At 59.6% G+C, this 55,616-nt stretch carries 54 protein-coding genes (2 of these 54 running past the window's edge); 28 read left to right on the top strand and 26 right to left on the bottom strand.

The window, feature by feature from the left end:
* The 7 genes from AC0QKW_RS21830 to mgtE form a co-directional block, all read right to left on the bottom strand.
* Nucleotides 1-605, bottom strand: the 5' portion of a protein-coding gene (locus AC0QKW_RS21830) for a methylthioribulose 1-phosphate dehydratase (RefSeq protein ID WP_473153211.1). 25 nt of this gene lie to the left of the window's left edge; only the first 605 of its 630 coding nucleotides appear in the window; the start codon lies at nt 603-605; its stop codon lies beyond the left edge, outside the window.
* A 100-nt stretch (nt 606-705) separates the two neighbouring features.
* On the bottom strand, nt 706-1,596 hold the full coding sequence (locus AC0QKW_RS21835) for an alpha/beta fold hydrolase (RefSeq protein WP_473153212.1): 891 nt from the start codon (nt 1,594-1,596) through the stop codon (nt 706-708).
* A gap of 223 nt (nt 1,597-1,819) precedes the next feature.
* Entirely contained in the window at nt 1,820-2,392 is a 573-nt protein-coding gene (locus tag AC0QKW_RS21840) for a hypothetical protein (RefSeq protein WP_473153213.1), read from the bottom strand.
* Between the two features lie 138 nt (nt 2,393-2,530).
* A complete protein-coding gene (ftsY, locus tag AC0QKW_RS21845) occupies nt 2,531-4,222 on the bottom strand; it encodes a signal recognition particle-docking protein FtsY (RefSeq protein WP_473153214.1) in 1,692 nt (563 codons plus the stop codon).
* Nucleotides 4,223-4,358: 136 nt separating this feature from the next.
* Nucleotides 4,359-5,036: a transcription antitermination factor NusB gene (gene nusB, locus AC0QKW_RS21850; protein WP_473153215.1), complete on the bottom strand. Its 678-nt coding sequence runs from the start codon at nt 5,034-5,036 to the stop codon at nt 4,359-4,361.
* A gap of 94 nt (nt 5,037-5,130) precedes the next feature.
* Nucleotides 5,131-5,913 carry a DUF502 domain-containing protein gene (locus AC0QKW_RS21855; protein ID WP_473153289.1) on the bottom strand — a complete coding sequence of 261 codons (783 nt, stop codon included), beginning with the start codon at nt 5,911-5,913 and terminating at the stop codon, nt 5,131-5,133.
* 380 nt (nt 5,914-6,293) lie between these two features.
* Nucleotides 6,294-7,691, bottom strand: coding sequence for a magnesium transporter (gene mgtE, locus AC0QKW_RS21860; protein ID WP_473153216.1), 1,398 nt, complete (start codon nt 7,689-7,691; stop codon nt 6,294-6,296).
* 281 nt (nt 7,692-7,972) lie between these two features.
* On the opposite strand from mgtE, the gene cobU reads away from it, so the two are divergent.
* Nucleotides 7,973-8,527: a bifunctional adenosylcobinamide kinase/adenosylcobinamide-phosphate guanylyltransferase gene (cobU, locus tag AC0QKW_RS21865; RefSeq protein WP_473153217.1), complete on the top strand. Its 555-nt coding sequence runs from the start codon at nt 7,973-7,975 to the stop codon at nt 8,525-8,527.
* A 72-nt stretch (nt 8,528-8,599) separates the two neighbouring features.
* Here cobU and AC0QKW_RS21870 read toward each other — a convergent pair whose 3' ends face one another.
* Nucleotides 8,600-10,153, bottom strand: coding sequence for a metallophosphoesterase family protein (locus tag AC0QKW_RS21870; protein ID WP_473153218.1), 1,554 nt, complete (start codon nt 10,151-10,153; stop codon nt 8,600-8,602).
* A 73-nt stretch (nt 10,154-10,226) separates the two neighbouring features.
* Here AC0QKW_RS21870 and AC0QKW_RS21875 point away from each other — a divergent pair, with 73 nt between their 5' ends.
* The 3 genes from AC0QKW_RS21875 to ctpC all read left to right on the top strand — a co-directional run bounded on the left by AC0QKW_RS21875 (nt 10,227) and on the right by ctpC (nt 13,097).
* Nucleotides 10,227-10,844: a class I SAM-dependent methyltransferase gene (locus AC0QKW_RS21875; protein ID WP_473153219.1), complete on the top strand. Its 618-nt coding sequence runs from the start codon at nt 10,227-10,229 to the stop codon at nt 10,842-10,844.
* Nucleotides 10,845-10,960: 116 nt separating this feature from the next.
* Nucleotides 10,961-11,653, top strand: a complete 693-nt coding sequence (locus tag AC0QKW_RS21880; protein WP_473153220.1) for a hypothetical protein — start codon at nt 10,961-10,963, stop codon at nt 11,651-11,653.
* Between the two features lie 145 nt (nt 11,654-11,798).
* Nucleotides 11,799-13,097, top strand: a complete 1,299-nt coding sequence (ctpC, locus tag AC0QKW_RS21885) for a carboxyl-terminal processing protease CtpC (RefSeq protein ID WP_473153221.1) — start codon at nt 11,799-11,801, stop codon at nt 13,095-13,097.
* A gap of 128 nt (nt 13,098-13,225) precedes the next feature.
* On the opposite strand, the gene AC0QKW_RS21890 is transcribed toward ctpC, so the two are convergent.
* Nucleotides 13,226-13,456, bottom strand: a complete 231-nt coding sequence (locus AC0QKW_RS21890; protein WP_473153222.1) for a lipopolysaccharide assembly protein LapA domain-containing protein — start codon at nt 13,454-13,456, stop codon at nt 13,226-13,228.
* A 108-nt stretch (nt 13,457-13,564) separates the two neighbouring features.
* Between AC0QKW_RS21890 and rplI the strand changes: the two genes are divergently transcribed.
* The gene (rplI, locus tag AC0QKW_RS21895; RefSeq protein ID WP_473153223.1) at nt 13,565-14,023 is read left to right on the top strand and encodes a 50S ribosomal protein L9; all 459 of its coding nucleotides are present in this window, start codon (nt 13,565-13,567) and stop codon (nt 14,021-14,023) included.
* Between the two features lie 146 nt (nt 14,024-14,169).
* On the opposite strand, the gene AC0QKW_RS21900 is transcribed toward rplI, so the two are convergent.
* On the bottom strand, nt 14,170-15,495 hold the full coding sequence (locus tag AC0QKW_RS21900) for a PhoH family protein (protein WP_473153224.1): 1,326 nt from the start codon (nt 15,493-15,495) through the stop codon (nt 14,170-14,172).
* Nucleotides 15,496-15,840: 345 nt separating this feature from the next.
* On the opposite strand from AC0QKW_RS21900, the gene AC0QKW_RS21905 reads away from it, so the two are divergent.
* The 4 genes from AC0QKW_RS21905 to AC0QKW_RS21920 all read left to right on the top strand — a co-directional run bounded on the left by AC0QKW_RS21905 (nt 15,841) and on the right by AC0QKW_RS21920 (nt 19,990).
* On the top strand, nt 15,841-17,655 hold the full coding sequence (locus tag AC0QKW_RS21905; protein ID WP_473153225.1) for a proline--tRNA ligase: 1,815 nt from the start codon (nt 15,841-15,843) through the stop codon (nt 17,653-17,655).
* A 21-nt stretch (nt 17,656-17,676) separates the two neighbouring features.
* Nucleotides 17,677-18,513 carry an LmeA family phospholipid-binding protein gene (locus AC0QKW_RS21910; RefSeq protein WP_473153226.1) on the top strand — a complete coding sequence of 279 codons (837 nt, stop codon included), beginning with the start codon at nt 17,677-17,679 and terminating at the stop codon, nt 18,511-18,513.
* Between the two features lie 49 nt (nt 18,514-18,562).
* Nucleotides 18,563-19,255: a GerMN domain-containing protein gene (locus AC0QKW_RS21915; protein ID WP_473153227.1), complete on the top strand. Its 693-nt coding sequence runs from the start codon at nt 18,563-18,565 to the stop codon at nt 19,253-19,255.
* Between the two features lie 102 nt (nt 19,256-19,357).
* A complete protein-coding gene (locus tag AC0QKW_RS21920; protein ID WP_473153228.1) occupies nt 19,358-19,990 on the top strand; it encodes a DUF8166 family protein in 633 nt (210 codons plus the stop codon).
* A gap of 130 nt (nt 19,991-20,120) precedes the next feature.
* Here AC0QKW_RS21920 and cobS read toward each other — a convergent pair whose 3' ends face one another.
* Nucleotides 20,121-20,915: an adenosylcobinamide-GDP ribazoletransferase gene (gene cobS / locus AC0QKW_RS21925; RefSeq protein ID WP_473153229.1), complete on the bottom strand. Its 795-nt coding sequence runs from the start codon at nt 20,913-20,915 to the stop codon at nt 20,121-20,123.
* Nucleotides 20,916-21,147: 232 nt separating this feature from the next.
* On the opposite strand from cobS, the gene AC0QKW_RS21930 reads away from it, so the two are divergent.
* From AC0QKW_RS21930 to purD, 9 genes are all read left to right on the top strand, one after another.
* Nucleotides 21,148-21,603 (top strand): hypothetical protein, encoded by a 456-nt coding sequence (locus tag AC0QKW_RS21930; protein WP_473153230.1) that lies wholly within the window; start codon nt 21,148-21,150, stop codon nt 21,601-21,603.
* Between the two features lie 334 nt (nt 21,604-21,937).
* Nucleotides 21,938-22,111: a hypothetical protein gene (locus AC0QKW_RS21935; RefSeq protein ID WP_473153231.1), complete on the top strand. Its 174-nt coding sequence runs from the start codon at nt 21,938-21,940 to the stop codon at nt 22,109-22,111.
* Between the two features lie 67 nt (nt 22,112-22,178).
* Entirely contained in the window at nt 22,179-22,496 is a 318-nt protein-coding gene (locus AC0QKW_RS21940; RefSeq protein WP_473153232.1) for a 2Fe-2S iron-sulfur cluster-binding protein, read from the top strand.
* Between the two features lie 11 nt (nt 22,497-22,507).
* Nucleotides 22,508-22,690: a hypothetical protein gene (locus AC0QKW_RS21945; protein ID WP_473153233.1), complete on the top strand. Its 183-nt coding sequence runs from the start codon at nt 22,508-22,510 to the stop codon at nt 22,688-22,690.
* Nucleotides 22,691-22,703: 13 nt separating this feature from the next.
* Entirely contained in the window at nt 22,704-23,834 is a 1,131-nt protein-coding gene (locus tag AC0QKW_RS21950) for a DUF3326 domain-containing protein (protein ID WP_473153234.1), read from the top strand.
* A 285-nt stretch (nt 23,835-24,119) separates the two neighbouring features.
* A complete protein-coding gene (locus AC0QKW_RS21955) occupies nt 24,120-24,551 on the top strand; it encodes a response regulator (protein ID WP_473153235.1) in 432 nt (143 codons plus the stop codon).
* A gap of 136 nt (nt 24,552-24,687) precedes the next feature.
* Nucleotides 24,688-25,884, top strand: a complete 1,197-nt coding sequence (locus AC0QKW_RS21960; protein WP_473153236.1) for a sensor histidine kinase — start codon at nt 24,688-24,690, stop codon at nt 25,882-25,884.
* Between the two features lie 106 nt (nt 25,885-25,990).
* Nucleotides 25,991-26,806 (top strand): Uma2 family endonuclease, encoded by an 816-nt coding sequence (locus AC0QKW_RS21965; RefSeq protein ID WP_473153237.1) that lies wholly within the window; start codon nt 25,991-25,993, stop codon nt 26,804-26,806.
* 41 nt (nt 26,807-26,847) lie between these two features.
* Nucleotides 26,848-28,152, top strand: a complete 1,305-nt coding sequence (purD, locus tag AC0QKW_RS21970; protein WP_473153238.1) for a phosphoribosylamine--glycine ligase — start codon at nt 26,848-26,850, stop codon at nt 28,150-28,152.
* A gap of 193 nt (nt 28,153-28,345) precedes the next feature.
* Here purD and AC0QKW_RS21975 read toward each other — a convergent pair whose 3' ends face one another.
* Complete coding sequence (locus tag AC0QKW_RS21975; RefSeq protein WP_473153239.1) at nt 28,346-29,452, bottom strand: AI-2E family transporter; 1,107 nt, start codon at nt 29,450-29,452, stop codon at nt 28,346-28,348.
* Nucleotides 29,453-29,583: 131 nt separating this feature from the next.
* On the opposite strand from AC0QKW_RS21975, the gene cofH reads away from it, so the two are divergent.
* Nucleotides 29,584-30,789: a 7,8-didemethyl-8-hydroxy-5-deazariboflavin synthase subunit CofH gene (gene cofH / locus AC0QKW_RS21980; RefSeq protein ID WP_473153240.1), complete on the top strand. Its 1,206-nt coding sequence runs from the start codon at nt 29,584-29,586 to the stop codon at nt 30,787-30,789.
* Here cofH and AC0QKW_RS21985 read toward each other — a convergent pair.
* The 4 genes from AC0QKW_RS21985 to efp all read right to left on the bottom strand — a co-directional run bounded on the left by AC0QKW_RS21985 (nt 30,693) and on the right by efp (nt 33,258).
* A complete protein-coding gene (locus AC0QKW_RS21985) occupies nt 30,693-31,361 on the bottom strand; it encodes a hypothetical protein (protein ID WP_473153241.1) in 669 nt (222 codons plus the stop codon). The genes cofH and AC0QKW_RS21985 overlap by 97 nt on opposite strands.
* A complete protein-coding gene (pyrF, locus tag AC0QKW_RS21990) occupies nt 31,337-32,089 on the bottom strand; it encodes an orotidine-5'-phosphate decarboxylase (RefSeq protein ID WP_473153242.1) in 753 nt (250 codons plus the stop codon). The genes AC0QKW_RS21985 and pyrF overlap by 25 nt, the downstream gene beginning before the upstream one ends.
* 20 nt (nt 32,090-32,109) lie before the next feature.
* A complete protein-coding gene (accB, locus tag AC0QKW_RS21995) occupies nt 32,110-32,607 on the bottom strand; it encodes an acetyl-CoA carboxylase biotin carboxyl carrier protein (protein WP_473153243.1) in 498 nt (165 codons plus the stop codon).
* A 93-nt stretch (nt 32,608-32,700) separates the two neighbouring features.
* Nucleotides 32,701-33,258 (bottom strand): elongation factor P, encoded by a 558-nt coding sequence (gene efp, locus AC0QKW_RS22000; RefSeq protein ID WP_473153244.1) that lies wholly within the window; start codon nt 33,256-33,258, stop codon nt 32,701-32,703.
* A gap of 177 nt (nt 33,259-33,435) precedes the next feature.
* On the opposite strand from efp, the gene AC0QKW_RS22005 reads away from it, so the two are divergent.
* The 4 genes from AC0QKW_RS22005 to AC0QKW_RS22020 all read left to right on the top strand — a co-directional run bounded on the left by AC0QKW_RS22005 (nt 33,436) and on the right by AC0QKW_RS22020 (nt 37,381).
* Complete coding sequence (locus tag AC0QKW_RS22005) at nt 33,436-33,594, top strand: hypothetical protein (RefSeq protein ID WP_473153245.1); 159 nt, start codon at nt 33,436-33,438, stop codon at nt 33,592-33,594.
* An 88-nt stretch (nt 33,595-33,682) separates the two neighbouring features.
* Nucleotides 33,683-34,816 (top strand): peptidylprolyl isomerase, encoded by a 1,134-nt coding sequence (locus AC0QKW_RS22010; protein ID WP_473153246.1) that lies wholly within the window; start codon nt 33,683-33,685, stop codon nt 34,814-34,816.
* Between the two features lie 110 nt (nt 34,817-34,926).
* Nucleotides 34,927-35,937 carry a thiamine-phosphate kinase gene (thiL, locus tag AC0QKW_RS22015; protein WP_473153247.1) on the top strand — a complete coding sequence of 337 codons (1,011 nt, stop codon included), beginning with the start codon at nt 34,927-34,929 and terminating at the stop codon, nt 35,935-35,937.
* Nucleotides 35,938-36,040: 103 nt separating this feature from the next.
* Nucleotides 36,041-37,381: a sensor histidine kinase gene (locus AC0QKW_RS22020; protein ID WP_473153248.1), complete on the top strand. Its 1,341-nt coding sequence runs from the start codon at nt 36,041-36,043 to the stop codon at nt 37,379-37,381.
* Between the two features lie 56 nt (nt 37,382-37,437).
* Here the strand turns inward: AC0QKW_RS22020 and AC0QKW_RS22025 are convergent, their stop codons facing one another.
* A complete protein-coding gene (locus tag AC0QKW_RS22025) occupies nt 37,438-38,256 on the bottom strand; it encodes a pentapeptide repeat-containing protein (RefSeq protein WP_473153249.1) in 819 nt (272 codons plus the stop codon).
* A 221-nt stretch (nt 38,257-38,477) separates the two neighbouring features.
* Between AC0QKW_RS22025 and AC0QKW_RS22030 the strand changes: the two genes are divergently transcribed.
* Together AC0QKW_RS22030 and AC0QKW_RS22035 are read left to right on the top strand one after the other, a co-directional pair.
* Entirely contained in the window at nt 38,478-40,289 is a 1,812-nt protein-coding gene (locus AC0QKW_RS22030; RefSeq protein ID WP_473153250.1) for a hypothetical protein, read from the top strand.
* Nucleotides 40,286-42,253, top strand: coding sequence for a DUF3685 domain-containing protein (locus AC0QKW_RS22035; protein WP_473153251.1), 1,968 nt, complete (start codon nt 40,286-40,288; stop codon nt 42,251-42,253). The genes AC0QKW_RS22030 and AC0QKW_RS22035 overlap by 4 nt, the downstream gene beginning before the upstream one ends.
* 12 nt (nt 42,254-42,265) lie before the next feature.
* Here the strand turns inward: AC0QKW_RS22035 and AC0QKW_RS22040 are convergent, their stop codons facing one another.
* The 6 genes from AC0QKW_RS22040 to AC0QKW_RS22065 form a co-directional block, all read right to left on the bottom strand.
* On the bottom strand, nt 42,266-42,964 hold the full coding sequence (locus AC0QKW_RS22040) for an SIMPL domain-containing protein (RefSeq protein WP_473153290.1): 699 nt from the start codon (nt 42,962-42,964) through the stop codon (nt 42,266-42,268).
* Nucleotides 42,965-43,144: 180 nt separating this feature from the next.
* Complete coding sequence (locus AC0QKW_RS22045; RefSeq protein WP_473153252.1) at nt 43,145-44,416, bottom strand: SufS family cysteine desulfurase; 1,272 nt, start codon at nt 44,414-44,416, stop codon at nt 43,145-43,147.
* A 136-nt stretch (nt 44,417-44,552) separates the two neighbouring features.
* Nucleotides 44,553-45,878: a Fe-S cluster assembly protein SufD gene (sufD, locus tag AC0QKW_RS22050; protein ID WP_473153253.1), complete on the bottom strand. Its 1,326-nt coding sequence runs from the start codon at nt 45,876-45,878 to the stop codon at nt 44,553-44,555.
* Entirely contained in the window at nt 45,878-46,666 is a 789-nt protein-coding gene (sufC, locus tag AC0QKW_RS22055) for a Fe-S cluster assembly ATPase SufC (RefSeq protein ID WP_473153254.1), read from the bottom strand. Before sufC ends, sufD begins: the two co-directional genes overlap by 1 nt.
* 163 nt (nt 46,667-46,829) lie before the next feature.
* Nucleotides 46,830-48,269, bottom strand: coding sequence for a Fe-S cluster assembly protein SufB (gene sufB / locus AC0QKW_RS22060; protein WP_473153255.1), 1,440 nt, complete (start codon nt 48,267-48,269; stop codon nt 46,830-46,832).
* 71 nt (nt 48,270-48,340) lie between these two features.
* Nucleotides 48,341-48,700, bottom strand: a complete 360-nt coding sequence (locus AC0QKW_RS22065; protein WP_473153256.1) for a ferredoxin-thioredoxin reductase catalytic domain-containing protein — start codon at nt 48,698-48,700, stop codon at nt 48,341-48,343.
* Between the two features lie 206 nt (nt 48,701-48,906).
* On the opposite strand from AC0QKW_RS22065, the gene sufR reads away from it, so the two are divergent.
* Nucleotides 48,907-49,560: an iron-sulfur cluster biosynthesis transcriptional regulator SufR gene (gene sufR, locus AC0QKW_RS22070; protein ID WP_473153257.1), complete on the top strand. Its 654-nt coding sequence runs from the start codon at nt 48,907-48,909 to the stop codon at nt 49,558-49,560.
* 37 nt (nt 49,561-49,597) lie between these two features.
* Here the strand turns inward: sufR and AC0QKW_RS22075 are convergent, their stop codons facing one another.
* Nucleotides 49,598-51,121, bottom strand: coding sequence for an N-acetylmuramoyl-L-alanine amidase (locus AC0QKW_RS22075; RefSeq protein WP_473153258.1), 1,524 nt, complete (start codon nt 51,119-51,121; stop codon nt 49,598-49,600).
* Between the two features lie 142 nt (nt 51,122-51,263).
* Between AC0QKW_RS22075 and AC0QKW_RS22080 the strand changes: the two genes are divergently transcribed.
* The gene (locus AC0QKW_RS22080) at nt 51,264-52,526 is read left to right on the top strand and encodes a DNA double-strand break repair nuclease NurA (protein ID WP_473153259.1); all 1,263 of its coding nucleotides are present in this window, start codon (nt 51,264-51,266) and stop codon (nt 52,524-52,526) included.
* A gap of 21 nt (nt 52,527-52,547) precedes the next feature.
* Nucleotides 52,548-53,933, top strand: a complete 1,386-nt coding sequence (locus AC0QKW_RS22085; protein WP_473153260.1) for a peptidoglycan-binding protein — start codon at nt 52,548-52,550, stop codon at nt 53,931-53,933.
* 233 nt (nt 53,934-54,166) lie between these two features.
* Here the strand turns inward: AC0QKW_RS22085 and AC0QKW_RS22090 are convergent, their stop codons facing one another.
* Both AC0QKW_RS22090 and AC0QKW_RS22095 read right to left on the bottom strand, forming a co-directional pair.
* A complete protein-coding gene (locus tag AC0QKW_RS22090; protein WP_473153261.1) occupies nt 54,167-55,237 on the bottom strand; it encodes a 3-deoxy-7-phosphoheptulonate synthase in 1,071 nt (356 codons plus the stop codon).
* Between the two features lie 94 nt (nt 55,238-55,331).
* Nucleotides 55,332-55,616, bottom strand: the 3' portion of a protein-coding gene (locus AC0QKW_RS22095) for a GNAT family N-acetyltransferase (RefSeq protein ID WP_473153262.1). It continues 204 nt past the right edge of the window; the window shows 285 of its 489 coding nt (coding positions 205-489); its start codon lies beyond the right edge, outside the window; the stop codon is at nt 55,332-55,334.

Below are 55,616 nucleotides of genomic sequence, written 5' to 3' on the forward strand. Positions count from 1 at the left end.
GCCTCTTGTAGGGCGCAGCTCACCAAGACTTCCAGGGCTTCAGTGGCCATGCGCGCCTGAGGAATTGTCGCTCCCCAGCTATATAGCCCGTGACCGGCAATCAGATAGCCGACTGAGACCGGCATTGATCGGAGTCGGGTCAGCACTTCGTTGCCTAGGGCCACCATATCTTGACTGTTGGCCACGATTGGGATTGCCACTTCTACATCATGGGTGGTAATGCCCGGCAATGCCTTCAGCAATTCATAGTTGGTTAACACCAGGGTGGTTTGGCCGCGCCCCAGTAGCCAGCGCGACAGGGTGACGCTGTCGATGGAGTGGGTGTGCAGCACCGCTCCCACCTCGGGGTAGGCCTGGTACAGACTGGTGTGCAGCAGGGTTTCGGCGGAAGATCGTTGACCGGGGGTAAGGGGCTGCCCATCGCCATCGACCACCATAATGTCGGCCAGGGTGAGTCGGCCTTTATCGCGCCCCGACATGGTGATTGCCACGGTGCCATCGGCTAGCCGAGCTGAGTAGTTGCCGCTGGTGGCGGGTGCCCAGCCCTGGGCTGCCAAAAACTGGCCCGCCTCTACTAGAGATTGCGCGATCGCCTGAAAATCCATGACCCAAACAGCCTTCCTGTTGGTTAAGGTTCACTACTGTATCACCAATGGCCCTGCCCCTAGGTTAAGCCAGCGTTGAACCATGGCACTTAAGCCCCGTTCAGGCTTCAGCCTCGTCTAGCCATCGCAGCACCAGCGGATTCACTAGTTCAGGAGCTTCGTCCTGGGGGCAGTGGCCCACACCGGGCAGCTCTTCCATCGCCTTAACTGCCGGATAATTCGCCAGGTTGCGACCCAGGTTGACCGGCTCCCAGGGGTCGTCTTGGCCCCAGATAATCCATACCGGGCATTGGAGGTGGGGCAGCAAGTCTTCGGGCAGCGGCCCCTGGGAGTAGCGCACAAAGGCCAAAAACACGTCGGCAGCGCCAGGGGTGAGGGCCGGGGCGAGAATCGCCTCTACTAGCTCGTCGGTAATCGCTTCAGGACGGCGGTAGGCCTGGCCTAGCAGGTTGCGAATCACCTTGCGCTGGGCAATCTGCGAGAAGAAAAACCGCCCCACTGGCGCGTAGCCCAAGACACTTTGCACGATGGGGGTGCTGAGCCGCTGGTGCCAGGGAATGTCGGCCCGGCGACGCTCGTGCAGCAGACGAATGGAGCAGTTGAGCATGACCACACCCTTGACCCAATCAGGCCCGTCTACAGCGGCCTGCATCGCCGCTATGCAGCCGATGGAGTTGGCGACGAGATAAGCGGGTTGACCAATCACCTCGCGGCAAAAGTCGAGAATTTGCTGCCCCCAGGTCTCAAAGGTGTAGGGCAAAGGCTGATTGGGGGTTGGTTTGTCAGACAGACCAAAGCCGATCAGGTCGATCGCATAGGCCTGATGCTGTTGGCCAAAGGCAGGCAGATTCTGACGCCAGTGATCGCTGGAGGCACCAAAGCCGTGGATGCAGAGCACCGGAGTGCCGGTAGTACCAAGGTGCTGATAGCGAATGGAGAACCCCTGCCATGACCAGGTTTGGGTTGTAGGGGCAGCCAGGGCGGTGGTCATAGCGAGGTCTCTAGAAATACTCAGAATTGCTTAATACTCCTTCACATTAACGAAAAGGAGCGCATTCAGCCAGGCTGAGGGTGGTCGGATTGGTCCATGGGGGGCGATCGGCAGCACCCAAGGCTGAATCGTATTTTGTCTACCCGCCGAGCTAACTAGAAATCAGCATCGTTGAATATCGCGTCTTTGAATTGGCCTACTAATTGATATTGCTGAGAGAAGCTTAACGTTTGAGAAATTGTCGGGTTGACTTTTTAAGCACTCGAAAATAGGTTCCAAATAGCGTCAGTGACAACACCAAATAAATCAGAGCATAGGTAGCGCTGAGAGAGACCAGAATCAAAACTGGTATGAACGTTGTCGTCAGAGCAAAAACCAACAGGAAGGCGGCGAAAGTAGATCTGTAGCTCTGGAGGAGTTTTGTTTCTTTGTCAAGATTGAGACCAAAAACCCCTGACCCCTCCACCACGCTCAGCTCTTTTCTGATTTCTTCTTCGTAGCTCTGGAGGTTGTCGGCAAAAAAGATAATGAACGATTGCTTGATCAGATTCCAAAATCCGATGATCGCAATGATCAACAGCAGGCTAAGAAAGCCTACAAACAATAGCCCACTGGCATCAAACTCAGGTTTTGCCAACACGATAAAATCGACGACGGGCTTCCAAAGGGCGATGGTGGCTCCAATCACTCCCATCAGCTTGAGATCTGCAAAAGCACTTTGGATGTAGTCTTCGGCCTGCTGGCTAAGCCGCACGTACTCTTTGTAGAGATAGTCCAATCGTTGTTCAGGATCCATCAGCTTGTTTAGAGCAATAGTTAGTTGACTGTATTCATATTGCCCATGAACCAGTCTCCCAATCTGGCAAACCAGAGATGAGTTGCAGACAAAGCTGCCCCCTTCTCAAGGGGTAGGGGCTAGTACACGTCGAACCGATCAACCGCTCAGCAGAGCTTCGACAAACTCATAGCTAGAGAAGGGGCGCAGATCTTCGATGCCCTCGCCCGCGCCGATAAAGCGAATCGGCAGGCCGAGTTGCTCTACCACCGCCAGAGCCACGCCACCCTTGGCCGTGCCGTCGAGTTTAGTCAGCACCACGCCGCTGAGGTTGGCAGCTTGGGCAAAGACCTCAGCCTGGCGCAGGCCATTTTGACCCAGAGTGGCGTCGAGCACCAGCAGGGCTTCGACCTGGGCGTCGGGGGCTTTTTTGTCGACGATGCGGCGAATTTTGGCCAGCTCGTCCATCAGGTTTTTTTTGTTTTGCAGGCGGCCAGCGGTATCGACGAGCAGCAGCTCGATATGGCGCGATTTGGCGGCGGCGATCGCGTCATAGACCACCGCTGCCGGGTCGGTATTTTGACCTGGGTTGGCGATCACCTCCACATTGCTGCGGGCACCCCAGGTTTTGACCTGCTCGACGGCGGCGGCGCGGAAGGTATCGGCGGCGGCGATCAGCGTGTTGTAGCCCGACTTTTTGGCGATGTGGGCCAGCTTGCCGATGGTGGTGGTCTTACCCGCGCCATTCACCCCGGTCATTAGCCAAATGCTAAAGCCGCCCTTCTCTGGGGTAAAGGTGAGATTGTGGGCGTCGCCCAGGGGGGCATCGAGCATATCGCGCAAAATGGTTTTGAGGTAGGCGATCGCCTGATCGGGGGGCAGCACTTCCTCACGCATGCGGGCTTGCAGTGCTTCAATTACCTTTTCGGTGGCGGCTACACCCACGTCGGCCTGGAGCAGCAGCGACTCAATTTCCATCACCGCGTCATCGTTGAGTGGCCCCTGGCCAACGATCGCCTTGAGCTGGTTGACCAGGCTGAGACGGGTTTTGTTTAGCCCCTGGCGCAGCTTGTTGAGCCAGGTGATCTCTTCGGCAGAGATGTCGTCGGGTCGACGGCCCTGGGCGGCCAGCACTTCCGCTGACCACAGAAAGGCCTCGTCGAGGTCAATGTCGAGTAAGAACGGTTCTGGTGGAGCGGCAACGGCGGTGAGGGGTTCTGGCTCTGGCTCCACAATGGCATTAGCTTCGAGCTGGGCCAGGCGCTGCTGGCGCTCTGCTTCGGATTGAGCCCAGAAGGGGCGGGGAGTAGCCGGTTCGGGTGTAACGGGTGCGGGTACAACGGGTTCTGGCTCGACCGGTTCGAGTTCAGCGAGTTTTGGCTCAGCCGTTTGGGGTGCGGTGTCTGAGTCTACGGTTGCTTGGGCTTCAGCTAGCTCGGCTGTATCTACGGGCTCTGCTTCGGTTTCAGCCAGCGTCACTGAATCGATAGTCGGCGCTTCGACCTCGGCCACTGAGGGTTCTGCCGGTTCAGCTACCCGTGCTTCTTCCAAACCGGTCAGAGCGTTCTCTACCGATTCGGCAATTGCTACCTCAGGACTGTCTAAGTCAGGGCTCTGTGGCTCAGGAGACTCGGGTGCAACGACAGGTTCTTCGATCGCCTCCGGTTTAGCGTCAGCCTGCTGTTTCTGAATATTTTGGTAGGCAGCCTTGGCCCACTTCAGGTAGTCCTCTGAGGAAAGCTGTGGTGTGGCCGGGGGCGTCTCGGGGGCCTTGGCCTCAGCCTTTTTAGCTTCGGCATCGGCGCTGTCAGACTTGTCGAAACTGCGCTGAAACCAGTTAAACCCAGCCATATCAAACTACCTTGCGGACATTCTTGCTGTTGTTAATAGTAAGGCTTTATCCCCGCCTGGGATGGGCAGGGGTGAGCTGGGCTAGACTCGGCAACTCACTCCTCCCTCCGGGCACCCATAGCGATTGGGCGCAGGGTCAAGCTACAGGACTGTCGATCGCGGCCTCGCTGCCCTCGGGTGATTCGCCCTCGCCCTCGCGGTTGACGACCCGGCGCAGCACGCCGTTGATAAACCGAAAGCCGTCGTCATCGCTGTAGCGTTTGGCCAGTTCTACCGCTTCGTTGATGGCCACTCGGTCGGGGGTACCCAGGTAGTTCATTTCGACTACGGCCAGGCGCAAAATATCGCGATCGATGCGAGGCAAACGCTTGAGGTTCCAGGCGACCATGGCTTCGTCGAGAATGGCATCGACCTGGGTTTGGTATTTAACGGCGTGGCTGAGCAGCTCTAGGGCAAAGGCCTCAATCTCAGACTGATTGCTGAGGCGAATAAACTCGGGTAGCTCGACGGCGTGGGCGAGACGATTGATGGCGGTCTGGGTGAGGGCGATCGCATCTTCGACCATGGCCCGGCCCTTTTCTACATCGCTGGCGCGAGTACCGCTGTCTACCAGGTGCTGGTTGCCCCGCTTGAGCTCGTCGGAAGCCGTTTCGAGGGCGTCTTTGGCCTCGGCGGTGAGCGTTTGAATGGCCGCCAACAAGAGCTTTTCAAAGTCTTGTGTTCCCAGGGATTGGGGTGCCAGTCTACCGGGCTTATCAGAAAGCTGGCTGAGGCCCAGCAGGGCCAACTCGCGGGCCATACGGCGAGCTTGCATAGTCGATATCTCCGGTCTAGGAACACTGAAAAACAGGGAATCTAGACCTCTACCAGACTAAATTCCCGAACTGGCCTTAAATTGAACTCACATTCTAGCAATCTTCGTCTACGGGCAAGACGGAAAGTTGCTGAGGATATTCGGTGATATCGTTTGAACCCTCGAGCTCGTTTTGGCCGAGGGCATCTAAGGCCATGGCGGACTGGGCGCTATCGACGGAAACCACCCGATCGGAGGGCACCGCCGAAGCCAGGTTGGGGCCAACGATGCCGCCGGAGAGCAACACCTTAAAGGCATCTTCAATGGAGATTGAGAGGTTGACGACGTCGGTCTCAGGCACGATCGCGTACCAGCCGCTGGTGGGGTTGGGAGTGGTGGGCACAAAGACGCTGAGCATTTTGGGGGTGCCCGTCGCCGTTGTCGCTGCCGTCATGGCTCCGGTGACAAAGGCGATCGCCCAAGTGCCCTTGCGCGGATACTCGACCAGCACTACTTTGCGAAAGCGCGTACTGGAATCTTGAAAAACAGTCTGCAGCAGCTGCTGTAGTGTCTTGTACACCGACCCGGCTAGGGGAATCGACTGCACGACTTTTTCGCCCACATCCAGCAGCCAGCGCCCGGCAATGTTGCGGGCCATTAGACCAATGATCAAAATAGCCAGCAGCGGCACCGATAGGCCAATCGTCAGATTGATCAGGTTGACCAGTACCGGGTTGAGTCCTTCAAAGGGAGTCAACTGCTTGGGAAACCGAGTCAGCAGCCGCACTACCCAAGCCGAAATGGTGATCGTCAGCCAGATGGTGGTGGCTAGGGGAATAATCACCAGAAGACCGGCGATCAGATCATTTTTGAGGTCTTGCTTGATCTTTTGCAGCAGAGGCAGCTTGGGATGCTCTGGGCCTGGCAGAGTTGAGGAGTTGAGGGTAGGCGAACCGTTTAAGTCCATAATCCCGAAGTATTGGCTAGGGATAGCTAGGGCAATGAGAGCAAATAGCGATCGCCGCTTCGATTTTTATTTAGTCTTATCGAGCAAGGTTTGACGGTGGAAGGCTGAGCGGTAGAAGCCAGCGTCAAACAGTGGAACGACCTAAGCAACAGGTCTGGACATTATTGTAAACATTTGTATGAGGAAGCGGTGAAAATGTACAGCTTAAAGGTGGCATGTTTGCTTTCTCCCTCCTATCCTAAGGCAAACAGGTAGCGTGGTTAACAAAACCAGACAGATAGCCCGTTGCAGCCCAAGGCCTTACGCCTTGCCTAGGTCAGTCCGAGCATGTAACGGGCCAGGCTGAGGTAGAGCAGTACCCCCAGCACATCGACAATGGTGGTAATGAAGGGGGCCGACATCAAAGCTGGGTCAAAGCCCAGTTTGTCAAACAAAATTGGCAACCCTCCTCCGGCGGTGGAGGCCAAAATTGAAATGGCCACCAGGCTGATGCCCACGGTGCCAGCCACCGCCAGATTGCCCTGGAGCAGGTAGGCCCAGACCGTGACGACAGCCCCCAGCATCAAGCCCAGCACTGTACCGGCGATCGCCTCGCGTCGAATGACTGACAGAGCCTGCTTCGAGCTGATCTCTTCGGTATTGAGGCCGCGAATCACCACCGTAGACGACTGTGCCCCCACATTGCCGCCGCTGCCAATCAGCAGCGGAATGAAAGCGGCGAGAGTCACCACCTGCTGCAAGATATCTTCCTGGCTGCGAATAACGGCGGTAGTGACGGTGTTGGTGATCAGCAAAATCGACAACCACACCACCCGCTTGCGGGCCACATCAAACAGGTTTGACTGAAAGTAGCTGTCGCCGCCGCTCTGCACACCGCCTAGAGCGTAGATGTCTTCGGTGGTTTCAGCTTCGATCACGTCGATCAGGTCATCGACAGTGATAATGCCTACCAGACGGTCTTCGGTGTCGACTACGGGTACCGCCAAAAAGTCGTAGCGCTGCACAAGGCGGGCCACATCTTCTTGATCGGTGTCGGTGCGCACCGAGATTACCTCGCGGGTCATCAGATCGCCGATGGTCTGCTCGGGCTGGCCGGTGACCAGGTGCCGCAGGGAGATAATGCCAGTCATGCGGCGGGCGGCATCGGTGACAAACAGGTAATAGATGGTTTCGCTGACAAAGGCGCGGCTGCGAATGTAGTCGAGGGCGCGCAAAATCGTCCAGTTTTCTTTGAGCGCGACGTACTCGGGGGTCATGATGCGCCCGGCAGTGCCAGGGGCATAGCCCAGCAGCAGGGCGGTGGCCTCGCGCTCTTGGGGGCTGAGCTGAGTCAGCAGGCTGCGGACAAACTTGGCGGGCAGTTCGTCAAACAGGCGGGCGCGATCGTCGGGCGACATTTTATCGACAATGTCGATCACGTCCTGTCGCTTAAAGTCTTCGATCAGCGCCTGTTGCACGCTGGTGTCAAGGTTTTCGTAGACCTCGATCGCCTCGCCCTTGCCCAGCAGCCGAAAGGCGATCGCCTGCATGGCCTCGGGTAGGTCTTCAATGGCTTCGGCAATATCGGCAGGCTGCACCGGCACCAGCAGCGCCTTGGCCCCTGGCAAGTTGCCCTGCTCAAGCAGAACCTGAAGCTGCGATCGCACCAGCTCTTGCAGCTCCCTACGGTCTACCGTGAGGGCAGTCGGTGTGTCCTGCGCTTCGGTCAAGCGTTCGCCCCGGCGATACAACTGCAACTAGTCTAGTGGCCCTTGGCATCTCAGAGAAGTCAAAACGTTGGGATTATTCCCTGAACTTTGGCAAAAGCCCAAATCCCTGTCCTAAGCGGCTCATTTTGGCTTGGGTCAAAGGCAACACTGCCGACCTGACACCCAGAACAGCCGCCCGATCGAGACTATCGCTCGGCTGGCAGGCATCGGGCAGTGCCGGGCAGTACCGGGTTCGTACACCCCTAACGGCAGTAGAATGAGATTGAAAACATAGGTCTACTTTGCCAGTCAATCGCCGTATCTGTTTAGTCACTGGCCCGGCGCGATCGGGCAAAAGCGAGTGGGCCGAAGCCCTGGCCGAGGCCTCTGATCAGTCGGTCATCTATATTGCTACCTCTACCCTTGACCCCACAGATCTCGAATGGCAAAAACGGGTAGAGCGGCACCGCGATCGCCGCCCCTCCCACTGGCAGCTCAAAGAAGTCCCCATTGCCTTACCCGAGACTATCTGCTCCGCCACCGCTGAGGACTGTCTATTAATTGACTCCCTCGGTACCTGGCTGGCCAATCTGCTCGACCAGGACGACGACACCTGGAAGACCACCGTAGATGCCCTGGTTGAGAGCATGCGACAAACCCTCGCCACCGTGATTGTGGTCTCCGAAGAAACCGGCTGGGGCGTGGTGCCCGCCTACCCAGTGGGGCGCTTGTTTCGCGATCGCCTCGGCACCCTCACCCGCCAGGTCGGCACCGTCGCTGATGCGGTGTATCTGGTCGTGGCAGGCTACGCAGTCAATGTGAAGGCGCTGGGCGAGGGCATTGATCGGGCGGGCTGACGGTTGGGTCTTGAATTCAAGCCGGGCAGCCAACTCAAAATTCAAAACTAAGCACTCAAAGCTTCCCTCCCCTTACACCTCAAACCCCTCCATCTCATAACCTGTCCAATCGCCGTCAAACTTCTCCGCCACCAGAGGAGTCACCGTTAGCTGCGGTGGGTTGCCTGGCCCCACATCGACCCGTAGGCCTGAGTAGGGGCGTTTGAGGTCGCTGCCATCGCCGGTGCGGCCCAGGTATAGGTGCGACTTGGCCACGGAGTGGGTAGCCCCGTCAAGACCTTCAGTCAGCTCGGGGCCATCTTGGCGCTGGCGGCGCAGGCTGTAGCCGCTGCCGCCACAGATCACCCAGGGAATGTGCGCATCGCCGTGGCCGGTGTCGCCCGTACGCAGGTAGTCGAGGCAGTGGGCGTGACCGTTGAGCACCAGGTTGACCAGGGGGCGATCGGGGGTGGCGGCTCCCACGGCGGCGGCGACGTCGTTGAGCACCTGGCGCAGGTGGTGGCGCACTGCCAGGGTTTGCCCTTGGCTCCATTTGGTGGCTTCGGTGACGTAGGGGGGGTGGTGAAAAAATAGAATGCGCCCGCGCGCGGTAGGGTCTTGCCAGGAGGCAATCAGGCGATCGCGCAGCCACTGCAACTGCTCAGTATCCACCGTGGTCAGGCGGGAGCTGTTGAGCTGTTTGCCAATGTCGTTTAGCTCTTCGTCGATGGCTTCAATGCGCTCGGTGAGGTCTTCCTGCTGGTCTTCATCGGCGGGGCTAAAGACTCCTAGACTGGCCTGACGAAGCAGGTCAGTTTTTTGGGTTTCGAGCTGCTGGCGCTGCTGCTGTAAGGCTTGGCGACCGGCCTGGCCATGGGCCATCGGCAAGGGCTGGTTAAAGGTGTTGGAGTCAAGCGCAAAAAAGTCGATGCCGCCGTAGCGAAACGTATAGTAACGGTTGGGCAGTCGGGTAAACTCGCCTGGCTTGTAGGTGAGGGCGCGAGCATTGCCCACCGCGCTGGTGTAGTGGGCATCGAGGTGTTGAAGCAGCCGCGCCTCGGGCACCCCACAGAGGTAGTCTAAAAACGCTCTGGCAAAGGCGTCGCCCTGGTAAGAACCGTGCCAGCTCACATCTAGGTCAAGGTAGGAGCGCAGAGCGTAGCGCAGCGGTGCAGTCATACCCGAGGCCAACCCAATCACCAGGGGCAGGTCGTAATAGTCGTGGTTGCCCAGTACCGGCAAAATTGGGTGCTTGAGGGTCATGCGATCGTATTTGATGTGCCGGTAGCGATCGCCCCCTACCAGCCACTCTTGGTAGGGCTTAATAAAGTTTGACGGGTACTGCTCCCGCGAGCCCACCAGATACACCACATCCCCAGTGTGCAGGGTAAAACGGGCCGAGTCGAGGTACGGCAACAACTGCTCGGCTACCTGTCGCTGGGGGCTGCTGCTGCGGTGCCGACCCGTGCCGCTGTCGCCCACCACCAAAAACGAAAACGTCTCATCCTCTCCATGACCGTCATCGATCACCAGACGGGTTTGGTCAATGCCGTTTTCGACCACCAGCGGATGCTGCCACCGCACCCGCTGCTGCATCTTACGAATCTTGACCGCAATGGCGGGCTCGGTGACCAATTTTGACGACATAGCTGGCAGTTGAGTGGCAGTTGCTATAACCCTTTAGCATGGATCATGTTGAATGTGCGGAGCCTGAGCCAACATGGGCGTCTACAACGAGCGAATTTTGCCCTACCTGATCGATCTTTCCATGGCCGATCGCCTCTTGGGTGACTACCGCCGTGAAACGCTGGCTCAGGTCACCGGTGCCGTGCTCGAAATCGGTTTTGGTACCGGACTCAACCTGCCCTACTACCCCCATAGCATTGGTCAAATTACCACCGTAGACCCCAGCCCTGGGGTGCATCGTCTGGCCCAAAAGCGCATTGCGGCCTCCTCCATCACCGTAGATCATTACATGATTAGCGGCGAGGCGCTGCCCATGCCTGACCAAAGCTTCGACAGCGTGGTGAGTACGTTTACTCTATGCAGTGTGCCCAACATTGAGCAGGCCCTGGCCGAAATTTACCGCGTACTCAAACCAGGCGGGCAGTTCTTTTTTGTCGAACATGGCCTCAGCGATGACCCCGCCGTCCAAACCTGGCAAAACCGCCTCACCCCCATGCAAAAGCGCATTGCGGGGGGATGCCACTTCAACCGCAGCATGGGCGAGCTGATCGAACGACAGTTTGACCAGGTGGAGCTAAACGCTGCCTACGCCAAGAAGGTGCCAAAATTTGCCGGATATTTTTATCGCGGTACGGCAACGAAGCAACCCTAGACGTCTGATCGAAGCACTCCTGGATGCCGTCCGGTACGCTGTAGAAAGCTTTCGCCAGGCTCACCCCCCGGTGAACTGCACCGCACTACAGCCTACCCGCTAGAGACCCTGCTGCCATGGCCGTCCGCCTTTGGAACTTTCTCACCACCGACCTACAAGACCGGGTGCCCACCAAAACCTCCCCTGGCACCGCTCCTAGCGCCGCCGATGCCGCTGATGTAGTGCTGGGGCTGACCGTAGCGCTGGCGGTGGCCGTGCCCGACGGCCCGACCCTGGTCGGACTGATCGATCAGCTCGATTCACTGCTCGACGCCCTTAACGCCCCCCTGGGCAAGCTAGTGCGAGAGGCCCCATCGTTTGCCTCTCTGGGCAATGATCTGCTGACGTTTTATCGTCAGGCGACGCAAAAAGAGCCAACCCTAGCCCAGACCGTTGCCCTGGTGAGCCAGGCCGCCTACTTAGAGAGTTTTCGAGCATTTGTCAAACGCCACCCCAAGGTAGAGCAATGGCTGCTGGCCAAAGACAACACCCCCCAGGCTAAAACCATCACCCTGGAGATGAAGGCTCTCGGGCTCTTTGAGCTGACCGATGACGAGGCCCGCCTCTCGGCATTGTCATTTTCCCAATCGGCCCTGGCCAAGGCGTTTAACAGGGCTCTCAACGCTCGGCTAGAGCAGCTTGGGGCCACCCCTGAAATTGCCCACCGCATGGTTGAGTCGGTGGCCAAAAACACCCAGCGACATCTGCAAAATGCGATCGCCCAAGCCGACGAGACCATTCAGCAGCAGCTGGATTGCGATCGCTCTTAGCGAGATAGTGAGAGGCCACTGCTGGAGGCTTTGGGTGCTCATTGTTACCGATAGTGACAAGAGCTAAAACCCTCATAAAGTCTTCCCCTAGGTTCTCAGTTGGGTGTGTTAGATTGGGCGTAATTTGCTGCTAGAACCTACACACATGACACTTGCAAAGCGGGGACTGATCCTAGGTGCAACTGCCCTAGCCGTGGCTACCGTAACTGTAACCGGTGCCGGTCTCCACCTATCCCAGAGCAAAGCCTTCTTCCAAGAGAGCCCCAAAGAGCTCATTGATGAGGTCTGGCAGCTCATCGATCGCAACTTTGTCGACGCCACCTTTAACCAGGTCGACTGGGAAGCGGTTCGTACCGAGTACCTAGAACGAAACTATACCAACCAGGAAGAAGCCTACGTCGCCGTCCGCGAAATGCTGGAGAAGCTGGAGGATCCCTATACTCGCTTCATGGATCCAGAAGAGTTTAGCAATATGCAGATTGACACCTCTGGCGAACTCACCGGGGTGGGCATTCAGATCTCCCAGGACGAAGAGACCAAAGAGATTGTGGTCGTCGCTCCCATCGAAGACACTCCCGCCTTTGATGCCGGTATTCGCCCCAAAGATGTCATCTTGGCCATCGATGGCGAACCCACCGAGGGCATGGAACTCAACGATGCGGTCAGCAGAATTCGCGGCCAGGTGGGCTCATCGGTGACCTTGACCATTCGTCGCGACGGGCAAGACCTGGAGGTACCCATTGTGCGGGCTCGGATCGAGATTCATCCGGTGCGCTACACCACTCAGACTGGCCCAGAGGGTCAAGTGGGCTACATTCGCCTCAATCAGTTCAGCGCCAATGCGGCTACTGAGATGAGCAATGCGATTAAAGACCTAGAAACCCAGGAGGTGACGGGCTACATTCTTGACCTACGGTCTAACCCCGGTGGTTTGCTTTACTCCAGCATCGATATTGCCCGCATGTGGCTCAACGATGGCACCATCGTGTCGACGGTAAATCGTCAGGGCGTCGTCGATGAAGAGACCGCCAACAATCGGGCGTTGACCACCAAACCGCTGGTCGTTTTGGTGGACGGCGGCTCTGCCAGCGCCAGCGAAATTTTGTCGGGTGCCCTAAAAGATAACGACCGGGCAGTTTTGGTCGGCACTCGCACCTTTGGCAAAGGTCTAGTGCAGTCAGTGCGCAGCCTCGGCGATGGGTCAGGTCTGGCCATTACCGTGGCCAAATATCTCACCCCCAACGGCACAGATATCAATAAACATGGTATTGACCCAGACATTGCGGTCGAGCTGACTGAGGAGCAGCGGGAGCAGCTAGCGACCGATCGCGAGGCCATTGGCACCGCCGCCGATCCTCAGTATGCCGAAGCATTGCGGGTGCTGGGTTCAGAAATCCAGGAGGCGCGGGGCAGCAACAACGTGACCTCAGCCCCGGCCAACTAAGGTTGAATCTAAGTCATCAAGGGGAGCGTTTTGCCACAGACAAAACGCTCCCCTTGATGGTTTTTGTAGTTACCCCTATGCAAGAGAATCCCATCGGGATTAGGACGATGTCGGTTCCTGTCTGCCTTCTACCGCTGGCGTCGAGACGCCCGCAGAGGATTGCCCCCAAACACTAGTAAAACCAAGGCGGCGGCGAGCATGCCAGCGGCGGTGCAGAAAGCGAGCAGCACCCCAAAGGGTATCTCGACCGACTGTAGATTGAGCAAACGCACTGAAACGGGAGTGGCGTTTTGTACGGCAATAATGGCGATCGCCACTACCCACACCGCTGGCACGAGGGCAAAAGCAAGTCTAACCATGGGTACAGCGCTGTAGAAAAGTGTGCATAAGGGGGGGTGCCCAAAAAAGAGTTGCCAAGAGTTGATCGCTTTAGGTAGTATAGTCAACTGGGCTATATGAGAGAAATCATGGCAAAACGGGTACAGGTAGTTCTCACAGAAGACATTCGCAAGCTGGGCTATAACGGCGATCTGGTTGAGGTTGCCCCCGGCTATGCACGTAATTATCTTATCCCCAACGGGAAGGCAGTGCGCACTACCCCTGGCGTACTGAAGCAGGTTGAGCGGCGACGTGAGGCCCAAAAACAACGCCTGCTCGAAATCAAGCAAGAGGCTGAGGCTACTAAAACAGCTCTGACTACCATTGGCATGTTCACCATTCAAAAACCGGTGGGTGAAAATGATGCGATCTTTGGCACTGTAACCGCAGCCGATGTGGCTGAGGTGATCAAGTCACTCTCTGGTAAAGAGGTTGACCGCCGCGATATCTCGGTGCCCGACATCAACAAGCTGGGTGAGTACCAGGCTGAGGTCAAACTGCACCCCGAGGTGACTGCCACCGTCAATCTGCGCGTGACTGCCGAGTAGTTATCGCTGGGCCTGTGTAGCCTTGATGTTGAAAAGGGTTTGTCTTCGGTCAGCCAGTTAGGGCGCTGACGTTTGAAGGCAAGCCCTTTTCTCTGAAATGCGCCATAGGTCAACGGGCAGTTTAAAGGACTTGGGTCGGGGAGTGACTACAGCAGCAGGGCCGCCCGCTCCGCCAGGCTCGATCGCTCACCCTTGGTGAGGGTAATGTGACCAGCCAGGGCCTCGCCCCGAAATCGCTCAACCACGTAGGTGAGGCCGTTGCTTGAGGCATCGACGTAGGGGTTGTCGATCTGCTCGGGGTCGCCAGTGAGAATGATTTTGGTGCCCTCGCCAGCCCGGGTGAGAATGGTCTTGACCTCGTGAGGGGTGAGATTTTGCGCCTCGTCAACGATGAGAAACTGCTTGGGAATCGATCGCCCGCGAATGTAGGTCAGCGGCTCAATCTGCAACAGCCCTTGGTCAATCATTTCATCGTGGCCGCGCCGCCAGTGCTCGGGCTTGCCGCGCATATCCTGGGTGCCAAAGATCAAATCAAAGTTGTCGTAAAGGGGCTGCATCCAGGGGTTGAGTTTTTCGCGCATGTCGCCGGGCAGGTAGCCAATGTCTCGGCCCAGGGGCACGATCGGGCGAGCAATCAGCAGTCGCGAGTAGAGGCGTTCGTCGGCCACTTTTTGCACCCCAGCGGCGATCGCCAGCAGAGTTTTGCCGGTACCCGCCTTGCCCACCAGGGTCACCATCGAGATCGAGTCTTGCAGCAGCAGCTCAAAGGCAAAACGCTGCTCGCGGTTGCGGGGCTGTACCCGCGATATGCCGGCATGGGGCAGCTTGCTCAGAGGCACCAGTTTGCTGCTGGTGCCCTGTGCTAGAGCAAGGGCGGTGTGGTTGGGATTGGTCTCATCGACTAGGGTCACCAGCTGGTTGGGGTAGAGGGAAATCTCGAGCTTGAGGTGGCCGTCGCCAAACAGCTGGCTGATCGCCTCGGCGCTGGTTAGCACCTCCAGGGTGCCGGTGTAGAGGTCGTCGTAGTCGACCTTGTCGGTTTCATAGTCTTCGGCCACTAGCCCCACGGCGTCGGCTTTGATGCGCAGATTGGTGTCTTTGCTCACCAGCACCACCGGCATGTCGTGGTGCCGCTGGTACTCCATAGCCACCGCGAGAATGGCGTTGTCGCCCAGGTCGCCCTCTAGCTCGGGGGGCAGCTGGCGCAGGGTGTCGCGGTGGCACAGGGCCACCTTGAGGGTGCCCCCCTTCTGCAACGGAATGCCCTGCACCAGCGACCCCTGCTGGCGCAGCTCATCTAGGGTGCGGGAGACGTAGCGGGCGTTGCGGCCGGTGTCGGCGGTGCCTTTTTTGAAGCGATCGAGTTCTTCGATGATGGTGATGGGCAACACCACGTCATTGTCCTCAAACCTAAACATTGCCAGGGGGTCGTGCAGCAATACGTTGGTGTCGAGGACGAAGACTTTTTTCATGAATCAGTATGAGTAGGACAGTGAACCAGCCCCAAGGACGGTTGACCAGAGAGGCTGACCAGAGGGTGCTACATCGGTTTGTCGAGGCAGCGACTGTCCTTTACCGGGGGCTATTTTTAGAAATGGGGGTTAGGTGCCATTTCCGTGGAGTGCGACTGGAGTACAACAATTCTGTATGGCCCAGAGGCGAGGCCTCGACCCCAGTTCTAGAATGGCTGTTTAGACACTGTAGCGGATTCTGTAGTGAGTTCAGCCCCTGGGCTGCGGTCAGGGCTGCCCTTCCTCGTTTACTATGGCCTATGGGTTGTTTCTCCCAAGCATTTACTGTCACTTCTGGAGCCCTCCATGCGTCTTTCCCAAATGCTGTTTGTCACCCTGCGGGAAGATCCGGCAGAGGCCGAAATCCCCAGCCACAAGCTGCTGCTGCGGGCGGGTTACATGCGACGCATTGCCAGTGGTGTCTATGCCTACCTACCCCTGCTGCTGCGGGTGCTCAACAAAATCTCTGACATCGTGCGCGATGAAATGAACGCCACGGGTGCTCAAGAATGTCTGCTGCCTCAGCTCCAGCCCGCCGATCTCTGGCGCGAGTCGGGCCGGTGGGACACCTACACTAAGGCCGAGGGCATTATGTTCTCGTTGACCGATCGCCGCCAGCAGGAGGTCAGCCTTGGCCCCACCCACGAGGAGGTAATCACCGCCGTGGCGCGGGATATGATCCGATCCTACCGTCAGCTGCCGCTGCATCTGTACCAGATCCAGACTAAGTTTCGCGATGAAATTCGCCCTCGGTTTGGCCTGATGCGCGGGCGCGAATTCATTATGAAAGACGGCTATTCGTTCCACGCCAACGAGAGCAGTCTGAAAGAAACCTACCAGGAAATGTACACCGCCTACAGCAATATGCTGCGCCGCTGCGGGCTGGAGTTTCGGGCGGTGGATGCAGATTCGGGGGCGATCGGCGGGTCGGGCTCTACCGAGTTTATGGTGCTGGCCGACGCGGGTGAAGATGAGGTGCTCTACACCGAGGATGGCCAGTACGCTGCCAACGTTGAAAAAGCGGTCTCTGTGCCGCCGGACGCGGTGCCTTCGGCCTTTAGCAAATTTGAAAAGCTAGATACGCCCAACACCCCCACTATCGACTCCCTGGCCACCTTTTTGAAGTGTTCTGCCACCCAGATTGTCAAGAATGTGCTGTATCAAGCGGTGTTTGACAATGGCCGGGTGGTTTTGGCCATCGTCAGCCTGCGGGGCGATCAGGATGTGAATGAGGTGAAGCTCACCAACGAGTTGACTAAGTTGGCGCCAGACTACGGCGGCACTACGGTACTGGCGCTGGGGGTGCCTGACGCCGATGCCCAGCGCCAGTGGGCGGCTAAACCCTTACCCCTGGGCTACATGGCTCCCGATCTGAGTGACGACTATATTCAAGGCGGCAAAGACATCGAGCCAAAATTTCTGCGCCTGGTGGATGAGACTGCTGTCGGTCTAAAAAACTTTGTCACCGGCTCAAACGAGGCTGGCTATCACGTGGTGGGGGCCAACTGGGGGAAAGAATTCACTCTGCCCAAAACAGTGGTGAATGTGCGGAAGGCGGCGACGGGCGATCGCGCCCTCCACGACCCCAGCCAAACCCTACAAACGGCCCGAGGCATCGAGATCGGCCACATCTTCCAGCTGGGGACTAAGTACTCCCAGGCTCTCGGGGCCACCTTCACCGATGAAACCGGGGCCGAGCTGCCGCTGGTGATGGGCTGCTACGGCGTGGGTGTCTCGCGCCTGGCTCAGGCGGCGGTAGAGCAGTCTTACGACAAAAATGGCATTGTCTGGCCGGTGGCGATCGCCCCCTACCAGGCCATTGTCGTCATCCCCAACATGGGCGATGACTTGCAGGTCGAGGCTGCCAAGACCATCTACACTGAGCTGCTGGCGGCGGGGGTCGATGCCCTGCTCGACGATCGCGATGAGCGGGCCGGGGTCAAGTTCAAAGACGCCGACCTAATTGGCATTCCCTACCGTATCGTTACCGGACGTGCCCTAAGAGATGGCAAGGTCGAAGTGGTCGAGCGGGCCACCGGCATTGTGCAGGAGGTGCCTCTAGCCTCGGTAGTGCCCGTGGTCAAAGGTTGGATCGATGAAGAGTTGCTCTCTAGCCGGTAGCGCCCGCACCGACCACAGACCATGGAACTGATCACGATCATTCTCTCAGCGCTGATGGGCGTCGCCGGTAGCGGGGGCGTTGTGGTTGACACGCTGGCGGCGACCGCCCTGCGCGACCAGATCGCTGGGGCCGAGCTGCTGCAGGTGCGCATTGACAATGTGCCCAACTACCAGCTGATCAACGGTCGTATCGACCACGCTCGGATTGCCGCCCGTGGCCTAGAAACTCGGCAACTGCCAGGGTTGCGCATTGACTCTATCGACCTAGAGACCGATGCCGTAGATGTGGATATAGCCCGCCTACAGCAGGGTGAGCTGGTGCTCGATCAGCCCGTCCAGGCGGCCCTGCGCCTGCGCCTAAAAGACAGCGATATCAACGCCTTTTTGCAGTCGCCTCTGGTGCAAAGCTGGCTCGACACCCTGCAATTTAGCCTGCCAGGGGCAGTGGGTGAGCGTGAGCAAAACCGCTACGGCCTGGCCAATCCATCGCTGACGTTTTTAGAGGGCGATCGCTTTCGTATTGTGGTCGATCTTGAAGATCGCATTGACCAGGAGGATATTGCGATCGTCATCGACCTGGGCTTAGCCACCGTCAACGGCCATCGCTTTGCGCTGATCGACCCTACCATTACCGTCGATGGCGAAGAAGCTCCACCCCAGCTGTTGGAGTCATTTGTCGAGGGGGCTCAAGATCAGCTCACCCTGCGGCGTTTAGAAAGTCTGGGCTTGATCGCCCGCATTCTCAACTTTAAAGTGCGTGACAATGAGCTAGATATGGCGATCTTTGCCAAAATAGAGCCGACCTCTTCCCTTTTAACCCGGCAGCCAGCTGTAGAAGCTGTCCCCTCCGGGCCCTAGGGTGGCCCGGGGTGACCTAGGCTAAAATTAAACTCCTTCGGTAACCACCATGGACTACAGAAATAAGCTGCGGCAAGTTCCCCTCGGTATTTTGGCCGGATTGGCCACCCTGGTGCTAGCCTCGGGTGGCTCTGTGGCCTGGTTTACCTGGCGTGCGCTCAACCCAAGGCCGCCGGTGGCTGAGTTTCCCAATTTAGAAATCGAGACCGAGCCCATGCTGGCGCAGCCCGAAGTGGCTCCCCCTGCCGACCCCCTCCAGGCAGAGACCTCTCCCGCCAAAGAACCCATTGCCCAGACTGCCCCAGCCGAGGCCGCAGGACAAATTTTTTGGCTCAAGGACGAAGGTACCGGCTTTAAGCTGGTGGCCCAGCCGATTTCGGTGGCGGCTGATGCCGCCCCCTCTGATCGCGTCACTGCCGTTTTTTCTAGCCTACTGTCTAAGGCTGGTGACCCTAGTCAGGGGGCATTTACTACTATTCCAGAGCAGACTCGGCTACTCAACGCTTCGGTCGAAGCCGACGGCATTCATATCGATCTATCCGGCGAGTTTGAGGCTGGCGGCGGCAGTGCGTCTATGATGGGTCGCCTGGGCCAGGTAATCTACACCGCCACCGCCTTTGACCCCACTGCCCCAGTGTGGATCTTGGTGGAGGGCAAACCGCTCACCCTGCTCGGTGGCGAAGGGCTAGAGGTCAGCCAGCCCATGACCCGCAGCGACTTTGACGCTGGCTTTGAGCTTTAGCACCCCTGACGTATTTTCAGAGATCTTAGCCCAGGGCTCAATGCATTGAGCCCTGGGCTAAAACCCCTTACAATAAGTACCCATGTTCCACTAGAGCATTCTATGGATTTGTTTACTACGGCCCCTGCCCGTTGCCGCCTGGGCAAAGTGGTTAAATCTAACTCCCACTGCGACTATGTGGTGCAGGTTGACGACGCCCAGGATGTCTGTTCGCCGCCCTCGCCAGAAGCCTGTGGCTTTGGTCAGTTTGTCAGCTTTGACAACGATAGCCGTCACTGGGCGGTGGGGCTGGTGTACAACTCTCAGCTATTTAATCCGCTGTTTCTCAATACCGGGCCGCGCCTGTCGAGTGAGCCCGACCCCCTGTTTACCCCCGACTTGGTGCAAGAGACGCGCACCCTTTTGGGGGTGGTGCTGGTCGGCACCCTGGTCAGTGAGAATGGTCAGACCTATGGCCAACACGGCATTCCTCGGGTGGTGGTGCCCGCTAATACTCCGGTCTATGGCATGACCCCGGCATCGGTACACCGCTTTCACTGCAATGTTGATGGGCAAACCCAGTTTAGCTACTACAGTCACTTGCTCAGGTCGGGGGGCATGTTTGCCGCCCAGCTCGCCCAGCAGGTGCTGGCTGAACTGGTGGAGAGCGAGTTGTTTACCGGAGCTGATCAGCGAGCGCTGATGGTACTCGGTAAGGAGCTGAGCTGGAAGAACACCCTGGGGGCCATTCGATAAACCCAGGACACCAAAAGTGTAGTCTTTGATTTCTTATTAACTAGAACCCCTACACAGCAGGCGTGCCCAAAAAGTCCCCGATCGCAGTCTAGTACCCCGCCGCCAGGGCAATAGCACCATCAGATTCGACCTACCCTAGGGTAGACAGGCAGAGTAGTATTGCCTCAGTCCACTCCACGATGGCTCCGTAGGTGTCGCCCGTGGTGCCCCTGAGACGGTGGTTCAGGTAGGCTCCTATAGCTAGAGAGCCGCCTAAGCCACCGAGTAGGGTCAGGCCATTGAGCACCATTTGAGCGGGGCTGGCCCAGGCCCAGAGGCTGTGGAGCGCCAGCGCCAACCCCAGACCCAGCAGCCAATCTTGGGGCGATCGCCGATGCTCCCGATGCAAGGCTCCTTTGCCCTCGGCCCGCAGGTAGGGGTAGCGGGCGATCGCCACCACCTGGCCCCAGCGACTCCAGATCATGGCCGCAATCAGCACCCAGCCTCGCCCGCTGACCAGGTCTGCCAGAGCCAAGGTTTTAAGGCCGAGAATGGCGATCGCTGCCATCACCCCAAAGGCCCCGCTATGGCTATCGGCCATTACTGCCAGCCGCCGCTCCGGTTGCATTACGGCCAGACCATCTGCGGTGTCCATGGCACCATCTAGGTGTAACCCGCCGGTCAGCCACACCGCTAGGCCAACTATTAGGGCACTGCGGGTTAGGGGCGGCATGCCCATGTGCCCTAAGGCCCAATCTACCGCCACCAATCCTAGGCCTAGCCCCAGGCCCACCACTGGAGCGAGGGGGGCAATGCCCTCAAAACGTGGCTGCCAACCGGGGGGGAGCGGCAGCTTGGTGTAAAACAAAATAGACCCGCCCAGACGAGCAAACCAACCAGGACGAGGAGTAGGGTGGTCAGGCTGCACTGGAAGCAACGGTGTCACGGATCCACCTTCAGGGAGGCTAAAAAACATTCCGCCGGATTGCGGAAACTGTAGCATTTCGGTAAAAGGCTCAAAGGCTGGGCTTTTGACGGGCTTCAGCCAAAAATTTCCATGGAACCAAGACATTGCAGAGCAGATCATTCCCAGCAATATCGAGTATCTTGGATATAGATTGACAGGAGCGATCGCCACAGGCCTTGCTCCAAAGCCAACGTAGCGTGGTTAAAAATTCATGAATCACGAACGTGCTACTAACTTGAGCCTCCCCGCTCCTTGTTTAATCGATAACGGGGTAGTTGTCAACAAAACCGACATGCTCAGGCTATTGCAAGACCTCGGTCAAGTCCGGTACCGTCATTTTCAAGACAGCGTTCCCATTTCCGAAGGCCAAGGCTTGGTAATGGAAGTGTTTGCCGATAGCCAACAGGCTACGTTGGTGGCTAATCATACCCTATATATCAACGTTTACAGCTTTGATTTCCTAGAAATAGGTAAAACTGATACAGACGGCAGTCACTTTGATCTGGTGCAAGACGGTCGCAGGCTGCGCTTAGTTCCGCTCTCTGACCCCATGCATGAGCAAATTACCCGGTCAGTCAACACCGCTACCCTAGAAGCCATGGTTGCTGATGCCCTCTCTGCCAGCTGGGACGCCTGTCTCGATGACGATCGCAACTTTCTTGACTAGTGCAGGCTGAGCTTGCCTGGTGATGAGGCCGGGCAACTATCTGGCGGGGGTAGGCCCAAGGTCGCAACACAGCAGAGATTTTGTAGATCTTGGCGTCAATCTTCGTCACTGGGTGGATAGACTGTGCGAAGCTGACTCCGAATTTTAAGACGAATTTTAAGACGGTGTTGACTGAGACGTAGGTCTTCGCCTAGGCGGGGCTTGAGGGAGAGTGACAGCGGGCGATAGGCCACTGCGGTGCTCGACTCTGCGGTGCTTAACTTGTGGCAAATCCCATGCGGCGGTTGGCAAAGTTGTTTATCCTATCTGAGGACACTTCATCTGGGGAGATGCTATGGAACTGCAAGGGATTCGCGATCGCATTACGGCCATTCGCAGCAAGCGAGAGGCGCTGATTCGCCTGCTGGAGCAGCCAGATTTGGGCACGCTGCGGATCGATGTCAACCAGGCGATCGAAGAAATGGACGATCTGCTAGAAGAATTTGACCGCACCTTTCCGGTGGGATGATAGGTTGGGATTTGGGCTAAATTTGCCCCGCTATTTTCACCCTTAACCCCATTTCCTTTGATCTGCTATGGCCACCAGCTACACCGTTGAGATTCACCACCGGGGCTCGACCCACACCATTACCGTGCCCGAAGACCAGACTATTTTGGCGGCGGCCCATGCGGTGGGGCTCGACCTACCGACCTCTTGCGGCGCGGGGGTCTGCACCACCTGTGCCGCGCTGGTGCTAGAGGGTGAGGTCGATCAATCTGACGGCATGGGGGTTAGCAATGAGCTACAGGCGGAGGGCTACGCGCTGCTGTGTGTGGCCTATCCCCGTTCTGATATCAAGCTAGAAACTGAGAAAGAAGACATTGTCTATCAGAAGCAGTTTGGCCAGGGGTAGACATCAACGCCATGGCCTTAGCTACTCACTTCATTACGCTAAATTTTCCTTTGGGAGATGCCAGGGGCGATTTGGTCAGTGCGATCGAAGCGGCTCTAGCCGAACAGGGGGAGCCGCTGCGCTGGGCCATTACCCAGGTCAATAGCGCAACCCAAGTTGCCACCGTAGAGGCTGTGGTAACGACTGAGCCCTGATTTTCTCTGAATTATGCTCTCCCCTGTCCCTGGTCGTCGTCCCTATACTGCGGTGCTGGTGGTGCCGACGGGAATTGGTGCGGCGGTGGGCGGCTATGCGGGAGACGCTCTGCCGGTGGCGCGGGCCATGGCCTCGGTGGTGGATACGCTGATTACCCATCCCAATGTGATGAATGGGGCGCAGCTCTACTGGCCGCTGCCCAACGCGCTCTACGTCGAGGGCTACGGCCTTGACCAGTTTGCGGCGGGGCGGTGGGGCCTGCGGCCAGTGCATAGCAACCGCATTGGGCTGGTGCTAGATGTCGCGATCGAAGACGACCTGCGCTGGCGGCATCTCCAGGCGGCGGATGCGGCCCGGGCCACCCTTGGACTGCACTTGACTGACTACGTGGTCACCGATGCGCCCCTAGGAGTAGAGCTGCGATCGGCGGCGTCGGGGGCGACCTGGGGCACGATTGGGCGGCCTGACAGTTTGCTGCGGGCGGCGGAGCGGGCGATCGCCGCTGGAGCCAATGCGATCGCCGTAGTTGCTCGCTTCCCTGACGACATTGAGAGCGAGGCCCTGCAAGACTATCGCCAGGGCCAGGGGGTTGACCCCCTGGCGGGGGCCGAGGCGGTGATTAGCCACCTGGTGGTGCGTACCCTGCGAGTGCCCTGTGCCCACGCCCCAGCCCTGGGACCGCTGCCCCTCGATCCTTCTATCTCGCCCAAGTCGGCGGCGGAGGAGCTGGGCCATACCTTTTTGCCCTGTGTGCTGGCGGGGCTGAGCCGGGCCCCCCAGTTTGTGGCGGGGCCGTCTTCCGGTGCTGGATCGCTGTGGGCTGACCAGGTAGATGCGATCGTAGTGCCCGCCAGTGCCGGCGGTGGCAGCGCCCTGCTGAGTTTGGGGCCACGGGCCTTAGCGATCGCCGTTGAAGCCAACTCCACTGCTCTATCTGTCAGCCCAGAAAGCCTCGGTGTACCCGTGGTGCGAGTGGCGTCGTATCTGGAGGCGATCGGCCTGCTGGTCGCTCACCGAGCAGGGGTGCATCCCCAGGCGCTGACTGCCCATGTGCCCCACCTAAAGAAAATAGACCCTATCCAAAGCGAGAAACGGAGTTCTCCCTGGGGAAAAATTACAAATTCTGAGCGAGACTTTGCGTAGCGGCTGGGGTTGAGGTTCTCCCCTCGGGCAGATAAAAACTGTGATTTACATTTCTACAATTGAGTCTGGAGAAGGTCAGCTTGGTCATCACTAGTAGGGTTGTCTTTCTGCCGTTGCCTACAGGTGAAAAGCTGCTAGGCAAGCACCGCTGCCGATATTTCCCAGCAATGCTAGGCCTAGGGAATGGTTTTGTTGTTGCTATGGGTCTTGCCATGGCCTAAACGGCTGGGCGAGGGGCCGCAGCTGTTGTAGGCCTGACCTTCGCTGCTGTCACAGGAACAGGTTATGAAAGAGCGCACGGTTAACGTTTTGCTAGTGGAGGATGACGCAGTGGACGTGATGAACGTCCGGCGAGCCTTTAAGCGCAATCAAATTAAAAACCCGCTGTATGTCGCCAATAACGGGCTAGAAGCGTTGTCGATGCTGCGGGGTAGTGATGCAGCGCCGCCGACGGTGCCCGGACACCGCCGCTTGGTGCTGCTCGACATCAACATGCCGAAGATGAACGGCCTCGAATTTTTGCAGGCGCTACGGCAGGATGAGGTGTTGAAGTCTACCCCGGTGGTGGTGCTAACCACCTCCGATGCTGACCGCGATCGCCTAGAGGCCTACCGCCTCAATGTGGCGGGCTACATTCTCAAGCCGGTCACCTTTGCCACCTTTGCCAATGTGATGGCGGCGCTTAATCAGTACTGGGCGCTGTGTGAAATCCCTTAGACTGTAGGCAAAACTCTATTGTTGGCTTGACCCAGGTTGAGTTGATGGCAGACATTGGACAAGCCGGTCTGATTTAGTCTTGACCCAAACATGTGAAAATGTGCAACCTCAGGGCAGCGATAACGTCTGAATGGGTATGGCCATAGAACTGCTCTTGGTCGATGACGACGCGGTCGATCGTATGGCGATCTGCCGGGCCTTGGCTAAGGCCGATCTGTCGATACAGGTAACCGAGGTGATCAATGCTGAAGAGGCGATCGTCCATCTCAGTACTCGTCCCTGTGACTGCGTGTTTCTCGACTATCGCCTCCCTGAGCAAGATGGCCTGTCTTTGATTCGTCAGTGGCGGGCCGAGGGGGTGACCATTCCCCTTGTGGTGCTCACCGGGCAGGGAGATGAGCAGATCGCGGTAGATTTAATGAAGGCGGGGGCCAGTGACTACCTGGTAAAAACTCGGGTGTCTCCCGATCGCCTGGCGCTGCTCTTGCGCAATGCCATGCGGGTGCACAAGGCCGAACAGCGGGAGGCCAATGCCCTGGCCCAGCTGCAACAGACCAACGCCCTGCTGACCCGGCAAAATGAAGAGCTAGGGCGTCAGCGTCGCTATATTGAAGACCAAAACCTCAAGCTGCTGTCGGCCTACCGGGTAAAGTCGGAGTTTTTGGCCACCATGTCCCACGAGCTGCGCACTCCCCTCAATGCCATTCTGGGATTTTCTCAAATTCTCGATAGCCAGTCGAAGGGGCCGCTGACCGACCACCAGGCCGAAATGGTCAAGCGCATTTTTACCAACGGCAAAAATTTGCTCAACCTGGTCAACGATATTCTCGATCTGTCAAAGCTAGAGGCCCAGCGACTGACCCTGACCTCCACCGCTGTGGATCTGCCTCGGCTGGTGCAGGCCACGCTGTTTGACCTACAGTCGCTGGCCGACGCTAAAGCGTTGTCCCTAGAGCTGACTCTGCTCCTACAGGATCCGATCATTCATAACGACGAGCATCGGCTGCGGCAGGTGCTGACCAACTTGGTGTCAAACGCGGTGAAGTTTACCGATCGCGGTCAGGTGCAGATCACCCTGAGTGAATCATTGCCCGACCAGGTTGTTTTAACAGTTGCCGATACCGGCATTGGCATTGCTGCCGATCATCTGCCCCACATCTTTGAAGCCTTTCGCCAGGTCGATCAAACGATTCGCCGCCAGCGCTCTGGTACGGGTTTGGGGCTGGCGATCGTGCATTCTCTAGTGTCAATTATGGGCGGCACCGTTGCGGTTAAGAGTGAGCTGGGTCAGGGGACTGTATTTACCGTGACGCTGCCTCGGCGAATCGGTTAGGTCAACGGCTGGATGGACAGACAATGGGCCAAGGATCCCTGCCGCTCGGTCGTTGGTCGTCTTGGACTTGCTACGATGGGAATGTTGTTGCGATCGCCTTGGCCCTGTGACCGTTGCCCTAGATAAAATCGCCCTCCAATACCCCACCTTGGATGGTGAACCCGTGGCCGCAACCTTTGTGCATCTCTATGCCCTGCTGGTGACGCTGGAGGTGCTGCGCCAGTATCTGGAGGGGCGACGGGCGACGGTGTTGGCCAACCAGTTTTTGTATTACTCCGAAGGCATGCCCCGGCTGCGCTGCGCCCCCGACGTAATGGTAATTTTCGATGTCGAACCCGGTGGGCGCGACAGCTACAAGATCTGGGAAGAGAGTCAGGTGCCAGCGGTGATCTTTGAAATGCTCTCCCAGAGCACCCAAGACCACGACCAGGTTTTTAAGAAAACCCTCTACGAGCAGATGGGGGTGCAAGAATATTGGCTGTTTGACCCCAAGGGCGAATGGCTGCCCCACCAGCTTGAGGGCTACCGTCTAGAGCAGAATTACTACCAGCCGATTACCGATGGTCGCAGCGCGGCATTGGGGCTACGACTGGCGGTAGAAGGGGCTTTAATCGGCTTCTACCGCGACGATACTGGGGAGCGTCTTTTAATTCCTAGAGAGCTGGCAGAGGCCCTGCGGCGCGAGGCGCTGGCCCGCCAGCAGGCGGAACAGCGAGCAGAACAAGCGCGTCAACGAGCAGAACAAGCGCAGCAGCGGGCCGACGAAGCCGAGGCCAGGCTGGCCGCCCTGAAGGGCAAATTGCGCGATGACCCTCTGGGTCGGTCTTTGACCATCGCGGCATTGATCTCGAATCCTAGGAGCACAGCGCCAGTGAGCTTTGGCAATCCAGTACTCACTAGCCGGAGCAACATGGGAGAATAGAAACCGCCAAATTCAGTCCGTAACACTCGGGGAAAGATTCTGTGAAAGCTCTTGTGGTTGGCAGCGGTGGTCGTGAACATACCCTGGCCTGGGCGCTGCTGCGTAGGTCGGAGACCGCCCCTCAGGGGGCCTTACCCAAAATTACCGAAGTGTTTTGCGTGCCTGGCAACGGCGGCACCGCCACCTTGCCCCACTGCCGCAACCTAGCGATGAACCCCAGCGACTTTGAGGGCATCGCCCGCTTTGCCCTAGTCAACAACCTAGAGCTGGTGGTGGTTGGCCCCGAACAGCCCCTGGCAGAAGGCATTACCGACTATTTGCAGAATCAGGGACTCAAGGTGTTTGGCCCCTGCCAGGCGGGGGCGCAGATCGAGGCCAGCAAAGCCTGGGCCAAGGCGCTGATGGTTGAGGCGGGCATCCCCACGGCGAAGGCTGAGGTGTTTACCGACGAAGCCGCCGCCCTAGACTACCTCAAGCAGGTAGGTGCGCCCATTGTGATCAAGGCCGACGGGCTGGCGGCGGGCAAGGGGGTCACCGTGGCCCACACCCTAGAGGAAGCCATCGAGGCGATCGCCGACATCTTCAGCGGCAAATTTGGTGCGGCGGGCAGCCAGGTGGTGATCGAAGAGTTTATGACCGGCCAAGAAGCCTCGGTACTGGCGGTCACCGACGGCACCACCATTCGCCCCCTGGTGCCGGCCCAAGACCACAAGGCCATCGGCGAGGGCGACACTGGGCCAAATACTGGCGGTATGGGAGCCTACGCACCTACTCCCGTGGTTACCCCTGAGATTCTAGAGCGGGTGCAGCAGGAGGTACTGGAACCGGCGATCGCCACCCTGCGCCGTCGTGGTATCGACTATCGCGGCATTCTCTACGCTGGGCTGATGATCACCCCCGAGGGGGTGCCCAAGGTAGTGGAGTTTAACTGCCGCTTTGGCGACCCCGAGACCCAGGCGGTGGTGCCCCTGCTAGAGACCCCCCTAGAGGAGGTGATGCTGGCTTGCATTGAGGGTCGGTTAGAGACCCTAGATTTGCGGTGGAAGCCCGGTGCCGCCGCCTGCGTGGTGATCGCCGCCGAGGGCTACCCCGGTAGCTACCCCAAAGGTATGGAAATTGCTGGCTTTGAAGCCGCCGCTGCCACCGGGGCGCTGGTGTTTCACGCCGGGACACGCCGCAAGGGCGACAGCATTGTGGCCGACGGGGGCCGAGTGCTGGGGGTGACGGGGCTGGGAGATAGCTTTGAAGAGGCGATCGCCAACGCCTACGCCGCCGTCGACAAGCTCAGCTTTGAAGGCATGGTCTACCGCCGCGACATTGGCCATCGGGTGATGGGTAGCAAGTAACGGAGTCTTGCTGACTGAACTATGACGCCCCTGGGGGATGGTGTCAGGTACTGGGTGTCAGGTTTCAGGAACAGTGGGCTTAGGCTATTTCTCAGAAAGAACCTTCCTGCATCGGGCAAACAACCGTTTGCCCCTACGATAGAACGGTTTGTTAATCGGGAATTTGCTCTGGTGGAAATGGCCTTGCCGAGTACTAGATATTCTCCTGGGGGGTGACCTCGGCAGCAAGCGCCTGGGGTAACTCGGGTGGGGCAGTCACTTCGCCTCGGGCTTCGGCGATCAGGTCAGAGACAATTTCTTTAATCACGCTGGCGATGGGGACAGCGATCAAAATTCCCATCACCCCGCCCAGTCTGGCCCCAATAAAGACCGAGACAATCAGCCAGATGGGGTTGACGCCGATCAGATCGCCCATCACCTTAGGCAAGATGATCTCGTCTAAAATCTGACCCAGCACCAGAGCGATCACAAACACCTGAATGCCGGTACCCAGATCGTGAATCATGACAAACAGGCTAACGCTGGTTTGGGCAAAGGCTCCCATAAACGGAAACAGGCTGCCCATGCCGATCAGCATGGCAAACATCAGCGCCAGGGGTACTCGAATCAGGGTGAAAATCAGCGCTAGCACGAGGCCAAACCCAGTGGCCAGCATCACCTGGACGCTGATAAATCGCTTGAACTTGTAGGGCACCTTTGTCTCTAGGCGATCGCGCCACCAGGGCGATAGCCAGCTCATCATGCCGGCCCAGGCTCTGCCCCCCTTGACCAGCATAAACACCGTCAGCACAATCACAAAAAACACTTTAAAGCCGCCGCTGACGCTGCCCGCCAGCAGACCCAGCAGGGTGGTGCCCAGGGTGCGCATCACGCCAGTCATCTGCCGCACCAGCTGGGCCTGTATCTCGCTAAAGTTAACCCCCACGGCGTCGGTAATGGCCAGCCGATCGAGCCAGCCAAACACCCCCTCTGACGAGGCCACCCACTGGGGCAGCTGGTTGAGAAAATCGCCTAGCTGACTGACTAGGGCGGGCAGCACCAGAAAAGCACCGACTAGAATGGCCGCGATCGCCACCACCACCACCAGGCCCAGGCTCACCCCCCGAGATATACCCCGCTGCTGCAAAAACTGCACCGGGTAGTCGAGCACCAGGGCCAGCATGATGGCGATCAGCACCATGGTCACCAGAGGCTGCAAAAAGTCGATCAGCTGGGTAAAAACCCAGCCATTGAGAAAGAACAGCGGCAGCAGCAGCGAATTTCGCAGCCAGCGAGGAAAAACCAGCGCCTTAGGATTCATTGAGCCATTTTATGGGGAGACTGGCCCTAGGGTATACCAAGTCTAGCTGGAGAGGAAAACCCGCCGCCGCAATACCCGCCACAATGTAGCAATGACACTATCGCAGGGGCCGAGGTGGGCTCAATGAAACCATGACAATAGATAGCATTTTGGCGAAGGCTCTGGCGGGGGACGACCTGACTCCGGCAGAAGGCGTAGCTTTGCTCCAGCAGCGCGACGTTGAGTCTCGGGCGGCGATTCGCCGCGCCGCCGATAGCCTGCGTCGGCAACAGGTGGGTGACACGGTCACCTACGTGATCAACCGCAACATCAACTACACCAACATTTGTGAGCAGCACTGTAGCTTCTGCGCTTTTCGCCGCGATCGCGATGGCGACGGAGCCTACTGGCTCGACTTTGCCCCTATTCTCGAAAAGGCTACCGAAGCCGTCGCCCTGGGGGCAACCGAAATCTGTATGCAGGGCGGGCTCAACCCCTACGCCAAGGTCAACGGCACCTCCCTGGGCTACTACCTGAAGCTGGTCGAGACCATTAAGAGCAGCTTTCCTGCCCTGCACCTGCACGCCTTCTCCCCCCAGGAGGTGGAGTTTATCGCCCGCCAGGATGGGCTGAGCTACCGCGATGTGCTGCTGTCGCTGCGCGATGCGGGGGTGGGGTCGCTGCCCGGCACCGCCGCTGAGGTGCTGGTAGATGAGGTGCGTCGAGTGCTGTGTCCCGAAAAAATCAATACTGCCACCTGGCTAGAGATTGTGGGGCTGGCCCACGCCATTGGGCTGCCTACCACTAGCACTATGTTGTCGGGGCACATCGAGACCCCGGCCCAGCAGATCGCCCACCTAGAGCACCTGCGCCAGCTCCAGCGGTGTTCTCTCGGGGCCGGCTATGACGCAGCGATCACCGAATTTATCGTGCTGCCCTTTGTTGGGCAGGAGGCTCCTAAGCCTCTGCGGCGGCGGGTGGGGCGCGACCAGCCGGTGCTGGCCGATGCCCTGCTGCTGACAGGGGTGGCTCGTCTCTACCTGGGCAATGCGATCGCCAACCACCAGCCTAGCTGGGTCAAACTGGGGCTAGCCGGGGCTACCGAGGCGCTGACCTGGGGCTGCAATGACCTCGGCGGCACCCTAATGGAAGAGCACATCACCACCATGGCCGGGGCTGTGGGAGGCACTGGCCTGACGGTGGCCGAGCTGCGGGAGGCGATCGCCTCCCTAACCCGCCCCGCTCAGCAGCGCGACACCCTCTACGGTGCGGTGCCCACCGCTGGTGAGCTGGTGACTGAGGGGGCAGGAAAAACTGCCCCGGCCTGGCAGTCGCGCAGCCAGAGCCTGACCGCCTGACCGACAATGCCGTCGCTGGTCTCCTGGGGTGGGGTGGGGCCGCGATCGGCCGTGCCCTGGAGGGTATCTACACTGGAGTACAGCAGGGCCAAACGCCAGCCCTCGGGAGACTGGGCTAAAAACAGCCAGTGATGGTGCTGCAACGACACCACGCGATCGGGCCAAAATTGCCGCTCTAGCGTGGTAAAAAATAGCTGCTGTAGGCCCGAATTATCTGCGCCCCCACCATCAGGCCCGAACTCAGCCAAATCGATGGGGGTTAGGTCTGCTGGGCTAGTTGCCAAGATAGTAGTTCTAGGCTCTGCCAAGAGCTGCTCTAGGGCAGAGGCGCGGCTGGCCACCCGGTTGGCATAGCTGGGTAGGTCAGTCAAAAGCTGGGGTGCCAGCACTGGCAGGTCCGTGGGGCAGATCTGGGGCGATGTCTCTGGAGCGGCGGTCTCCGATCGATGCAGAGACGCTGGCTCTGCGGCCAGGGGCAGCGCCCCCATCGCCCCTAAGGCTAGATAGCCTAGGATGAGACTTCCTAGGGCGAGGGCAGACCGGCTGCTTAAGAAGAGATGGCGGCGGTGCATTCGTCACAGATGCGTTGAAACGCAGCGGCAGGGTCGGCGACGGCGGTGATGGGGCGACCGATCACTAGGTAGTTGGCTCCGGCCAGCAGCGCCTGGGCCGGGGTTAGGGTGCGGCGCTGATCTTGGCTATCGGCCCAGGTGGGGCGCACCCCAGGGCACACCAGCACAAAGTCAGGAGGCAAAAAGCGCCGCAGATCGCTGACCTCCTGGGGTGAGCAGACGGCACCGCCTAGACCACTGTCTCGGGCCAGCATGGCCATCTGTAGGACATAGTCTGACGCCTCTAGGGGCACCTTGAGCTCAAAGGTGAGCATCTGGGGCGAAATGCTGGTGAGCAGAGTAACGGCAATCACCAGCGGTGGCTGCATTCCTGCGGTGGTCGCGGCGGCGATCGCCGCCTGGTTTGCCGCCTCCAGCGCGATCTTCCCCGCTGCGGCATGAATAGTCAGTAGGTCTACCCCGTAGCGCCCCGCTGCCCCGCAGGCCCCGGCCATGGTGTTGGGAATGTCGTGAAACTTGAGGTCGAGAAAAATCCGCTTTTGTCGTGCCTTGAGCTCTTGTAAAAGCGTTGGCCCAGAGCTGACGAAGAGCTCTAACCCCACTTTCCAAAAGCTCACCTCGGGCATGGCATCGACCAGAGCCAGAGCGGCGGCGGCTGAGGGCAGGTCAAGCGGCACAATGATGCGCTGATCAACGCTGGGGGAAACGCTCTGGGCCGCAGCAGTCATGGCAGAGTCGGGGTGAGGGGTCAAACTGGGCGCACCAAGATCAAGGTTTGACCAAACTCGACCGGCTGGGCATTGTCGACCAAAATTTCGACCACTTCGCCGCTGACTTCGGCCTCTAGCTCGTTCATTAGCTTCATGGCTTCGATAATGCAGACGGTTTGACCACTGCTAATGCGATCGCCCACGGCCACAAAAGAGGGCTCTTCGGGGGCTGGCGATCGGTAGAACGTACCCACCATGGGGGAGGTAATGGCCACCAAATCACTACCTTTGCCTGGCGGGGTAGCCGGAGCCGGGGCCGCGGGCGGCACCTCTGCTACCGGGGTCGGGCTGGCGACGTCGGCTACGTTCACCAGCGGCTCGGCTTTAACCACCGCTGGAGGGGCAGATACCTGCGCCATGCCCCCCGGCTTGCGCAGGGTGAGCTCAAAGTCAGCGCTCTTAAGGGTGAGCTCGACAATATCGCTCTGGCCTAGGGCGGCGACTAGCTCTCTCAAATCGTTGACGCTTAGTTCCACGGCGAAGGTCTCATAGGGTGCAATGGCCCAGGGATGTCAGTGCTGGTTGGTTGAGCCTGGCGACTCATACAAAAGGTATAAAACTGGCGTACTTTACTCGCGCCCCAGGTAGGCGTCGGTGCGGGTATCGACCTTGATCTTTTCACCGATGGTAATAAACAGGGGCACCATCACCTGGGCACCGGTTTCGAGAATAGCGGGTTTGGTGCCGCCGGTAGCGGTGTCGCCCTTGACGCCGGGGTCGGTCTGGGTGACCTCTAGCACGATGGAGTTGGGCAGCTCCACTTCTAGAATCTGACCATTCCAGCTGACGACGCTGACTTCCATGCCTTCTTTCAAATATTTCACCTGGGAGCCGATTTCATCGGGGGTGAGGCGGGCTTCTTCGTAGGTTTCCATGTCCATAAACACCAGGTCTTCGCCGTCGCGGTAGGTGTGCTGCATGTTGACCTTTTCGATTACCGCCTGGGGCACAGTCTCGCCAGCCCGGAAGGTTTTTTCGACGGTGTTGCCGGTTTTGACATTCTTGAGCTTGGTGCGCACAAAGGCAGACCCTTTGCCCGGCTTGACGTGGAGAAACTCCACCACGCGCCAGACAGAACCATCTAGCTCGATCGAAGTACCGGTGCGAAAGTCGTTGCTGGAAATCATGGGTCTGGCTACGGTAAGCAGTCTAAGTTTGGCACCTCATTTTACCCCCCAGTGGCCACTTACCACAGGCATTGGCAAAACGGGTTCTAGAGATTTTTAGCCCAGGGGGCTATGGCCACAGCGATGGCTATAGCCCGCCGGGAATGAGCCTATAACCATCGCCAGACTGGTTAGAACATGGCCTATCTGCCCTGGGCGATCGCCGTAGGCCATGACACTTTCCCCGGTTGGGATGAGGTTTATGGGGCTATGGCCAGCCTAGTTGAGCTATTCCTGGGGAGCACCTGCAAACGTTCAGCCAAGCTGGGGGTGCTCCAGAGTATGACAAGATTGTAGAGATGCTTCCCATTGCTCTAGATAATTACACCGGGGACTTGTGGACATCATTTAAAGACTGTCGATCTATGGCCAAGGAAAAATTGTGATGAAGAAAGGGCTGACGATGGGTTGGACGTCGCTGACAGAGCGGTGGTTGCAGCTAGGCTGTGGGGTAATGGTAGCCGTGGGTCTGTGGCTGACCACCCTGGCCCCAGCCCTGGCGCTTCCGGCTGGCTCACTGGTGGCCTACCTGCCGCCGGGCAACGCCATCACCGAGGGCCGCGCCCTGCTGCGCTACTCGCTGCCCATCGACAACCCCGACATTCGCGCTGTGCAGCAGACCCTAGAGGGACTGTCAGAGTGGCTGCGCAGCAAGCGCTGGGGGCCAATTAGCAAAGACCTGGCCAAGGTAGAGCGGGCTTTGACCCGCAGCCGCGAGGCCATGCTGGGGGCGGTGCCCGACGGCAAGCGGGCGGCGGCGATCAGCTACCTCGACGATATGCAGGCTCAGCTAATTCCTTTAAAAGAGGCGGTAGAGCTGCGCGATCGCGAAACCGTCTGGCTCAAGCGCGCTGCCATGCTCGACGACGTTAGCCGCATCGAAGAGCTGATGGTATCGGGCTTCCCCTTTGAGGTGCCAGAGGAGTATAGCCACCTGCCCCAGCTCAAGGGCCGCGCCACGGTAGAGATGACTACCGCCAAGGGCAGCCTAAAGGCTGTGATCGACGGCTACAGCGCCCCGGTCACGGGCGGCAACTTTATCGATCTAGTACAGCGGGGCTTCTACGATGGCCTAGAGTTTACCCGCGCCGAAGACAACTACGTGCTGCAAACCGGTGACCCCGCTGGCCCCGCCGACGGCTTTATCGATCCCAAAACTAAGGAATATCGGGCGATTCCCCTAGAGATTTTGGTCAAGGGCGACGAAGAGCCGGTCTACGGCACCACCCTCGAAGAGATTGGTCGTTTTCTCGATGCGCCAGTGCTGCCCTTTTCGGCCTTTGGCACCCTGGGCATGGCCCGACCCAACACCGACACCAATGGCGGGTCGTCGCAGTTTTTCTTCTTTTTGTTTGAGCCAGAGATGACCCCGGCGGGGCTCAACTTGCTCGACGGGCGCTACGCCGTGTTTGGCTATGTAGTCGAGAACAAAGAACTGCTGGAGAAACTGACGGCGGGCGATCGCATTGAGTCGATTCGGGTGGTTTCAGGCGCTGATAACCTGGTGCAGCCGGGTTAAGCAGTTTTGAAGGTTGAGTTTTTAGGGGTGAATTCCGGCTGCAAGTCTTGAACTCAACCTTCAAAACTCAAAACTTCTCTCTACTCCTTTGGCGAAGATTTAGACCCGCTGTGACAGAGCCGCAAACCATTGCTGACCTCGGAGAACTAGGGCTGCTGCAGCGGCTGTTTCGCTACTGCCCAGGGGATGTGGTGGGCGATGACGGGGCGGTGGTGACCCTGCCCCCTGGTCGCCAACTGGTGGTCACCACCGATGTGCTGGTGGATGGGGTGCATTTTAGCGATCGCACCACTGCCCCCGCCGACGTGGGCTGGCGGGCCGTGGCCGCCAACCTGTCAGATCTAGCGGCCATGGGGGCCAGCCCAGAGGGCATTACCGTGGGGCTGAGCCTGCCAGGGTCTACGCCGATGGCTTGGGTCGAGGGCCTCTACCAGGGGATGGCCGACTGCCTGAGCGCCTGGGGCGGGGTGGTGCTGGGGGGCGACCTCTGCCGAGCCCAGACCGTCAGCGTGGCGATTACGGCCCTGGGCAGCGTGGTGCCCCAGCGGGTGCTATACCGGCGGGGAGCCCAGCCGGGGCAAGCGATTGTAGTCACCGGCTACCACGGGCGATCGCGGGCGGGGTTAGAGCTTCTGCTGCACCCTGAGGCCGGTGCAGGGGTCGCCCAGGCCGATCGCGATCGCTGGATTGCGGCCCACCAGCGGCCCCGCCCACGCTTTGATGCGATCGCCGCTCTAGATGAGATTCTGGGGACAGACTGGGAGTCGACTGCGATCGCCGCCATGGACTCTAGCGATGGGTTGGCCAACGCCGTGCTGCACCTCTGCCAGGCCAGCGGTGTTGGAGCCACGCTGAACCAAGCCCACTTGCCCATCGACGATGCCCTAACCGCCTGGGTGGGCGAGAGCCAGGCGATGAGCTGGGGCCTCTACGGCGGCGAAGACTTTGAGCTGGTGCTGTGCCTGCCCTGGGCGATCGCCGAGGCGCTGAAAGCAAGCCTTGGGGCCGGTTGCGCGATCGTGGGAGAAACCACCAAGGGGTCAGCGGTAGAACTCAAGGGGGGCGATCGCAGCCGACCCGCCGTGCTTACCTTTAGCCAGGGCTTTCAGCATTTTGCCTAGCGTTGGCCAAATATAGTGTCGGTTAGTGTCGGTCTATTACAACCCATGGCTGACCAGCATGTAACGGGAACCCTAAGCCCGATACCTGGCTAAGCAACTGCCCATGACCCTGCAAAATCTGGACGATTTACGGCCCTTTTGCCGCGATGAAGCTGCCTTTGAGCAGCTCAAGCAGGTGCTGGCAGAGCGCGAGGCCCAGCGCCAAGAATGTTTTACCCAGGTGGCTCGGCAGGCTCAGCAAGCTCATGCCCTAGAGGCCCAGCGCCGGGCAGCGGAGACGGCCAGCCAGGCCAAAAGCCGCTTTTTGGCCATGATTAGCCATGAGCTGCGCACCCCGCTCAACTCAATTTTGGGTCTGTCAGCGCTGCTGTCTCGCCAGGTGGTTGGCCCGCTCAACGACAAACAGGCCGAATACCTTAACTACATCGCCAGCAGCGGCGAGCATCTGCTGGCGATCATCAGCGATATTCTTGACCTCTCCAAGGTGGAAGCAGGCCAAGAGCAGCTCCGGCTGGCTGAGGTGTCGCTGCCGGAGCTCTGTCACTCCTGCCTGGCTATGGTGCAGCCTCGCGCCGACGAGAAGGCTATTGCCCTGACCATCCACATCGCCCCCGACCTGCTCACCTGCAGGGCCGATGAGCGCCGCCTACGTCAGATGCTGCTCAACCTGCTATCCAACGCCATCAAGTTCACTCCCCAGGGCCAGATTACTCTGACTGTGGAGCGCCGCGATGGGCTGATTGAGTTTCGGGTTAACGATACCGGCATTGGCATTGCCCAAGATCAGCTGGAGCAAATTTTTCAGCCCTTTACCCAGATCGATCGCGACCTTAACCGCCAGTACGAGGGCACCGGGCTGGGGCTAGCTCTGACGCGGCAGCTGGCCCAGCTCCACGGCGGCTACCTACAGGTGGAGTCGGCGATCGATCGCGGCAGTCGGTTCTCTCTCTACCTGCCTTTGCCCGAGGCGCTCGCTCGCCCGTCTGGCCCTGGCCCAACCCGCTCAACGGGGTCTAGCCGGAGGGAGCAGCGGCTGCTGCTGGTCGATAGTGACCTCGGGCCGCATCAGCCGCTAATCGCCTACGTCAGAGCCTGTGGTTGGCAGGCCGACAGCTACCAGGGCTGGGCTGAGGTGCACAATCAGCTGCGGCAGCACCCGGCCCATCTGCGGCCTGATTTGCTGGTGGTGGGCGATCGCGAAGCCCGTAACCCCACCCTGCCCTTACAGCTACAACAGCTCACCCCCCCCACCCTGTCTCAGCCCATCAATGTCGCCATTCTTTGGGATGACGCCCGAGGCCCGTGCTTCCTCGCAGACGAGCTTGAGCGCAGGAGTAGGCAGGGCGACTATGGCGAGATCTACACCCTGAGTCTGCCCCTGACGATTCCTAAACTAGAACGGCTGCTGTCGCTCCACGAACTGCCCTATGACCGCCCCAGCTGAATATCCCCAGCCCCCCGAGTCGAGCGTTAGAGGGGTACACCGGCCTATCTGCCCCTCTAGCGCTCTGATTCGCCGGTAGCGCCCTCGTCACAGTGCTGGTTGTTAATGCTGCCGTCGGCCATGCGCGTGTTGCAAAACCGGGCGGTGCTGAAGTCGGTACGGGCCAAGTTAGCCCCCAGCAGATCGGCGTTGGAAAAGTCAGCCTGCGCGACCGTGGCATCGCGCAGGAGCGCCTGGCGCAGGTCGGCCCCACTGAAGTCGGCCCCGCTGAGATCAGTGCCAATCAGATCGGCTCGGTAAAACTGGCTATTGGTCAGGGTGGTGTTGGTCAGGGTGCTGCGCGATAGGCTGGCCTGGTTAAACACCGCTTGGTCGAGGCGGCTGCCGCTGAGATCGCTGTTGACCCAGTTGCTGTTGCGAGCCTCCACCCGCTCGAGATTGCTGTTGGCGGCGCTGACCCCCACCAACTGACTGCCCGTGAGCACCGCCCCGCTGAGGTTGGCCTCGCTCAGATTGGCCCCGCTGAGGTTGGCCCCGTTGAGCACCGCCTCACTGAGATTGGCCCCGCTCAAATTGACATCGGCCATCTGGGCCTGGGGGAGGCGGGCCTGGCTGAGGTTAGCCCCGTCCAGGTTGGCCCCGGTCAGGCTGGCGTTGTCTAGGTTGGCTCCGACCAGCACTGCGCCGCTGAGGTCGCAAGCAATGCAGCTATGGCTGATCAAAAGCTGTCTGACTAGGGTGTTGGCCCCGCCCGGCAGACCGGCCAGGCTAATTAGAGCGATGGCACCACCTGCCCGCAAGAAAACTGCCCTCAGGGCTGACCCTAGGGTGCGAGGCAGCGGCGGTTTTTCCCGGCTGAGATTGCGATTGGCCATCGTGATCAGTCTTGCTCTATGTAGACTCTAGCCCAGCGGCGGGGCAATTCATGCAATCGGTCTGGGGCCAGGCTAAAAAAAACTCAGTTTAGACCTTTCAAGTCGGTGGAATGCTTCTACAATGTGGCAGCGCATTGCTCCCCAGGATGACCCCGGTTTGAGGCAGCATCGATGCCCGGCCTCCGCCCAGTCTATCCCTTTGCTTTCGGCAGTTTGACCCCATGGCATCTTCTTCGGCATCGTCATTCTTTCGGTCTCGGCGGCAGCAGCCCGGCCCAGTGCGCCAGGTCAAACCGTGGGAATGGGTTTGGCTCACCCTTTGGGTGCTGCTGCTGACCGGGTCGGGCATATTCTGCGGCTGGGCGCTGATGTGGCTGACCCGCATTCCACCGCTGCCCGACTGCGACCAGATCACCCCCTTTCACTCCGCCAGCGATCTGCTCTACTGTGCCCAGGCCCAGGCGCGTACGGGCGAGCCCAACAATCTGGTGCAGTCGGTGCTGCTGACCGCCAACTGGCCCAAAACCCAGGCCAACTACGACGACTCCCAGGAAATCTTAAAAGATGCCTCGGAGCAGATCTTGGTGCTGGCCAACCGCTGGGCTCAGGCGGGCAAGCTGGAAGATGCGGTCAAGCTGGCGGGAGAGATTCCGCTCAATACGCCCCTGCGCCAGCCAGCTCAGGCGGTTATTTTTGAGTGGCGGCAAGACTGGGAACAGGGCCGAGCGATCGAGGCAAAGCTGAAGACTGCCCTGGCTGCCAGCGACTGGGATTTGGCCAGGGAGCATTTGCAAGCCTTCAAAGCTCTCAAGAGCGACTACTGGCTGTCGACCCGCTATACCTACTGGCAGCAGCAGTTTATGGTCGAACGCCAGGCCTGGGATCAGCTCTTGCAGGCCCGTGAACTGGCCAAGACCAACACCATCGACAATCTCTATCAGGCGGTGGTGCTGGCCCGGTCGATCGATCTGCGCAGCCAGGTGTGGCCAGCGGCTGAAACCGATGTGGACAACTGGAGCAAAACGATTTTGGATGTGGCGCTCCAGCGCTGGCAGGTGGGCGATCGCGATGGGGCCCTAGAGTTAGCCAGCGTCGTGCCCCCCAGCCCGCACCTGGCCGGGGCCGCTCAAGAGTTGCTGCATCTCAGCCACGCCCAAAAGCTGGCCCGTCAGGCCGAGCCCGTCGGCGATGGGCTAGCGCCCCGCTACGATCAAATGTTTGCCCTGATGGCCGCCACCAGCGCCCTCAATCAGCTCCCAGCAAACAGTCCCTACGCCGCCGCCGATCTATCCTCCCAGGAGGAGTGGAAAGCGCAGCTCAGCGATCTGAGACAGCTCAAATTTAGCGATATGGTAGCCAGGCTAGGACAGCGCCGCACCTACGAATGGGCCATGCATCAGGCCCAGCGGGTTGAGATTGGCCGCCCTCGACGCATCCAGGGCCAAACCCTGGTGGCCCAGTGGCAGGCCAACATTCAGCGCATCGAAGACCGACCGATCTTGGCCCAGGCCCGCAGTCTGGCCCGACCGGGCACCATTGCCGCCCTAGAGGCGGCGATCGCCAAAGCGGGTGAGATCGAGCTAGGGCGCTCCCTCCGGGTGGAGGCCCAAACCCTAGTTGCCGAGTGGCAGCAAGAGATTCAGGTGATCGAAGACCGACCCATTCTCGATGCGGCGGTGGCCCTGGCGGAGCAGGGCGATCTGCGCGCCGCGATCACCGAAGCCTTAAAGATTGAGCCCAGTCGAGCTCTCCACAGCCGTGCCCAGGGGCTGGTGCAAGATTGGACGGCGGCCATCCAAATCGAAGAAGATAAGCCCATCCTCGACAAGGCGAAAAACCTGGCCTACGCTGGCAGTCTCTCTGCGGCAATCAATCTGGCCAGCCAGATTGCCCCTGGGCGGGCGCTGTCGGGGGAAGCTCAGACGGCGATCGCCCTGTGGAAGGCTGAGCGAGCCTATATCTGGTCAATCTGGGAGGCCGAAGGTCGCCCCACCCCCGGCGGCTCCTCCAGTTCAGACCCAGCAGCAGAATGACAGCGCCTCCCCTCCGACTGATGCTGGTGGATGAAGACCCCGTGTTTCGTCTGGGTCTCAAGATTTGGCTAGAGCAAACCGCCGGCTACCAGGTGGTGGCCGAGGCCAGCGACGCCGAAGATACCCTGGCGATTTTAACCAGCCTTACCCCGGCGACTCCCGGCTCAGACTCGACCTGGGCACCGCAGCCCGCCCCCACCTGGGCCGACGCCTGGATGGCTCAAGCCGATGTCCCGCCCCCGGCCCTCGACCTGATCATCCTCGATCTGGGGCTGGGGGCCGGGCAGCCCGACCAACTGCCAGGACTGCGCCTTTGCGCCGACCTCAAAGCCCGCTACCCTGCCCTGCCTATACTCGTGCTCAGTGCCCAAACCGAACCCGTGCTAGCCACCGCCGTCCGCCAGCTGGGGGCAGATGGTTTTGGCTCTCGCAGTATGGCCGTGGGCGATCTCCATCGCCTGATTCAGCAGCTGGCCAGACCGAGGGTCTCCACTCTAGAACCAGTAACGGGTGTAGCCCCAGCCACCGGCGATCGCCGTTCCTCTCCACCGGTATTTAGGGAAAGGCCGACGGCCTCGCAGCCTAGGCCCAGCGGTCTAACCCGTCTGCGCCTGGGCATGCGGCTATCGGCGGTGCAGCAGATCGAAGCGGTGATGGCTCAGATCGAAGCCGAGCAGCGGCGGGGACGGGGGTCTCTGCTCTCAGAGGCGGTGTTGGCCGGGCGCTACCGCGAACTCAAAGCTGCTCGCTGGCTGGTGCGCCAACTGCTGGCCACCCCAGACCGGGCTGACCGGGTGCCGCCGATGGCTCCACCGCCGGGCGATCGCCGCTGGGCCAGAGGAGAAGAGTTGGCTCCAGACCGGTTGATGGCCGGGCGAGGTGGAGACCGCACGCCCCCAGCTTATGGGAACGTCCTGCGGGGAGTTGTGCCAGAGGCGCTGACGGTGGCGACCTCAGACCGCCTGGCCTATGGCCAGAGTGACCTGGCCACACGGGTCTTTGAGCAGGTGTTTAATAAATGCCAAGGGTTGCTCGACAACACCAGCGGCATGCCCCTAGAGACCGACATTCTGCGCAACGACAAAAAGCGAGAGCTGTTCTACCTCACGCTGCGCAAGTTTGAAGACGCCCTGGATAGCCTGCGCCAGGCTGAGGTACCCCCCGGCCAGCTAGGGGAGAAAAGCCCCCTGGTGCTGCGAGACCTATGGGAAGCGGTGGTAACCGATTTCTTTGGCCGCTACTACACGCTCCAGGTCAATAGCGTTGAGCAGCCGGTGGTGCCCACCCTGCTGGCCGAGGCTCCGGTGGTGCAGGCTGCCATGCTCGATCGCATTCCCCTGGTGCCCATGCTGCTCGGGCATCTGCTCTACAACGAGTCGGTGGTGGTCGATGGCGGCATCTACGAGGCCGCTGCGCCCGAGGCCATCGATCGCAGCCAGGAGTTGCTAGAGCATCTGCTGATTCAGCTGGCCAATGCGGTGGTGCAGCCGGTGCTCAACAACTTTGCCGATGTGGAGCTGCTGAAGAAAACCCTCTACCACCGCCGCATGATGACCAGCCGCGACATTGAGCGCTTTCGCAACGACCTCTCCTGGCGCTACCGTTGGGATGGCTTGATCAACGAGCCCAAGGCCATTTTTGAAAGCCAGTACCGCCTGCTGGGCTTTACTGAGCGGGGCATTCAATCGCAGCTGATCTATGCGCCTCGTCGAGAGGAGCTAGAGCAACTGTCGGGCCTACAGCGGGTGGTCACGCTGACGGTAGAAGCCCGCGACGCGATCGCCCCCCGGTTTCGATCAGCCGTATCGCTGGTGGGCAGCGGCCTTGTCTACGTGCTGACCGACGTGATCGGGCGCGGCATTGGGCTGATTGGCCGAGGCATTTTGCGCGGCGTGGGCGGGGCCTGGCGAGACCCGCGCTACCGCCGCGACAACCATGACGACGGCGATCGCCAAGAATTCTAGCCCCCAAGTGTTCTAGTAGCGAACTTGCAAGGTCACCTGGGCCTGCACTGTTTGCTCACCCCCCACCACGGGGGTATTGGCGGCGTAGCCTTCGGCAATGCTGTCGGCGGCCATGCGGGCCATGGGCACCGGCGTGGGTGGCGCGGCCCCGTTGATCTGAATGCTGACGATCTCTTGCGATCGCAGATTGAGGCTACCCAATACCGCATTGGACTGGGCCTGAGCGTCTTCTACGGCTTTGGCTAGGGCGCGCTGGCGGGCTGCTTCGAGGGCCGCATCGTCAGCCACAAAGCTAATGCCGCGAATTTGGTTGGCCCCGGCATTGACTGCGTCATCGAGCAGGGTGCCGACGCTCTCAGTGGGCATGCGAAAGCTAACAGTGTTGCTGCCGCTGTAGCCAATCACTTCCGACCGCCCGTTCTCATAGTTGTAGCGGGGGCTGAGCTGAATGCCGGTGGTTTCGAGCTTTTCGACCTGGCGCGATCGCAGCAGCTCAACCACTGCTGATGTGCGTTGGGCCACCTCCCGCTGCACGGCGGCAGGGTCGGTGCCCTGAACATCGACCCCCAGGTCGACCTGGGTTTTAGTGGTGGGCACAGACTCCTGGCCTTGGCCCGTTACCGTCAGAGTTCTCATCACAGCCTCCTGGGCGATCGCGGGGGGCATCCACACGGGGGCAAAGCTCAACCCCGATGCCAGGGCTGCCGACATCAGCGCCGCCGCTGTAAACCGTCTAGGAGCATAGCGTTTTAGTTGCATGGGCCTCACACCGTATGAATGGAATTACCCATTCACTCTGCCACGATCGCTAGGGCCCGGTGCGTCGGTTACCAATTTCGATACAGAAAAGTTTGGGGCCAATGCTGGGTTAGCGATTACCCTCGTGACTCACTAGTCGTCGTCTTCAAACACACCCTTAAAGAACTCGATGGTGTCTTTAAGCGCAGCGATGAACAGGTCAATTTCAGTCTTGGTGTTGTAAAAGTACAGGCTGGCCCGCGCGGTCGAGTCAACCCCTAAAATGCGGTGCAGCGGCTGGGTACAGTGGTGCCCCGACCGAATGGCAATCCCCGACTGATCGAGAAGGGTTGAAAGATCTTGGGGGTGAACGCCTTCGACGGTAAAAGTCGCCAGGGCCGCCCGTCCGTCGCCGTCGGCCTGGGGCGCAGGGCCGTAGAGGGTGACTTCGGGAATGGTCTGTATTTGCTGGTAGAGGTAGGCGGTCAGCTCGTGCTCGTAGGCGGCGATGGTGTCCATGCCAATGGCAGAAAGATAGTCTACCGCTGCCCCCAGGGCGATCGCCTCGGCAATGGCAGGCGTCCCCGCCTCAAACTTGTGGGGCAGCTCTGCGTAGGTGGAATGATCTAAGAACACGTCGGCAATCATCTCGCCGCCGCCCAAAAACGGGGGCATCGCTTCCAGCACCTCTAGCTTGCCGTAGAGGAAGCCAATGCCCGTGGGCGCACACATCTTGTGCCCCGAGGCCACAAACCAGTCACAGCCCATTGCTGGCAGGTCTAACGCCATGTGGGGTGCACTCTGGCAGCCGTCGATCAGCACTTTAGCCCCGTGGGCGCGGGCAATTTCAATAATGTCTGCAACTGGGTTGACGCAGCCCAGGGTGTTGGAAACGTGGTTCACCGCCACCAGCCGGGTCTTCTCGTTTACCAGCTCGCGGTATTGATCGAGGTCAAAGGCTTGATTGGCGCTCAGCTCAACAAACTTGAGCACCGCCCCAGTGCGCTGGGCTACCAGCTGCCAGGGCACGAGATTGCTATGGTGCTCCATCACCGAGAGAATGATCTCGTCGCCCGCCTTCAGGGTGGTCATGCCCCAGGCGTAGGCCACCAGGTTGATTGCCTCGCTGGCGTTGCGGGTAAAGACAATCTCGTCGCGGCTGGTGGCCTTCACAAAAGCCGCAACCTTGTCGCGCGCCCCCTCGTAGGCATCGGTCGCGCGCGAACTCAGGGCATGTACCCCCCGGTGCACATTGGCGTTATCGCTCTGGTAATAGTGGCTCAGGGCGTCAATCACCGCCTGGGGTTTTTGCGACGTGGCAGCGTTGTCGAGGTACACCAACGGGTGACCGTTTATTTCCTGATGGAGGATCGGGAAGTCGGCACGAACCTTGGCGGCGAGAGTGAGGGCTTGGGCGACGGTCATGGCGGGGTGGTGGGTGGTGGGGTGGATGGGTGGGGGATACCCTCTTCTCATCCTGGGAGGGGTGCCCGGAGGGCGGGGTGGGTCTCGGGGGCTGGGCTAACCCACCCCTACCCTTCCCAGGAGGGGATTTGGATGCCTAGGTCCATTGGGTAATGGTTTGGGCAAGGCGCGATCGCAGCGTCTCCACCTCTATTCTCTCTAAAATCTCCATAGCAAAGCCATAGATCAGCAGCCGTTGGGCGGCAGCGGCGCTGATGCCGCGACTTTGCAGGTAGAAAATCTCGTCGGCCTGAAGCTGGCTGACGGTGGCCCCGTGGGCGCACTTGACATTGTCGGCGACAATTTCGAGCTGGGGCTTGGTGTCTACCCGCGCTTGGTCAGAGAGCAGTAGGTTGCGGTTGAGCTGGCTGGCGTTAGTGAGCTGGGCTTTTTGGGCCACGGCCACCCGCCCGTTAAACACGCTGTGGGAGCGGCCATCGACAATGGCTTTGTGTTCCTGCTCGACAGTGCCGTGGGGATGGCTGAGGGCCACCAGGCTGTGGGTATCGGCGTGCTGGGTGGCTGTGATGGCCGCCAAGCCATAGAGCTTAGTGGTGGTTTGTTCGCCGGTTTGATAGATCTCCCAGTGGTGGCGGGCCAGCCTGGCACCAAAATCTACGGCGGTGCCGATGTACTGGCTGTCGCGGGCCTGGGTGACCACGGTTTTGCCAATGTGAAAGGTGCCTGCACCCTCTCGCTGGATGCGGCTGTGGGTGATTTGGGCGTTGGTATCAAGCCAGAGTTCGGAGACGGCGTTGGTGAATTGGTCGGCGGTAGATTCGCCCCAGAAATCTTCAATCAGGGTGACGGCGCTGCCCGACTCGGCCACTACCAGGCAACGGGGCTGGGCCATTTGGGGATTTTCCCCGGCCTGAGCGACATAGATCACCTGAATCGGCAGTTTAATCACTAGGTTGCGGGGCAGCCAGACCACCACCACATCCTGAAAGCCGACAGTGTTAAGAGCGGTGAAGACCTCATGGCTGCCGCTGGCCTGGGCCAATCGATCTGCCAACTGAGCCTGAAGTTCGGGATGGGCGCGAAGAGAACCCACTTTGGCCCCCTCCGGCAAGCTCTCCAGACTGGACAACTCGACGCTGACCCGTCCGTTGACCACCACAATTTGGGCACCAGCGGTTTCCGGCAGGCGCAGGGCGGCAACGTTGGCTTCAGCGGCGTTGGGCTCCCTCGCCGCCGCAAAATCTACGGACAGCATGGGCGATAGGTCGGTGAAGCGCCAGTCTTCTTGGCGGGTCGAGGGAAAGGTTTGCTCATTGAGGAAGGAGCGGGCGCGATCGCGGATCTCCCCCAGCCCCAAATCTCCTGGTACCGTCGCCGCCACCCGCTGCACCAGCCCCTTCAGGTAGGCATCCCGCTGGTCAGCCGTGGCCAACACACTCACCTCAGATACGGAGTTCGCCATTATGCCGTCACCCCGGTGCGAAATTCTTCCAGCACCCACTCGTAGCCGCGCGACTCTAGCTGCTTCGCCAAGTCTTTGCCGCCCGTGGTGATAATGCGGCCATCGGCCATCACATGCACAAAGTCGGGCACGATGTAGTCGAGCAGCCGCTGGTAATGGGTAATTAACACCACGGCGTTGTCAGGGGTGCTGAGCTGGTTGACTCCGCCCGCCACGGTTTTCAGCGCGTCAATATCCAGGCCAGAATCGGTTTCATCCAAAATCGCCAGGACAGGCTCCAGCAGGGCCATCTGCAAAATTTCGTTGCGCTTTTTCTCGCCGCCCGAGAAGCCCTCGTTGACGCTGCGATCCAAAAACGCCGCGTCCATCTTCACCACATCGAGCTTTTCCTCGATCAGGTCGTCGAAGTCGAATACGTCGATTTCGTCCTCCCCGCGCGCTTTGCGGTGGGCATTGTACGCCACCCGCAAAAAGTCGCGGTTGCTCACCCCAGGAATCTCCAGCGGGTACTGGAAGGCCAGGAAAATGCCGGATGTGGCGCGATCGTGGGGTTCCAGCTCTAGAACATCCTGCCCCTTGAAGTGAATCTCCCCGGCAGTCACCTCGTAGTCGGGGTGGCCCGCCAGCACCTTCGAGAAGGTGCTCTTGCCCGACCCATTCAGGCCCATGATGGCGTGAATTTCGCCCGCCCGCACCTCCAGGTTGAGGCCCTTGAGAATTTCGGTGCCGTCTACGGTAGCGCGGAGGTCGCGCACCGAGAGAATAATTTCGCTGTTGTCGTTAATCATGGTTCCTTTCCCGTAGGGTGAGCACCGCCCACCATGCTCCTGCTCGTTGAATAAAGTTCTATCTATAACCGAGGGTTTGTAGGGTGCATTCGCGAAGCAATGCACCATCCCCGCCACAATCCTTGTGCGGTGCATTGCTAGCGCGAATGCACCCTACGGGGCTCTACCCCACGGTGTTTTCGAGCTTCAGGGCCAGCAGTTTGTCCGCCTCGGCGGCAAACTCCATGGGCAGCTTGTTAAACACATCGCGGCAGAACCCGCTGATGATCATCGACACCGCATCCTCCGGCGAAATTCCCCGCTGGGCAAAGTAGAACAGCTGGTCTTCCCCAATCTTCGAGGTCGAGGCCTCGTGCTCCACCTGGGCGGTGCTGTTCTGCACCTGAATGTAGGGGAACGTGTTGGCGCTAGAGGTATCGCCAATCAGCATCGAATCGCACTGGGAGTAGTTGCGCGCCCCGGTGGCTTTTGGCCCGATCTTCACCAACCCTCGATAGCTGTTCTTAGAATTCGCCGCCGAGATACCCTTAGAGATGATTGTGCTGCGGGTGTTTTTGCCCACATGCACCATCTTGGTGCCGGTGTCGGCCTGCTGCATATGGTTGGTCAGCGCCACCGAATAGAACTCGCCCACGGAGTTGTCGCCCACCAGCACGCAGCTGGGGTACTTCCAGGTGATGGCCGAGCCGGTTTCTACTTGAGTCCAGGAGATTTTGGAGTTTTTGCCGGCGCAGAGGCCGCGCTTGGTGACGAAGTTATAGATGCCGCCTTTGCCGTTTTCGTCGCCCGCGTACCAGTTTTGCACGGTGGAGTAGTTGATGCTGGCGTCATCCATGGCCACCAGTTCGACGATCGCCGCATGGAGCTGGTTGCTGTCATACATCGGCGCGGTACAGCCCTCAAGATAGGTCACCGAGCTGCCCGACTCCGCCACAATCAGCGTGCGCTCAAACTGGCCCGAGTCGCCGTTGTTGATGCGGAAGTAAGTGGACAGATCCATCGGACACTGGGTGTCTTTGGGAATATACACAAACGACCCATCGCTAAACACCGCCGAGTTTAGCGCCGCGAAGTAGTTGTCGCCAATGGGAATCACCGTACCCAGGTATTTCTCTACCAGGTCGGGGTGCTCTTGCAGCGCCTCGGAGATGGAGCAGAAGATGACGCCCGACTCGGCCAGCTTTTCTTTAAAGGTGGTGGCCACCGAAACGCTGTCAAAAATCGCATCGACCGCCACATTGGCCAGCCGCTTTTGCTCCGAGAGGGGAATGCCCAGCTTCTCAAAGGTTTCGAGCATCGTTGGGTCGACCTCATCCAGGCTGCCGAGCTTTTTGGGCTGGGTCTTGGGGGCCGAGTAGTAGACGATGTTTTGGTAGTCGATGGGCGGATACTTAACGTTGGGCCAGGTGGGCTCTTTCATCGTCAGCCACTTGCGGTAGGCCTTCAGCCGAAACTCCAGCATGAAGGCTGGCTCATTCTTTTTGGCCGAGATCATCCGCACCACGTCTTCGCTGAGGCCGCGGGGAATGGTGTCGGCCTCGATATCGGTGGTGAAGCCGTACTTGTAGGGCTGGCTGACGAGGGTTTGAACAGAAGCACTCATGAGGCGACTCTAGAACGGGCTAAGGGGTATGGGGAACCGGAAGGATGTCTCTGGCCAGGGGCTGGGAAACCCTAGAACTTGTCGGTTTCGGCGCGAATGGTCTCGAAGGAAATGTCTTGTTCTTGGCCGGCGAAGGGATTGTCGGGGGTGAGGAAGAGCATGCAGTGGCATTCTTTGCGTTCCTGCATGGGGATGCAGGGGCAGTTCCAGTAGATGGCTTTGACCTCGGCCTCTTTGTCTTCGTAGTGCCGACAGGGGCACAGGGGCGAGCCGAAATCGTCTTTGTGCTTGGCGAGACCCTCTAGCACCACCGCCGTTACGCCTGGGTCAGAGCAGAAGTAGGTGCCGGTGCGCTTGGCATAGCTTTGGGCGAAGCTACGCATTAGCTCTAGGTTTTTGTCGGTGGCCTGGTTGGTTTGGGTATCAGTCATTGAGGGGTATAGCTACACAGCCCAATAATTTTATACAATTAAGCAACACTTACGTTGTCTAACTATCTTCAGGGTAGTTTAGCAACACGAAAGTTGTCAAAGTAGATTTTTGTCTCTCTGGCTGAGGATATCCGCAGTTGAGAAAGGCTAGGTCTATGAGGCAGTTTTAAGCATCGTAATCTCTGACGGCTAGGTGGGCCAACGCCATGACCTCTGTGCAGCAACCCTCTACAAAAGACGACATTTTGACCTATCTACTCAAGCGAGGGGAGGCGACGGCCCATGACCTCGCTGAGCATTTTGAGGTCAGTGCCCAGGCCATTCGCCGTCATCTCAAAGACCTAGAAGCAGAAGCGCTGATCGAGCACCGAGCGGTGCAGGAAGGTATGGGGCGACCCAATCATCTATACCAGGTCAGTGCTAAGGGGCGCGATCGCTTCCCGGCCAAGTATGACGAGTTTGCCCTGTCGCTGCTCGACACCCTATCGGAGACGGTGGGTAAAGATCAGGTGGGCACTCTGCTGCGTAGGCAGTGGGAGCGCAAGGCCCTGGAGTATCGCCAGCAGGTGGGTGTGGGCAGCCTGGCAGAACGGGTGGCCCGACTGGTGCAGATCCGCAAGGCCGAGGGCTATATGTCGGAGTGGCACAAGGTCAACGATGGGGATATTCGCCAGCCTGGCTCTGGCTACGTCATTACTGAGTACAACTGCGCGATTTCCCATATTGCGGAGTCGTTTCCGAGTATTTGCGGCCATGAACTAGAGATGTTTCAGATAGCGCTGGGCGACTGCTCGGTAGAGCGCACCCACTGGCTGGTGCAGGGTGAACACCGCTGCGGCTATCTGGTGCAGGAGGGCTGATCGACTCCTGCCATAGGTCAGTGTCTATAGCGCTTCGCTATGAGCCGCCCTGCTGGAGATATTGCAAAATGCCCCGGGCGATGGCCTGAGCGGCGGTTTCGCGCCAGGCGGGGTCGGCCAGGCGGCGAGCATCGTCGGCCCCGGTGACAAAACCTACCTCCACTAGGGCGGCGGGCATGGTGGTGGCCCGCAGCACGTGGAACCGGGCTTGCTTGACGCCGCGATCGCGCATTCCCGTAGCCGCCAGCATACTGGCCTGAATGGTGGCGGCCAGCCGTCGCCCACTCTCCGAGGCAAAGTAGGTTTCAACGCCGTTGACGTCGGGGCGGCTCATGCTGATGGCGTTGGCGTGAATGCTGACAAATGCGCTGGCCTGGGAGCGGTTGGCAATGTCGGCGCGGGTCTGAAGATCGACCGCTACATCGTCGCGGCGGGTCATGACCACCATGACCCCTTGGGCTTCGAGCAGCTGGGTGACCCGCTGAGAGATGGGAAAGATCACCTGTTTCTCTTGCAGGCCGCCGATGCCCACGGCGCCGGGGTCGCGGCCCCCATGGCCGGGGTCAATCACCACCACCACTCGACCGCTGGGAGCCGCAGGCAGCGGCTCATTGGATCGAGTCGACGGGGGCGCAGGTGTGGGTGTGGGTGTGGGTGTGGGGGTCGCCCGTGGCGGCTGGGCCCTTGGCGGCGTGCTGGGGGCCACCGCCAAGGGCGGCGGCTCGTCGGGAATGCTGCTGATGGGAGTGCCGCTGGGAGGGAGCACAATCACCCCGCTGCTATTGCGGAGGGCGCGCCAGTCGGGGCTGTCGGGCGACAGTCTGAGGGTGATGCGAGTTGAGGGCGGGTTGGTGGGCTGCTGGGCCATGTCCCAGGCGATGATGCTGTAGCGGTAGTTGGGCAACTGATTAGGGCGCAGATCGGCGGCGACAGCCGTGTTGGGTAGGTCGATAACGGCGAAGCGATTGTCGGCGCTGTCGGTGGTGAACTGTACCGTCGGGGTGGGCGCTTCGCCGCTGGTGCGAATCAAGAAGCCATCGCCCGTGGTGACCACCCCAGCAATCGTGGCGGCGGCACCACTGCCGGTATTGCCCTGTACCTGGTTAGTCGAGGCGCTGGGGGCTGGAATATTGCCCGTGGGGGGAGCGGTAGATTGGCTTAGGGCAGGCAGCTGTACCGCCCACTGGTTGGCCCGTAGACCCTGCACCTGCACATCCTGAGGGTTGAGGCTGTAGCCGGGAGCGATCTCTATCACTAGGCGGGCGGTTTGCTGGTCAAACTGACCGGCGCGCACCTCGCGAATGGGGCCGCCAATGGCCTGGGGTGCCGAGCTGCTGCCCAACTGCGTATTGGGCAGATCAATGACGATGCGGGTGGGGTTGAGCAACAGCTGCGCCCGGGGCTGTACAGCGCCGTCAGTGGTGAAGACGAGCTGATTAGTCTGGGGGTCAAACCACCAGTTTTGCAGGGTTGCCGCCCGAGTTGGAGCAGCGATAACCAGAGCCGCCACCGGGGCGATCGCTCCCGGTATCAACCCTAGGGTGAGCCATCTAGACGCCATAGGCGTGACCAAAACAAACGACCAACAGGTAAACCAAACGACAGTATAACGATGGCTGGCCAAGTGGCATCCGTAGGGGGCGAGTTCTGGTGAAAAATTCTTGACCGGAGTGATAGTATAGACGTACCAAATTCTATGCCCTATGCTCGATCTAATGAAGCTGGCCCGGCAGATGCAGGGCATTAGCCAGCATCTGAGTCTGGAGGCCGCTGCCGCCCAAGATCGAGTGGCGGCGGCCCGGGGGCTGTTGACGATCGCATCTACGGGCCAAGCCGAACTCGTTGCCCAGGCCCAAGCCTGGGGCGATCGCGCCCCCTTCACCGCCGCCGAGCCTACCGAGCCCCTGGGCACCCGCACTGCTGTCGCTGCCGCCCCCGAGGCGCACACGGTCATTGCCACCGATGGCTCACAGATTTCTCCCAGCCACCACGAGATTGCCTACTGCTACTTGATCAATACCGGGCGCATCGTGCTGCACTATGGCCAGAGCCGCTTTCCCCTGTTGGATAGCCTGCCAGAGGTGGTCTACCGTGCCGAAGACCTCTACATCTCGCGGCAGTGGGGGATCAGCACCGAAGAGTGGATGGGCCACCGCCGCACGGTGGCGGAGGCGGTGGTGCTGGCGGAGCTGGGCGAAGCAGTTCAGGAGTCTCTAGCGTTAGATAACTCTGGCAGAAGTAACTCTGGCAGGGGTTTTGGTGGTGGGCCAGTGCCGGTGCTGGCCTTGGTGGATGGATCGCTGATTTATTGGTTTTTGGAGACCCTGCCGGGGGAGGCTCGCGATCGCATTTTGCCCCCCATCCTCGATGCCTGGGAGCGGCTGCGGCGGCAGGGCGTTCCCCTGGTGGGCTACCTCAGCGCCAGCCGCAGCGGCGAGGCGATGAACTTCCTGCGGTTTGCCGCCTGCCCCTTTCCTCAACCTGACTGCCAGACCCACTGTGGAGCCGCAGACGAGGCCGGGGTTAGTGCCCTAGTGAGGGGCGAACGCGCTCCCTGCGGCAATTTTTTGCCCCTGCGAGACGCCACCTTTTGGGCCACTGAGCTGGCGGTGGGGGAACGTAGCCCCTTTTGGCGCAGCGCCGCCGGTATTATCGACCTCTACGGCGATCACCGGGTGTATTTCTGCTACCTCAACGTCGGCCCCGAGGTGGCGCGGGTGGAGGTGCCCCAGTGGGTAATGGCCGATGCCGATCTGTGCAAAATGGCCCTGCGAATGGTGCTCACCCAGGTACAAAAGGGCTACGGCTACCCGGTGGCCTTGGCGGAGGCCCACAACCAGGCGGTGGTGCGGGGGGGCGATCGCAGCCGCTTTTTTGCCCTTTTAGAGCAAGAGATGATCCGCGCCGGGCTGAAGAATGTGGGCACCTCCTACAAAGAGGCCCGCAAACGAGGCAGTATCGCCTAACCTTGTAGTTGCTTGCCAAAGGTGCAAGACGTAAAACGAGAGGTGATCGCCATGGCCGGGGTGCCCATGCCAGGAATTGACCTAATCAAAACCTTTGAGGGGCTAAGTTTGGCCGCCTACCCTGACCCTAAGAGCGGCGGGTTGCCAATCACCATTGGTTGGGGGTCTACTCGCGACAAAGATGGTCGACCCTTTAAGCTGGGCGATCGCATTACCCGGCAAGAGGCCGACGATCTGCTGATTCAGCAGGTGGCCAACGACTATTTGCCCCCCCAGCAGCGGATCCCCGGCTGGTCGTCGATGAATGACAACCAGCGGGGAGCAATTCTGAGCTTTGCCTACAATCTCGGAGCCAGGTTTTATGGGGCCAACGGGTTTGAGACCCTGTCGCGGGTGCTGCGCAACCAGGAGTGGCACAACATTGAAGCGGCCCTGGTTCTCTACCGCAACCCCGGCACTAACGTAGAAGAAGGGCTGCTGCGCCGCCGCCTCTCAGAGGCCAATGTATTTTTGGCGGGTACACCGGGGGTGGCCCTCAGCGCCGCCGGGCAAAAATATCTGGCCGGCGGGCGTACCCCCATCCCCAACTCAAACCTTAGCGTCGAGGCTCGGGCCTATCTGGCCAATCGCCCCACGGTTTCGGCGGGCGGCCCTGGGGGAAGCAGCTCGGGGAGTGGCAGCACAGCCACCCCAGGCTCGCGGCTGCTCGCCCTAACGACGCCCTTGCTGAATGGCCCAGACGTGCGCCAGCTCCAGGCCGATCTAGCGAAATGGGGCGTGCCTGTGGCCTCTGACGGAGTATTTGGTCCGGCCACGCAGCAGGCGGTGGCGCAGTTTCAGCGAGGCCAGGGGCTAGTCGCCGACGGCATTGTTGGCCCTCAGACCTGGGCCAGGCTACGGCAAAGCCCCGCGCCACCTACGCCGCCCCCAGCCGCTCCTACGCCTCCAGGCCGACTGCTAAGGTTAACCAATCCGCTGACCTCAGGGGCCGATGTGCGATCGCTCCAACAGGCCCTGGCCGAGATCGGTCTTGGAGTGGTGCCCGATGGCGTCTTTGGCCCCGCCACCGATCGCGCCGTGCGCCAGTTTCAGGCTAGCCGTAGCCTAGTCGCCGATGGCATTGTCGGCCCTCAGACCTGGGCATTTTTGCAAAACCGGGGGGCTTCAGCTCTGCCAGTGCAGAGTGCCCCGATCCAGGCTAGGCTGCTGTCGTTGACGAATCCTCTCACCCAGGGCGCTGATGTCAAGATCCTACAGCAGGCATTGGCCCGAGCGGGATATGGGCTGGTGGCTGACGGTGTCTTTGGCCTGGCCACCGATCGCGCCGTTCGTCAGTTTCAGGCCAGTCGTGGCTTAGTTTCCGATGGCATCGTCGGTAGCCAGACCCGCTCTAGACTGGGAATCTGAGGATTTCTTTCAGCCTTCCTCTTAACCCAGTAATTGGATATACATATTTCTCCTTGAACCAAATGCCTGCTGCGATCCCCCAAATTCTATCGATCAGGATTCTTCAATAGAGCCTCCTCTGAAAAAGGGGACAGTTTTTTCAGAGAGAGGATTTAATGCCCCCTTTTTAAGGGGGGTGGGGGGATCGAACGAGGGCAATCGAGTCGGGATATATCTGTGTATATACGAGAGACTTACCCCATAGCAGCCGTCTGCAATGAGGGTTCTACCGCGCTGGCCAACTGGCGCAGCATGGCGGCGGTGGTGTCAAAGTCAACACAGGCATCGGTAATGCTCTGGCCGTAGGTGAGCTGCCGCAGGTTTTCGGGAATGGGCTGATTGCCCGCCTTGAGATGGCTCTCGATCATGACGCCTAGAATGTGACGCGAGCCTCCCCGCACCTGGGCGGCAATGTCGTCGAGCACATTGGTTTGGCGGTTGTGGTCTTTGTTGGCGTTGGCGTGGCTACAATCGACCATCATGCGCGAGTTGAGCTTGAGCTTAGCCATCTCTTCGGCGGCCTGGGCTACGTGGTCGGCGCTAAAGTTGGGGCCGCCCTTGCCACCGCGCAGTACCAGGTGGCCATCGGGGTTGCCCGTGGTGGTGACGATGCTGGCCAGTCCACTCTGGTTAATGCCCAAAAAGTGGTGGGGCTGACTGGCGGCGACCATGGCATTCATGGCGGCTGGTAGGCTGCCGTCGGTGCTATTTTTAAAGCCGATGGGCATGGAGAGGCCCGAGGCCATTTCGCGGTGGGTCTGGCTCTCGGTGGTGCGAGCACCAATTGCTGTCCAGGCGATTAGGTCGGCGATGTACTGAGGGGTGACCGGGTCGAGCAGCTCAGTGGCCGCGGGCAGACCAAGCTGGGCCAGGTCAAGCAACAGTTTGCGGGCTAGGCGCAGGCCGGTGTTGATGTCGTAGCTACCGTCGAGGTGGGGGTCGTTGATTAGCCCCTTCCAGCCCACATTGGTGCGGGGCTTCTCAAAGTAGACCCGCATGATGATTTCGAGCTGGCCCGATAGCTCGTGGCGCAGCTTGACCAGCTTTTGGCCGTACTCGTAAGCGGCGTCGATGTCGTGTACTGAGCAGGGGCCGACGATCACCAGCAGGCGGCGATCTTCGTTGTAGAGAATGTGGCGAATGCGATCGCGCGCTTCGGCTACCAAGGTGGCGGCCTCGTTAGACATGGGAAACTCGTGGTGCAGCAGGGCTGGACTAACCAATGGACGAGTCTCTACAACGTGAAGATCCTGGGTCTTATGCATTGAGATTAGGCCTATAACATCGGTTCCGCTGCGGAACTGTACCTCCGAAATGGTAGCTCACCTTTCCCTCCCGACGAGGCGGAAGGCGGAGGGTCTAGTTCAAAACTTTAGCGGGAATTAAGGTTTCTGTAGATTTACTGAGAGGTGGCAGCATCTCAATCTCGGCATTGTTATGAAGCACCATCGTAGTCGAAGGGTTTTCGGCGAAGCCAATGCGGGCATAAAAGCCCTGTTGGTGAGTAGTCATTAGGTAGATGCGCTCAACCCGACTCATGTGGGGATGGGCCACCAGGGTTTCTACCAGCTTGCGACCCAGGCCACCGCCCTGGTAGTCAGGCGAGATCACTACGTCCCAGATAGTGGCGCGAAAGACGCCGTC

The sequence above is a fragment of the Pseudanabaena sp. PCC 9330 genome (genome assembly GCF_055795045.1).

What these genes read in the sequence shown, in the direction of transcription:
- AC0QKW_RS21920 (WP_473153228.1), top strand. Translation starts at nt 19,358, where the DNA reads ATGGATTTGTTTACTACGGCCCCTGCCCGTTGCCGCCTGGGCAAAGTG.
- AC0QKW_RS21945 (WP_473153233.1), top strand. Translation starts at nt 22,508, where the DNA reads ATGGCCTTAGCTACTCACTTCATTACGCTAAATTTTCCTTTGGGAGAT.
- AC0QKW_RS22065 (WP_473153256.1), bottom strand. Translation starts at nt 48,700, where the DNA reads ATGACTGATACCCAAACCAACCAGGCCACCGACAAAAACCTAGAGCTA.
- AC0QKW_RS22025 (WP_473153249.1), bottom strand. Translation starts at nt 38,256, where the DNA reads ATGGCCAATCGCAATCTCAGCCGGGAAAAACCGCCGCTGCCTCGCACC.
- sufC (WP_473153254.1), bottom strand. Translation starts at nt 46,666, where the DNA reads ATGATTAACGACAACAGCGAAATTATTCTCTCGGTGCGCGACCTCCGC.
- AC0QKW_RS21915 (WP_473153227.1), top strand. Translation starts at nt 18,563, where the DNA reads ATGGACTACAGAAATAAGCTGCGGCAAGTTCCCCTCGGTATTTTGGCC.
- AC0QKW_RS21910 (WP_473153226.1), top strand. Translation starts at nt 17,677, where the DNA reads ATGGAACTGATCACGATCATTCTCTCAGCGCTGATGGGCGTCGCCGGT.
- sufR (WP_473153257.1), top strand. Translation starts at nt 48,907, where the DNA reads ATGACCTCTGTGCAGCAACCCTCTACAAAAGACGACATTTTGACCTAT.
- AC0QKW_RS21890 (WP_473153222.1), bottom strand. Translation starts at nt 13,456, where the DNA reads ATGGTTAGACTTGCTTTTGCCCTCGTGCCAGCGGTGTGGGTAGTGGCG.
- AC0QKW_RS22020 (WP_473153248.1), top strand. Translation starts at nt 36,041, where the DNA reads ATGACCCTGCAAAATCTGGACGATTTACGGCCCTTTTGCCGCGATGAA.
- AC0QKW_RS22030 (WP_473153250.1), top strand. Translation starts at nt 38,478, where the DNA reads ATGGCATCTTCTTCGGCATCGTCATTCTTTCGGTCTCGGCGGCAGCAG.
- AC0QKW_RS21870 (WP_473153218.1), bottom strand. Translation starts at nt 10,153, where the DNA reads ATGTCGTCAAAATTGGTCACCGAGCCCGCCATTGCGGTCAAGATTCGT.
- AC0QKW_RS22010 (WP_473153246.1), top strand. Translation starts at nt 33,683, where the DNA reads ATGAAGAAAGGGCTGACGATGGGTTGGACGTCGCTGACAGAGCGGTGG.
- AC0QKW_RS21940 (WP_473153232.1), top strand. Translation starts at nt 22,179, where the DNA reads ATGGCCACCAGCTACACCGTTGAGATTCACCACCGGGGCTCGACCCAC.
- AC0QKW_RS21935 (WP_473153231.1), top strand. Translation starts at nt 21,938, where the DNA reads ATGGAACTGCAAGGGATTCGCGATCGCATTACGGCCATTCGCAGCAAG.
- AC0QKW_RS21930 (WP_473153230.1), top strand. Translation starts at nt 21,148, where the DNA reads ATGAATCACGAACGTGCTACTAACTTGAGCCTCCCCGCTCCTTGTTTA.
- AC0QKW_RS21955 (WP_473153235.1), top strand. Translation starts at nt 24,120, where the DNA reads ATGAAAGAGCGCACGGTTAACGTTTTGCTAGTGGAGGATGACGCAGTG.
- AC0QKW_RS21905 (WP_473153225.1), top strand. Translation starts at nt 15,841, where the DNA reads ATGCGTCTTTCCCAAATGCTGTTTGTCACCCTGCGGGAAGATCCGGCA.
- AC0QKW_RS21975 (WP_473153239.1), bottom strand. Translation starts at nt 29,452, where the DNA reads ATGAATCCTAAGGCGCTGGTTTTTCCTCGCTGGCTGCGAAATTCGCTG.
- AC0QKW_RS22075 (WP_473153258.1), bottom strand. Translation starts at nt 51,121, where the DNA reads ATGGCGTCTAGATGGCTCACCCTAGGGTTGATACCGGGAGCGATCGCC.
- AC0QKW_RS21900 (WP_473153224.1), bottom strand. Translation starts at nt 15,495, where the DNA reads ATGAAAAAAGTCTTCGTCCTCGACACCAACGTATTGCTGCACGACCCC.
- AC0QKW_RS21840 (WP_473153213.1), bottom strand. Translation starts at nt 2,392, where the DNA reads ATGGATCCTGAACAACGATTGGACTATCTCTACAAAGAGTACGTGCGG.
- efp (WP_473153244.1), bottom strand. Translation starts at nt 33,258, where the DNA reads ATGATTTCCAGCAACGACTTTCGCACCGGTACTTCGATCGAGCTAGAT.
- AC0QKW_RS21875 (WP_473153219.1), top strand. Translation starts at nt 10,227, where the DNA reads ATGGGCGTCTACAACGAGCGAATTTTGCCCTACCTGATCGATCTTTCC.
- nusB (WP_473153215.1), bottom strand. Translation starts at nt 5,036, where the DNA reads ATGCAAGCTCGCCGTATGGCCCGCGAGTTGGCCCTGCTGGGCCTCAGC.
- AC0QKW_RS22005 (WP_473153245.1), top strand. Translation starts at nt 33,436, where the DNA reads ATGGCCTATCTGCCCTGGGCGATCGCCGTAGGCCATGACACTTTCCCC.
- AC0QKW_RS21835 (WP_473153212.1), bottom strand. Translation starts at nt 1,596, where the DNA reads ATGACCACCGCCCTGGCTGCCCCTACAACCCAAACCTGGTCATGGCAG.
- AC0QKW_RS21985 (WP_473153241.1), bottom strand. Translation starts at nt 31,361, where the DNA reads ATGCACCGCCGCCATCTCTTCTTAAGCAGCCGGTCTGCCCTCGCCCTA.
- sufB (WP_473153255.1), bottom strand. Translation starts at nt 48,269, where the DNA reads ATGAGTGCTTCTGTTCAAACCCTCGTCAGCCAGCCCTACAAGTACGGC.
- sufD (WP_473153253.1), bottom strand. Translation starts at nt 45,878, where the DNA reads ATGGCGAACTCCGTATCTGAGGTGAGTGTGTTGGCCACGGCTGACCAG.
- ctpC (WP_473153221.1), top strand. Translation starts at nt 11,799, where the DNA reads ATGACACTTGCAAAGCGGGGACTGATCCTAGGTGCAACTGCCCTAGCC.
- AC0QKW_RS22090 (WP_473153261.1), bottom strand. Translation starts at nt 55,237, where the DNA reads ATGCATAAGACCCAGGATCTTCACGTTGTAGAGACTCGTCCATTGGTT.
- AC0QKW_RS22040 (WP_473153290.1), bottom strand. Translation starts at nt 42,964, where the DNA reads ATGTCGGCAGCCCTGGCATCGGGGTTGAGCTTTGCCCCCGTGTGGATG.
- AC0QKW_RS21880 (WP_473153220.1), top strand. Translation starts at nt 10,961, where the DNA reads ATGGCCGTCCGCCTTTGGAACTTTCTCACCACCGACCTACAAGACCGG.
- rplI (WP_473153223.1), top strand. Translation starts at nt 13,565, where the DNA reads ATGGCAAAACGGGTACAGGTAGTTCTCACAGAAGACATTCGCAAGCTG.
- pyrF (WP_473153242.1), bottom strand. Translation starts at nt 32,089, where the DNA reads ATGACTGCTGCGGCCCAGAGCGTTTCCCCCAGCGTTGATCAGCGCATC.
- AC0QKW_RS21960 (WP_473153236.1), top strand. Translation starts at nt 24,688, where the DNA reads ATGGCCATAGAACTGCTCTTGGTCGATGACGACGCGGTCGATCGTATG.
- AC0QKW_RS22045 (WP_473153252.1), bottom strand. Translation starts at nt 44,416, where the DNA reads ATGACCGTCGCCCAAGCCCTCACTCTCGCCGCCAAGGTTCGTGCCGAC.
- ftsY (WP_473153214.1), bottom strand. Translation starts at nt 4,222, where the DNA reads ATGGCTGGGTTTAACTGGTTTCAGCGCAGTTTCGACAAGTCTGACAGC.
- AC0QKW_RS22080 (WP_473153259.1), top strand. Translation starts at nt 51,264, where the DNA reads ATGCTCGATCTAATGAAGCTGGCCCGGCAGATGCAGGGCATTAGCCAG.
- cofH (WP_473153240.1), top strand. Translation starts at nt 29,584, where the DNA reads ATGACAATAGATAGCATTTTGGCGAAGGCTCTGGCGGGGGACGACCTG.
- AC0QKW_RS21950 (WP_473153234.1), top strand. Translation starts at nt 22,704, where the DNA reads ATGCTCTCCCCTGTCCCTGGTCGTCGTCCCTATACTGCGGTGCTGGTG.
- AC0QKW_RS22035 (WP_473153251.1), top strand. Translation starts at nt 40,286, where the DNA reads ATGACAGCGCCTCCCCTCCGACTGATGCTGGTGGATGAAGACCCCGTG.